Source organism: Achromobacter sp. 10T422 (genome assembly GCF_056394065.1).
On the sequence record NZ_JBFTHD010000013.1, the window covers coordinates 1 to 57,671 of the forward strand.

Consider the following 57,671-nt stretch of genomic DNA (forward strand, 5'->3'; position numbering starts at 1 on the left):
CCCAGCCGGTCCCACGGAAACTGCACCTTGACCCGGCCCCACTCGTCGCAAAAGATCTCTTCGTTTGGCGGGCCGACGACGGTGGCCATTTGCGGGCCGTCAATGCGGGGTTTAGGGCAGGGCTCGGGCTTCCAGTCGACTTTGTCCGGAACGAGTTCGGCGGTGTAGCCATACTGCGTGCCTTGCTCCGCACCAACACCATCTTCTTCCTGGCTCGCGTGCTGCACGCCGTGGTGGCGCATGCGTACGGGCCGCCAGCCTTGGTTCCAGTCTTCGCGCGGGTGGCCGGTCAGGTCGAAAGCCACGCCGGGGATCAAGCGAGCGTCGTCACCTTCGACGATGGCGATACGCGCATCGCGGCGGAGGCCTAGCAGGCGAGTTTGGGTGAACGGTTTGCCCGCTTCGTCGCGTTTGTAGCGGCCGGGGTAGTCGTAGCGTTCGTAACGGCGGTCTTGATTCGCCAAGTCCGCGGCAATCGGGGAGTGTTCCTGGCTGTAGCGCGGATGCGTGTACGTGTAGTCGCGCTGGGTTTGCACTGCGGTGCGCACACGCTCGGCGTAGGTGAAGCGATGCAGCGCGGGCTCGGGTTGATCGCCGCCCGGCATGGGGTTGTACAGAACCGGGCCGCCCGCGATTTCACCGTGGATGTAGATGCGGTCACCGTGAATCAAGCGATGGCTTTTCTCGGTATGGTCGTAGCGGTAGAAGTAACCTTCCTCGGCGGCCAGCCGGTTCAGAAATTCCAGATCGGTATCGCCCGCCTGCACGCAGTATTCGTGCGGCAAGTGTTCATTCGTCGTGACCTGTTCATAGTCCGTGATGCCCTGGCGTTTGATGACATCCGCCATGATCTCCGGCACGGACAGCTGCTGGTAGATGCGCCAGTCGGAACAAAGCGCTGCCCTGGAAAGTGAGGGTTCAAGCACTGCCCGATAGCGCGTGCGGCGAAAGCCGGTGCATGCTTGTTCGAACTCGGTGATGATGCCGTGCACATGGCGCACGGCCACGTCACCGCGCCAGATCGTGAACACGGCGGCTTGATCCAACAGCAAACCGAAGTCCGCCGCCGAATCGAAGCTGGAAAGGTCGACGCTTAGCCGGTAGGTCTCAGACAGCGCCTCGTCCAGCGTGAATTCAATGACATCAAACGCCGCGCCGTTGACGGGCGTGAAGCTGAAACGGTAACCGCAAGGCCGGGACACGTGGACGTTCCTCTTTCCGTTGTGCAAGATCCAACCGGGCATCTTGCACAACGGACGAAGGCGGCGTCCATTAGACGACTACGAAACTACGGAGCGCTTTCCTATGCGGCCAAATTGCGCTTCAGCGCGTGCACCAGGTCCGTCCTAGCCTCTTGCGCTTGGGGCAGCAGGCGCGTCATGCCGATGAAGCTGTGTGGTACGCCGGAGTACACGATGAAGTTGGGCGCGGCGCCGGTTGCGAACAGTTTGTTGGCCAGGTCGAGCGTGTCGTCCAGCAGCGGGTCCAGCGCCGCGGCTTGCAGGATGAGCGGCGGCAGGCCGGCAACGTCAGCGTGCAACGGGGCGACGCCGGGGTCGGTCAGTTGCGCGGCGTCCGTCACGTACTGCTGCCAGAACCAATCGAGTTTTTCTGTGGACAGGCCAAAGCGGCCGTCGCCAAAGGATTCGTGCGAAGGCGTGTCGCGGCGGGCGGACAGCATGCCGTAGATCACCACGCCGGTCTTGATGAAGGCGTCGCCTTCGTCGCGCAGGCGTTGCAGGGCGGCCAGCGTCAGGTTGCCACCGGCGGACTCTCCGCCCACGGCCAGACGGGATGCGTCCAAGCCCAGCGACGGCGCCTGGTCACGCAGCCAGCGCAGCGCGCCCAGCACTTGTTCCAGCGCAACGGGGTAGCGGGCTTCGGGCGACAGGGCGTAAGACAGGCCCGCCGTGACGATGCCGGCTTCGGCCGCGATCTCGCGTTTCCAGCGGTCCAGCGTGTCCAGATCGCCATGGGCGAAACCGCCGCCGTGCAGATGCAGGTACAGCGGCAGCGGCGCGTCCGTTGCGCCGTCGGGGTAGTACAGGCGCAGCGTGGCGGGTACGGGAAGGTGGTCCAGGCGGTGTTCCACCACGCGACCGACGGGCGGGGCGGGCTGGCTGAGCCATGCTTGATACGCGCGGCTTTTTTCGCGGGTCTCGGCAATGGGGGTGGTCAGCACGTTGGGCGTGCCCACGCCGTGCTGCTTGGCCAGCGCTTGGGCAGCCAGCACGTCGGGCGCCAGGGTGGGGGTGTGGGGTGCGTCACTCATGGGGGTTCCAGTGCTTGGGGTAGTGCTTGGGGTAGTGCTCGGAACCCGCCAGTATGACGCGGTTTGCGCTACGCGGCGAAATACGCGTTAGGCATATGCATCCAACCCGGCCAGAAAGCGCCGGATCGACCCGGTGTAGACGTCGGCGCGGTCTTGGCCTTTCCAGTCTTCAACCAGCGTGGCGTGCGGGGCCAGTTGGGCAATTTCCCGAGCGATCTCAACAGGATGCAGGATGTCGTTGCCCGCCAGAATCAATAATGGCGTGCGCGTGGCGGCCACGGCTTCGCGGGTGACGCTGTAGACGAAGTCGCCATCGAAGAGGTTGGCGCGCAGCGCCTCCAGTGCCGCTTCGTCCACGCCGCCCTCACGCTGGCGCAGGCCGTCGGCCCAACTGTCGAAGGACTCGGCGCGGTTGGCGGCGTTGGCGGCCGATAGCCCGATGGGCTGCTGAAGAATGGCCGCGGTGACGCGGTCAGGCGCCAGTTCGCAGAGCTTCAATGCGAAGGACGCGCCGATGCACGAACCCAGCACATGGAAGCGTTCGATGCCCAGGTGGTCGAGCAGCGCCAAGTGATCTTCGGCGTAGGTCTGCCAGCCATCAGTCGCACGCAACGGGGCGGTTGAACGGCCGGCGTTGCGTTGGTCCATGGCGATGCAGCGGAAGTTTGACGAGAACGCGGCGATGGGGTCCGGGTAGTCGCGCGGCTTGCCATCGCGCGTGACGCGCCAGAGTTCCACATGCGACAGCAGGCCGCCGGGCGCCAGCATCAGCAGCGGATGGCCGTGGCCATGGGTTTCGTAATAGAGGCGGGCGTCGGCCACGTGAGCAATAGGCATGACAGGGCAGGGGTTTAGTTGACAGAGACACCGGCCTGCTGGAGCAGGGCGGGAAATTTCAGGGCGTCGCTGGCGATGCGGTCCGCGAAGTCGGCGGACGATCCCCCGATGGCTTCGAAGCCTTGTGCGCGCAAGCGCTCCCGAAAGGCCGGCTCGTTCAGCGCGGCGCTGACCGATACGCCGACGCGTTGCACGACGTCAGGCGCGGTGCCGGCGGGCGCCAGCATGCCGAACCAGCCCGAGCCGCTGTCCAGGTCCAGGCCGGCTTCGCGGGCGGTGGGCACGTCGCCAATGATGGGGCTGCGTTCGGCTTGCAGCACGGCCAGGCCGCGCAGCTTGCCGGTGCGGATCAGGTCGGCGGCGGCAGGCACGGCGACGATGGCGGCATCGGTCTCGCCCGCCAGCAACGCCACGACGGCGGGGCCTGCGCCTTTGTACGGCACATGCAGCAGCGTGTCGGGATACAGGCCTTGCAAGCGCGCCAATGCCAGATGATTGCTGTTGCCGTAGCCGGGCGTGCCCACGTTGACCAGGCGCTGGGCGCCCAATTTGCGCAAACCGGCGATGTCGTGGATAGGCGAATCGGCGCGCACGACGATCACGGGCGGCGTCACCGCCACGATGCCAACCGGCGCAAAGCTGCGCACGGCGTCGTAGTTCACGTTGTTCTTGAATAGCGTCTGGTTGGCCACGAGCATGTCGCCGGTGAGCAGCAACGTGTAGCCATCGGGCTCGGCGCGCGCCACCATTTCGGACGCGATGTTGCCGCCGGCGCCCGCGCGGTTTTCCACGATGACGGGCACGTTCCATTGCGCGCCCAGCTGTTCCGCCAAGCCGCGGCCCAACGCGTCCATTGCGCCGCCGGGTGACAAGGGCAACACCAGCCGGACGGGCTTGTCAGGAAAGGCGGCCTGCGCGCCTTGCGCGGCAAAGCCGATGAAAAGGGCGGCCGCGGCCAGGGCGTGCCGCATCCAAGCGCGGGGAGTCATAGGGGTTTCCAGTGTCAGGGAGAACCCCAAATCCTAAGCAGTCACCGCGCGCGGTTGAACGATGGTTTTCGCATTTGGATAGTTGGAATGCGATGCGCAGGTGCAACGCGCGGCCATCTTGGAGCTATCATCGTTTCGATTCCCGCCCAACCGAACCCCTATTGGATACCCCAGGCATGAATGACCGTCTGCACCAGACGCTGCTGCGCTTTGACCATTACAACGGCGCGGACCCGAACCTGTTTACGTGGCAGGGCGAGACCTGTCCGCAGGAATTATTTCTGGCGCAGAAGCTGCATGAGTGGGTGCTGAAACTGGCGCCGGATGCGTCCGAACCGCTGGTGCTGGCATCCCGGTGCCAGCATATCGGACGATGGGAAATTGCCCGCAACAGCTATCCCGAAGGGCGTGTCGCTTATCTGACGTGGCGCAAGGCGCTGGCGCGGCACCACGCTGGCATCGCCGAAGGCATCATGCGCGACACGGGGTACACGGACGACGTGATCGACCGCGTCAGAACGATCGTGATGAAGCAGGGCATCAAGCAGGACGCGGATGTGCAGACGATGGAGAACGCGCTGTGCCTGGTGTTCTTGCAATATCAGTACGAGGCCTTTCATCCCGCGCACGCGGAGAAGATCGTTGATATCTTGAAAAAGTCATTGCTGAAGATGGACGCGGCGGGCCACAAGTGGGCGCTGACGCTGCCGTATTCCCCGATCGGGATGGCCTATATAGAGCAAGCATTGCGGCCGTGAACGCACGAGCAAAAACCCGGCCTGCGAAGCCTCGCAGGCCGGGTTTTTGTTGTTCCACACAGCGCCGTGAAACGCGGCGCCGCAGCAGAATCAGGTGGGCGTGTCCGAGGAAGATTCAGCCGGGGTTTCAGCCGAAGCTTGATCCGCGCCTTGCGCCTTCTTTTGCTCGGAGGCATCCGAAGCCGGTGCATCAGCCGCCGGCACGTCGGCCACCGGCGCGTCCGCCACCGGCATGTCCGCAACCGGCACGTCCGCAACCGGCATGTCCGCTACCGGCGCTTGAGCCGCCACGGGTGCATCGGCATTCACGGCAGGTGCGGCAACGTCAGCCGCAGCAGCCACAGCAACGTCAGCACCCGCAGCCGGCGCAGCGGCGCCAGCTGCCGCGGCGGCTTCCGCCTTCTTGGCCTTGTTGCGGGCGGCGGCGTTTTTCGACGCGCTGCGCGACGCCATGCGCTTGGCATGCTTGGCTTCGTTGGCGGTGACGGCGCCCGAGGGTTCGCCGTTCAGGTCCACGCGCGGCGCGTCTTCGACCATACAAGCCCAGTAGCGGCGGCCATCACACCAGGTCTTGACCGCTTCCTTGATCTGCGCTTCGTCCAGTTGCAGGGCCTGGGCATGTTGCACCAGGTCTGCCAGCACGCCCAGCTTCAGCGGAAGCTTCGGCGCGGGATTCTTGGGGAAGGCTTTGGGAAACTGGCGTTGCAGGCGCGAGATCGCGACGACGACGGGGTCGACGGGCGTGTCGCGGCGCTCAGCACGCTGCGGACGCTGGCCACGGTCTTTGTCGCCGCCTTGCGGACGGGCGCCTTTCTCGCCTTGCGGGCGCGGGCCCTTGCCGGCATTTGCCGAGCGAGGTCCTTTACCGCCGCCTTGCGGACGCGATTCTTTCTTGGGGGTAGGCTCTTCGGGCGCCTGCTTGGTAATCAATGCCCGGATCGCGGCTAACTGTTCTAGTCCCATGTGCTACACAAAAAAAAGGTTGAGGCCGTGAGCATCAGCGCTCCGGCGGCTATCCCGACAGCACGACAAGCAGTGCCAGGGACAAAAGAATGCCGAACGCGGCCAGGGCAAACGGCAGTAGTAGAACATACACGCTGCGTTCCTGCCCTTGGCCGTGGGCCAAACCGGCCGCAATCGACATTCTGACAGGTGAAAAAATGCCCATGGCCGTACCGGAAACGTGTAACAGCGCAGCGGCTGCCGGTACGTTCAAGCCCGCGTGAAGCGCTAATGATAGCTGGGAAGGCATGAACAGGCTGTTGGGCGCGTTGCCGCTGTTGGCCAGAATACCAAACGCGCCGGCCAAGAGGGGCGTGATGAGGATGGTCCAGTCTTGCAGTGTTGCAAAAAGACCATCGGCATAGGCTTGTGAAATACCGGCGCCCGCCAGCACTTCGGCCATCATCGCAAACAGGAAGACGGACATGACGGCGTGGCGGCCGGTTTTCCACGCGGCGCGCGCCTGGGCCGCCAAGGCGCGCGGCTGACGGCGCCAGACTGCCATGGCGAGCGCGCCCGCAATCAGCCAGCTGCCCGCGTGCAGGAAAGGCATCCAGGCGGGCAGGTCGGCAAAGGGCCGGATGTCAGCCAACGCGCCCAGCGCGTGGTTCAGCGCGGGGACGAGGCGCGTGGCAACCAGGCAGGCAATCACCAGGATATAAGGCAGCGCACGGCGGGCCGCGGCCAGCAACTGATTGCGATCGGGCCGGCGGTCCATCACGAAGCGCAGCACGATCAAGGGGCCGTAGGCGGCCAGCAGCGCGGTCTCGGGGCCAAGCACGGCGGTGGCGGCGCTGAGCAGGCCCAGGCTGGCCGCCATCCACACGGCTTCGCGCCGGTGCTCGGCCGCGTCCGCACGCAAGCCCGCATGGCGCGCCGTGCGCCAGTACAGCAGCATCCACACCACCATCAGCAAGGCCACGGCCACCATGCTGTAGAGCGCCAGCTGGGCAGCCGGCACGCGCGCATAGGCGGACGCCAGCAAGGTGCCGCTGCCCATCGCGCCCCAAGGAATCAGCGTCTGACTCAGCAAGGCGAACACCATGATGTCGCGCGGCTTCAAGCCCAGCGGACGAATCAGCAGCACCGTGCCCAGCATGCCCACGCCAAACCCCGTGGCGGATTCCGCAAAGGGGCCGATCAGAAAACAGGCGAAGAACAAGCGCCGGCGGCGGGCGAGCGGCTCGTTCAGTTCTGCGTGGCCGGCGGTGGCCTGCGTGGACGATTGTTCCGGCGCGTGGCCGTGGGACGCCATCTGCCAGAACAGCAAGCCGCCCAGGATGTACGGCGTAATGATCCAGCCGATCCACAGCCCGCGTTCGAGCGTCACCGCCAATTGCGCGCCGCTGAATGGCGCGGGTGCGGCGAAAAGCGCAATGGGCACGGCGGCGCACAGGCCCAGCACGGCGGCTATCGTGGTGTTCACGCGCCCGCTGGCAATGGCGGCAATCACCGTCAGGGCGGGCAGGGACCACAGCAGGTAGCTCATCATGGCGGGCGCGGGGGTGGAACTTATTGGGCGGCGGTCTTCGCCGGCGAGCGCAGCACGATCTGCGTAATCTCCGAGGGGCGGCCCAAGCGCACCGGGAAACCCGGCCACAAGCCCGTGCCATTGCTGACATACAAGCGCATGCCGTCGACCTGATACTCGCCCGACACATAGCCTTCGTTAGCCAGCTGCGTCAGCAGGTGCGGCCCCAGGATCTGGCCGCCATGCGTATGGCCGGACAGTTGCAGGCCGGCCCCGGCCTGCGCGTTGCGCACCGCGCCGATAGGGCGATGGCTCAGCAAGATGACCGGGTCGGTGGCCGGCACGCCGTCCATCGCGCGCGCCACATCAGGTTCCAGCTGCCCATAGGCCGCCGCCATCTTGTCGGTGATGCCGGCCAGCACCAGACGTTGGCCGTTGGGGGTGAGCGTTACGTGTTCGTTCAGCAGCAGGCGCAGGCCCAGCTTTTCAAAAGCGGGCAGCCAACGCTGGTACTCGGCGTAGTACTCGTGGTTGCCCGGGATGGCATAGACGCCGTAGCGGGCGCGCAGCGCTTGCAGCGGCAGCACATCGGCGGCGCGTGCATCGGTGGTGCCGTCGACCAGATCGCCCGTGATCACGATCAGATCCGGGTTCAAGCCATTCGTCTTCGTGACGACGGCTTCCATCCACGGCGCTTCCAGCAAGCGGCTGGCGTGCAGGTCGGTCAGTTGCACCAGACGGAAGCCGTCGAGTTCGGGCGGCAGCTTGGGCAACGCAATTTCCAGCGTCTTCACATCAGGCACGCGCACGGCTTGCCAGACGCCAATAGCCGACAGCACCACCGAGACGACCGCCGCGCCGACGCCCCAACCGCGCGCAGCCCACAGCCGCTTGCCGCGCACACGTGAGAACAGGTACACCACCGAGCCCGCCACATCGCGCGCCAGCAGCAGCATCGCCAACAGCAGCAGGCTGCCGAACAGCCAGCCCAGCACCATCAACAGCGTGCCAGGAATTTCGGGCGAGGCCATGGAGCCGAACAGGTTGCGCGTCACCAAGTGGTGCTCGGCGGCGGCCACGAGCAAGACAGACAGCAAGAGCTTGCTGGTTCTGGATAAGGACAGGGGCAGAACGAAACGCCAAATGACGTAGAGACTGATCAGTCCCGTGAAGACATGGAACACGCGGAGATTCCTACGGAGAGCGGCTATGAAGAGAACGTCGGGGCCGGAGCCAGCGACATTATGCCGGGCGGCTTGTGACGCGGCCGGGTAAACCCGCTGCGCGTAGGGACAAATTGGCGGGGCGGTTGACGTCGTAAATTCGCAACAACAGATAGTTATGAGAAGCAGTCGCATTACACTTCTTTCCCACAAAGCAACCCGTTGTGGGAGAGGAAGCCAGCATGCAAGACCACAGGCCACAAGGCAGCAAGCCCCAATTTCTACCAGGCAGCAAGTTCCGTTTTCTATCAGGCAGCAAGCCCCGTTTCAAAGTGAGCCGCACCTCGGCCGTGGTGCTTTTAGCGCTGGCTTCAGCCGCCGCAGCCGCGCAGGAAGCGGCCGTGTCCACGCTGCCCAGCGTGCAAGTCGTGGGGGATTCCGACCCCACCACCACCGAAGGAACGGGTTCCTACACCCCCCGCGCCACCGCCGCCAGCACCGGCTTGCCGCTGACGCTGCGCGAGACGCCGCAGTCGGTCACTGTCATGACCCGCCAGCGCATGGACGACGAAGACATGCGGTCGTTGGCCGATGTAATGGCCAGCACGCCGGGCATCTCGGTGCAGAACTACGACAGCGAGCGCTATTCGTTCAGCTCGCGTGGGTTCAGCGTCAGCAACTATATGTATGACGGCGTGCCCACCGGTTTTGATGTGGGCTATGCCGCCGGTGAATCGTCCATCGACCCCATCATCTACGACCGCGTTGAAGTCGTGCGCGGCGCAACCGGCCTGTTGACGGGCGCGGGCAACCCGTCGGCGTCGATCAACCTGGTGCGCAAGCACGCCACCAGCCGTGAGTTCAAGGCCGATGTCAGCGTCAGCGCGGGCAACTGGGACACCTATCGCGGCACGCTGGACTTGTCGACCCCGCTCAGCAAGGACGGCAGCGTGCGCGGCCGCATTGTGTCGGCGTACCAAGACAACCATTCCTATCTGGATGGCTACCAAAGCACAAAAAAAATCTTCTACGGCGTCGTGGATGCCGACCTGACGTCGCGAACGACCTTCAGCGCGGGCTTCAACTATCAAGACAATGACCCGCAACGCAGCAGCTGGGGCGGCTTCCCGCTGTGGTACGCGGACGGCGGGCGCACCGACTGGAAGCGGTCGCTGAACACGGGCGCCGACTGGAGCTCATGGGGCAGCACCACATCCGGCGGCTTCGCCAGCCTGGAACATCGCTTTGACAACGACTGGCGCGTGCAGGCCGTGGCGTCCCATTCCAAGCACGAAATGGACGGCAAGCTGCTGTATCTGTACGGCTGGCCCGACCGCGAGACCGGCCTGGGCGTGAGCGGTTCGCCCGCCTGGTATCTGGGCGACCGCAAGCAGAACAGCCTGGACGTCAAGGCCACCGGCCCCTTCACCGCGTTTGGCCGCCGCCATGAAGTGGTGGTGGGCGCGAGCTTCACCCGCCAATACGCCGACTTTGACTACCGTTCGGCGATATCCGCCGCCCCGGTCGGCAACTTCCTGAACTGGGACGGTTCCTATCCCGAACCCGACTGGAGCGACACCGCCGTCACCGCCAGCCGCTACACCACCAAACAAACCGGCTGGTACGGCGCGCTGCGCATGAACCTGGCCGATCCGCTCAAGCTGATCGTGGGCGGACGCTACAGCACGTGGAAGACGGACTCTGTCGGTTTTGGCGGCGGCAGCCGCGAAGCCTTCGACAAGAACGCTTTCACGCCCTACGCCGGCCTGCTGTACGACATCAACGAGACCTACACGGCCTACGTCAGCTACACGGGCATCTTCAATCCGCAAAGCTACCAGGACCGCAACGGCGGATGGCTGGACCCGCTGGAAGGCAAGTCCTATGAAGCCGGCGTGAAGGGTGAATTCCTGGAAGGGCGCTTGAACGCCAGCGCGGCCGTGTTCCAGGTGGAACAGGATAACGTCGCGCAAACCGACCCGGGTTACTTGGTGCCGGGTTCGATCAACCAGGCATACCGGGCCGCCCAAGGCACGCGCAGCCGCGGCTTCGATCTTGAGGTGTCGGGCGAAGTGACGCCGGGTTGGAATCTGGCGGCGGGCTGGTCGCATTGGACCGCGCGCGACGGCGAAGGCAACGCCATCCAGACGGATCAACCGCGGTCGCTGGTGCGCTTGTTCACGACTTACCGCTTGCCGGGCGACTGGAATCGTCTGACGGTGGGCGGCGGCGTCAATTGGCAGAGCGGTGTCTACACCATCGCCAGCGGCCCCAACGGCGACGAGCGCGTAGGCCAAGGCAGCTACGCCATCACCAACCTGATGGCGCGCTACCAGTTCAACCGCAACCTGTCGGCGCAGTTGAACGTGAACAACCTGTTTGACCGCAAGTACTACAGCCAGGTTGGCTTCTACAGCCAAGGCGCATGGGGCGCGGGCACCAGCACGATTCTGACGATGCGCTACCAGTACTGACGCTTGCCCGGCCGCCCGCCGAGCACGCGTCAGGTCGTGGTGCAAAGGGCACCTGGGCGATCAAGCGCGCGTCAGGTCGTGGTGCAAAGGGCAACTGGACGATCAAGCGCGCGTCAGGTCTGGGTGCAGAGCGCCACCGGACAGTCGCGCAAGAGGTCGGCCAGGGGAATTCTGCCTTCGTCTTCCACGTTGACGGGCCGGCCGGAGAGCACATTGCGCAGGGGGCCGACGCCGTCCGGCAACTGCACGTGGGTGCCATCCCAGAAGTGCGCAGCCTGGGCGGCCTGATCTTGCGCGTAAGGCGCCAAGGCCAGCGCGCAATGAAGGGGCGCGACGGCCAGCACGCTGCGTCCGTTGTGCCGACGCAGATAGGCGATGACATGCGCCGCGCGCGGGCCTTGCGCGGTCAGCGGCACATATTCGCCGTGATCGAACAGGCCCGGGTCCGCAGCGCGTAGCGTCATGCAGCGTTGGATCAGTTGCTGCTTGATGGCGCCGCTGCGCCATGCCGCCGCATCGGTGGCGATGGGAGCGCCGGCCGCTGCCAGCAGCGCGGCGCGTTCGGCGTAGTCGACGGGGCGGCGATTGTCGGGGTCCACCAAGCTGAAGTCCCACAAGTCCGTGCCTTGGTATAGATCCGGCACACCGGGCAAGGTGTTGCGCAACAGGGTTTGGGTCATGCTGTTGACAAGCCCGGCCGGGGCGATGCCTGCCGTCCACGCGGCGATGTCGCGCAGCAGCGCTTGCCCTTCGCCGGTGTCTTGCAATGCGGTTACGCAGTGGCGGGCCGCGGCTTCGTAGCCGGTGTTCGGGTCGGTCCAGCTGGTATGCAGCTTGGCCTCGCGCAAGGCCTTTTCCTGCCACTGGAGAATGCGTTCCAGAAACGCAGCAACGTCTGCGCGGTTATCTGCGGACAAGGACAACGGCCACGCGCCGACCAGGCTTTGCAGCAATAGATAACGGTCGGCGGGCGTTGGTGAAGCGGTGGGCGCACCTATCGGCGATCCCGTTTCTGAATCCCTGTGCGAACCCCTGTGCGAACCATTTGGTCCCAGACGCGGAATCCAGTTCTCGGCCACGCGCTGCCAGCGTTCGGGCGTTTCGCTCAGCACGGCCAGGCGCGCACGCGTGTCTTCGCCGCGCTTGTGGTCGTGGGTGGCGGTGGCGAGCATCGCGTGTGGATGCGTGCGGGCGCGGGCTTGAGTCAGGGTATGGAAGGCGTCAAGCGGCAGGGCGAATTGCGTGGGACTGGAGCCGACTTCGTTGCGTGACAGCAGCGGGCCGCGCCGGTAGAACAAGGTGTCTTCCAGCGCCTTCGCGGCAAGCGGCGGTGTTAACTGCTGGAAGCGGCGAAGCGCGCCGGCTTCATTGTCGGCGCGGGAACCAGCATCAGCACCAGCATCAGCACCAGCATCAGCACCAGCATCAGCACCAGCACCAGCACCAGCATCAGCATCAGCATCAGCATCAGCACCAGCACCAGCACCAGCACCAGCACCAGCATCAGCGCCAGCGCCAGCGTTGGCACCGGCACCGGCACCGGCGTCAGCATCGACTTCAGCGCCAGGGTCCGCACCGGCACCCGCATCAGCCTGCTGCGGCCCCGCCAGCCACGCGTCGATCTGATCAAGCAGCCGCGCGTCGGCTTCCGATCCAGCCAGCGCCGCGCGCGCGTGGTCCCGCGCGATGCGGCACCAGTGTGCGTCCTCGGCGCTGCGGCCGCCGTCTTCGGCATAGCTGCGGTACACGGGAAAGGCCGCCAGCAAGGCGGTCAACACCCGGTCGATGGCGGTGGACGTCCAGTCACGCGTGCGCAGGTCTTGCCGTGCGATGCGAGTCAACGCGCGTACCAACGCCTGGCGTTCCACGGGGAAGTGGCGTGCCAGCATGCGATGGCGCGCATCCTGTAATTGGGCAGACGCGCTGCGGACGTCGCCGCTAAGGGTGTTCCAGAACTGCTCCATCGGCGCCTGCGCCTGGGGCGCATGCAACAGCGCGCCGGCCTGGTCCATGAAGTCGTAGCCGGTGGTGCCGTCTACCGGCCAGCGTGCGTCCAGCACTTCTCCGTCAGCCAGGATTTTTTCCACGACGAGATAGGCCGTGGCATTCCCGGCGTGCTGCGCGCGGGCGTCGTCAAGCTGCTCACGCAAGCGCCGCAAGTACGCGCCCGGGCTGGCCAAGCCGTCGACGTGGTCGATGCGCAGCCCGTCCAACACGCCTTCCCGAACCAGCTGCAACGGCAGCGCATGCACGGCGTCGAAGACTTCGTCGTCTTCCACGCGCACGCCAACCAGTTCGCTGATTTCGAAGAAGCGCCGCCAGTTGATCTGCTCGGGCGCGGTGCGCCACCACGCGAGCCGGTAATGCTGGCGTTCCAGCAGATCATGCAGACGCGCCGCGCAGTTCGCCGCGCGATTCGCTGCGCCGTCCGCTGCGCTGTCCGCCGCGCCGTCCGTTGTGCCGGCATCAAACGCCGCGCAGACGGAAGCGGGGTCATCCCCAGCGGGAGCCGTGCCGGGGGCCAGGGGCAGATGCTGGCCGCCTGCTTCAATGGCGTAACCCTCAGCGGCCGCGGCGTCGTGAATCAATCGGATGTGGCCTGCGGCCAGCGCCTCGCCATACGGCTCGCCCAGCACCGGCAGCAGCACTTTGCCGTGCAGCGCCGTATCAGCCGGTTGCCAGTCGATGTCGAACGTGCGGGCGTGGCGGCTTTGCGCGCCGTGCCGCAACACATCGGCCCACCACGCGTTCGAGGCGTGGGCGGCCATGTGGTTGGGCACGATGTCGGCAATCAGCCCCAAGCCGTGCCGGTGCGCCGCGTCGGTCAGCCTGCGCAGCGCGGCCTGGCCGCCCAGTTCCGGATTGATGCATTGATGGTCAATGACGTCGTAACCATGCGTTGAACCCATCCGGGCCTGTGTGATGGGCGACAGGTAAAGATGGCTGACGCCCAGCGTCGCGTAGTAGGGCACCTGCGCGCAGGCGTCGTCCAACGTATAGCCGGCGTGCAGTTGCAGGCGCGCGGTGGCGCGCGGGGCGCTCATGTCCGCCCCCGCACCGCGCGCACGGGTTGAAGGCGCGCCTGGCTGGCGGGCGCGTTCAGGCACTCGGCCACCGACAGCGGCGTGCGTTGCCGCCAGTTGGGATGGTGCGCGACGGTGCCGGGCAAGTTGGGCTGGTCGAGCTGGCCTGCCAGATCTTCCAGTGGCACCAGCATCAGCGGGCAGGGCGTGGCGGCGACAAAGCCCAGCAGTTCGGCGCTGGGCGCCCGGCGGGGCAGCGGCAAGGTGGAAGCGGCGGGTGAACTGGACTGCACAGAGCGCCACAAGGTCGCGCGGTCTTCCAGGCGGGCAGCGCGCAACGCGGCTTCCTCTTGATCAGGGCCAAGCAGGCTCAGCCGCGACCGCCACAGAATGTCCTGCGCGTGCCACCAGCCTTCCAGCGTGGGCAGATCGTGGGTGGTCGTCATGGCGACGGCGTTGGCGGGCCAGTCGCCGGGCGCCAGGAAGGCGGCAGGCGGCGACGCGGCAGGCTCTTCTGCCGTTAGATGTGGCCGCTCAGCCCCATTAGCGCCATTAGCTCCATCTGCACCGACAGCCCCGTAAGCACGTTGGGTGCCCTGATCGCCGCAGGTCGCATCATTCCCGTCAGCCGTATCAGGCCCGCCGGCCCACTCATTTCCGTCATCGCCATCAGCCGCCTTCGCCGGCTCCGCCGCCTTTGCCCCGTCAGCCGCCCGCATGAACCACAGCACATCCATGCCCAGCACGCCGTGCGCTTCAAGTTGCGCGTCGAACCCTTCCGGAACCGTGCCCAGGTTTTCACCAATGATCAGCGCGTGATGCAACCAAGCCTCCAATGCGATCAGCCGCAGCAATTGCGGCATGGGGTAACGCAGATAGCCGCCGTCTTCGGGCGAGGCGCCATCCGGGATCAGCCACAAGCGCGCCAAACCCAGTATGTGATCAATGCGCAGCCCGCCCGCGTGCGCCAGGTTGGCGCGCAGCATTGCCAGAAACGCCGCATAGCCGGATTCGTGCAGGGCGGCGGGTGACAACGCCGTCAAACCCCAGCCTTGCCCCAGTGGGTTGTACAGATCGGGCGGCGCGCCGACGCTGGTGCATTTCATCAGGTCGGCTTGCCGGCTCCAGGCATGGCTGCCCTGGGGGCTGCCGCCCACGGCCAGATCAGCCACCAGACCAACGCGCATGCCTGCGTCGCGCGCCGCTTGCTGGGCGCGCGACAAACTGGCGGAGGCCAGCCATTGGCTGAACCGATGCACGTCGACGGCCTCGGCATGGTCGGTGGCATAGCGTTGCGCGGCGGACGAGCGCGGGTCGCGCAGGTCGGCCGGCCAATGGGTCCATGCCAACGGGGCATCTTGTCCCTGCGCGTGGTTGCCGTGCAGCGCTTCGAACAGAGCGTGGTCGTGCAGGTCTGGCCCGGCCGCGTTGCAGAATGCCTCGTAAGCCTGCCGTTGACCGGTAGTGGCGTCCGTGGCGAAGCCTGCGTGCAAGCGTCGCAACAGCTCGTGGCGCAGCCGGGCCGCAGCGGGCCAGTTGATCAGCGGTTGCGCATCCAGCATGCGCAATTGCGCGAGGTCCATGCCCGCCAATGCGGCGCGCACCGCCTCCTCGCCGAGAACGCCCGCGGGGTCTGCAAAGAGCGTGTTCACAAACAAGCGGCTGGAGGGCGAATACGGGCTGCATTGCGCGGGGTCCGCCGCGAACATCGCATGCACGGGGCTGATGGCCAGTGCGTCGGCGCCCGCCTGCCCGGCCGCCATAGCCAGCTCGCGCAACGCGCCGAAGTCGCCAAAGCCGTGTGTGGACTGCGTCACGTCAGCGGACGGGCGGCGCAGGCTATAGACCTGCGCCGTCAGCCCCCACGCGCGCGGGTGCTTCGTGCGGCAGATGTCGTCCAGAGAGGGCGCGCGCGGCGGCGCAACCGCCAGCGTGCATTCGCCGCCCTGCGTGCTTAAGGCGTAGTACCCGGGCGTGGCGGGCGCGCGCAGCGTGGGCTTCAAGTCCGGGCCGTGTGCGGTGCGGCCGGCGATGGCGGCCGACGACGCCGCTTGCAATTGATAAGCCCCGGCGCAATCCGGCGGCAGTGCGACAAGCTCGCCGGGCAGGGCGATCAGCATCGCGGGCAGATGCGTGCGGGATAAGGTGGCAGCCAGGCGCTGCCGGCTATCGCGGATGTCAGCGTCGGACGCCGCTGGCAGATCCATCGCGTTGAGCAGGGCGCGCAGCGTGTCCGGCGACACACGACGCGGGCGTTGGTCGGCGCCGGTCCAGTCTTCGGCGATACCGGCCTCGGCGGCCAGGGCGGACAGGGGGCTCATGATGCTTCCTCCAGCAGCCACACGGTGCTTTCGGAACACAGGCTGCCCGATGCCAATGCCGCGAACGCGCCCGCGCGGGATTCAAACAGCAGTGACGATGGCGAGTGCGCGGCGGCAAGCGCGCGTTGCGCAAGCTGTTCGCGCACCGGACCCAGGTTGACGTACACCGTCAGCAATGCGCCGTAGCCCAGCCGCCATTGCGCGTGTACGCCATGCCGGCCCACCGCGCGGGCGAACACGCTGCGCGCGCCCGTCAAGCGGGGGGCGATGGCGTGCTGGCGCAGATGCAGCAGCGCTTCGTACAGGGTGCGCCATGGCTGGGCGTCCGGCCGCTCGCCGTCGCGCCAGGGCACGCTTTGCGCCCAGGTGTATTCGGAGTTGGGGTCTGGCACCTTCAGCGCATCGTCACCGCTGAATTCAGGAAACGCCGCGAATTCGCGCTGGCGTCCTTCGCGCACGGCTTGCACCAGCGCCGGGTCCGTGTGACTGGTGAAATACAGGAAGGGCGCGCGGCTGCCGAACTCCTCTCCCATGAAGATCAGCGGAATCTGCGGCGACAGCAATTGCAGCGCAACGGCGGCGCGCAGGCGTTCGGCGTTTTCGGCCAGTTCCGTCAGCCGTTCGCCGCGTGCGCGGTTGCCGGTTTGGTCATGGTTTTGCAGAAACAACACGAACGACGTCGGCGGCAGATGGCCGCTGGGTTCACCGCGCGTGGCGCCTTGCCGGTACGGCGAGGGCTGGCCTTGATACAGCCAGCCTTCCGCCAGGCAACGCGCCAGCGCCTGCGCGGGCCGCTCGGCGTAGTCGGCGTAGTAGCCTCGCGATTCGCCCGTCAGCAAATGGTGCAGCACGTGGTGCGCGTCGTCATTCCATTGGGCGTCGTAGCCCTGCGTCAGCAGGCTGGCGCGGTTGTCGTCATTTTCCAGCACCAGATGCACATGGCGATGCGCAGGCACCTGGCCGCGCAGAAATTGCGCAAGCTCCACCAGCCAGTCAGGGTCTTCAATGGCATGCACGGCATCCAGGCGCAACCCGTCAAAGCGGTATTCCATCAGCCAGTACAGCGCGTTCTCTTCGAAGTAGCGCCGCACAGCAGGTTGCCGGAAGTCGATGGCGGGCCCCCAGGGGGTGGGGACGTCCTCCCGGAAAAAAGGCGCGGCGTATTGGGGCAGGTAGTTGCCCTCGGGGCCGAAGTGGTTGTAGACCACGTCCAGCATTACGCTCAAGCCCAGCCCGTGGGCCGTGTCGATCAGGTGCTTGAGCGCTTGCGGCGGGCCATAGGCCGTGTCGGGCGCGTAGGGCAACACGCCGTCGTAGCCCCAGTTGCGCGGGCCCGGAAAATCCGCGATCGGCATCAGTTCAATCACCGTAATACCCAGCGCGGCCAGCCCCGGCAGCCGGGCGGTCAGGCCGTCAAAGCCGCCGCTCAAGCCCACGTGCGCTTCGTAGATGACGGATTCGCGCCACGGGCGGCCGGACCAAGCGGGGTGTTGCCACGCATAATCGTCCGGCCCGGCGACGATGCTGGCGCCGTGCACATCGCCGTCTTGCTGGCGCGAGGCCGGGTCGGGCACCAGCTGCCCGTCGCCCAGCCGATACCGGTAACGCGTGCCGGGCGGGCAAGCGACATCGGCTTCGGCATAGCCATCGCTGTCAGGATGCAAAGCAATGGGCGGCTGGCCGTCGATCAGCAACGCCAAGCCTGGCGCCGCCGACGGCGCCCAGAGCCGAAAGCGCGTGCGTCCGTCGGGCAGCGGCAGCGCGCCGTGGGTGTAGGGTTCAGGCAGAACTGTCATGATGCCGCCCCGGGAACGACGCCTGGCATGCAGGCGGCCGACAGCAGCACCAGGCTATGCGCCTGCACGATGATTTCCGATTCGGAGACCGGGGCCGATGGCACGGGCGTGGCCGAGTCCAGTTCGCGCAACCAGGGTAGCGCCGGTTCCGGCAGCGTGAACGTGGCGGGCTCCGCGCCCGGGTTCAGTAACAGCAGCGTGATGTCGGCACTGCCATCTTCACGCAACGCCGCGCGGCGCAAGGCCATGGTGCGGCCTTGCGGGTCGTCCCAAGCGGCTTGGTCGATGGGGCCGCCATCGGTGTCGAACCAGGCAATCGCGCTGACGCCCGGGCAGATTTCTTGCGCGGCGTCGCCAAAACGCGCCGCGCGCAAGCTCGGGTGGTCGCGCCGCAATGACACGGCGCGCGCCACGAACTGGCTCAGTGCGCGGCCTGCGTCGCTCTGCGCCTGCGTCCAGTCCAGCCACGACAAGGGGCCGTCCTGGCAGTAGGCGTTGTTGTTGCCGTCCTGGCTGTTGCCGAACTCGTCGCCCGCCAACATCATCGGCGTGCCGTCGGACAGGAACAGCGTGCCAAGCAGCGCGCGCTGCACCTGGCCTCGGCGTTCCAGAATGGCGGGGTCGTCGGTGGGGCCTTCCACGCCCCAGTTGTGGCTGTAGTTTTCAGAGTGGCCGTCGTTGCCGTCTTCGCCATTGGCTTCGTTATGGCTGCCGTCGTAACTGACCACGTCTTGCGTGGTGAAACCGTCGTGCGACGCCACGAAGTTCACGCTGGCCCAGGGCCGGCGATGGCGGCGGTCGAACACATCGCGCGAGCCGCACAGGCGCGCCGCCATGTCACCGCGCATGCCTTCGTCGCCGCGCCAGTAGCGGCGCACGGTGTCGCGGTAGCGGTCATTCCATTCGGCCAGCGCGGGCGGATGGTTGCCCAGCTGGTAGCCGTCGGGGCCGATGTCCCACGGTTCCGAGATGAGCTTCACGCCCGCCAGGGTCGGGTCTTGCAGCATGGCGTCAAAGAAGCCCGAGCCCGGGTCAAAGCCCGTGCCTTCTCGGCCCAGCGTCACCCCCAGGTCAAAGCGGAACCCGTCCACGCCGTAAGACGTCGTCCAGTACCGCAAGGAATCCATCACCATCTGCAAGACGCGCGGGTGCGACAGGTTGACCGTGTTGCCGCAGCCGGTGTCGTTGATGTAATAGCGTTCTTCGCCGGGCATCAGCCGGTAGTAGCTGGCGTTGTCCAGCCCGCGCCAGGACAGCGTGGGCCCCAGCTCGCTGCCTTCGCAGGTGTGGTTGTAGACCACGTCCAGAATCACTTCCAGGCCGGCAGCGTGCAGGCGGCGCACCGCCTGACGCAGATCATTCGGCCCGCGTTGCAGGTAAGACGGCTCGGGCGCAAAGAACGACAGCGTGTTGTAGCCCCAGTAGTTGCGCAAGCCCCGTTCGATCAGGAAGCGGTCTTGCAGAAAGGCGTGCACGGGCAGCAGTTCCACCGCGGTGACGCCCAGCCGCAGCAGGTGTTCGATGAAGCGCGGGTCGGCCAGGGCGGCGCAGGTGCCGCGTATCGGCTGGCGCAGGTCTTCGCGTTGCATCGACGCGCCGCGCAGGTGCACTTCGTAGATCGTTGTGTCCGACCACGGCGTATTCGGCGCCTTGCTGTTGCCCCAGTTGAACGGCACATCTTCGGTCACGATGGCCTTGGGCATGGCGGGCGCGCTATCGCGGCGGTCCATCGACAAGTCGGTGCGGGCATGGTTCAGCCGATAGCCAAACAGCGCGTCGCTCCAGACGACCGGCCCGGTCAGGTGGCGCGCATAGGGGTCCAGCAGCAGCTTGTGGGGGTTGAAGCGGTGGCCGTTGCGCGGGTCGTACGGGCCGTGGGCGCGGTAGCCGTAGACCAGCCCGGGCTGCGCATCCGGCAGGTAACCGTGCCAGATTTCGTCGGTACATTCAGGCAGGTCAAAGCGCCGCAGTTCCTTGCGGGCGCGGGCATCGAATACGCACAGTTCGATGCGGGTAGCGTTGGCCGAAAAAACGGCGAAGTTCACGCCCAGGCCATCGCTGACCGCGCCCAGCGGGTACGGCTGGCCGGTGGTCAAGCGGGTCAATTGAGTGGGGTCCATGTTCAGCCTTCATGCGTGAAATAGAGGGTGGCAAGCGGAGGGAGCGTCAATGACAGGGACTGCGCGTGGCCGTGGGCGGACTCGGACGCGGAGACGGCCGCGCCCTGGTTGCCCTGGCCCGTGCCGCCATACCAGCCGGCATCGGTGTTCAGGGATTCGGTCCAGCGGCCGGCCAGCGGCACGCCGACGCGGTAGCCGTGGCGGGCGACCGGCGTGAAGTTCGACACCGCCAACACCATCTGCGCACCACTGCGCCGCAGGAACGCGGCCACGCTGTTGTCGGCATCGTCCATCACGACCCAGGCAAAGCCCTCGGGGTCGGCGTCAAGCGCGTGCAGTGCGGGGGTGTCGCGGTACAGCCGGTTCAGGTCAGCGACCAGGCGTTGCACGCCGTGGTGGCCGGGGTCGTCCAGCAGGTTCCAATCCAGCGTGGCGTCGTGATTCCATTCGGCGGGCTGGGCCAGTTCGCCCCCCATGAACAGCAGCTTCTTGCCGGGGTGCGCCCACATGAAGCCCAGATACGCGCGCAGGTTGGCGAGCTTCGTGCCGTGGTCCCCCGGCATCTTGTTCACAAGCGAACCCTTGCCGTGCACCACTTCGTCATGCGACAGCGGCAGGATGAAGCGTTCGGAATAGGCGTAGGCCATGCCGAACGTGATGTCGTGGTGGTGGTATTTACGGTGCACCGGGTCTTCGTGCATGTAGCGCAGGGTGTCGTGCATCCAGCCCATGTTCCATTTGTAGTGGAACCCCAACCCGCCATCTTCGACGGGCGCAGTCACGCCCGGCCAGGCGGTGGACTCTTCGGCCACAACGATCGCATCCGGCACCTGCTTGCGGACGGTGGCGTTCAGTTCTTGCAGAAAGGCCACCGCTTCCAGGTTTTCACGGCCGCCGTGCTGGTTGGGTATCCATTCACCCGGCTGGCGGCTGTAGTCGCGGTACAGCATCGAGGCCACCGCGTCCACGCGCAGCCCGTCGATGTGATAACGGCGCAGCCAATGCATCGCGCTGGCAATCATGAAGGCTTTGACTTCGGTGCGCCCCAGGTTGTAGACCATGGTGTGCCAGTCGGGGTGATAGCCTTCGCGCGGGTCGGCGTATTCATACAGCGGCGTGCCATCAAAGCGCGCCAGCCCGTGGGCGTCATCGGGGAAGTGCGCGGGAACCCAGTCCAGGATGACGCCGACGCCCACGGCGTGGCAGCGGTCCACGAAACGGGCGAAGGCGGCCGGCGGCCCAAAGCGGGCGGACGGTGCGAACAGACCAAGCGGCTGGTAGCCCCAGGAACCACCGAATGGATACTCCATGATCGGCATCAATTCGACATGCGAGAACCCCATGGCGTGCGCGTAGGCGGGCAGCTTGTCGGCCAGTTGGTCCCAGACGCAGCGAGCGCCGTCGGCCGCGATCCACGAACCGGCGTGCACCTCGTAGATGGAAATGGGAGATTGGGGCGCTTGGCGCGCACCGCGAGAAAGCATCCATGCATCGTCCGTCCAGGAATAGGGGGAAGGGTCGTCAACGATTGAGGCCGTGGCGGGCGCGGGCTGCGCGCGGCGCGCCATCGGGTCGGCCTTGAGCAAGATCGCGCCGGTGGGGTCGGTGATGGCGAACTTGTAGCAATCGCCCGCGGTGACGCCCGGGATGAACAATTCCCACACGCCCGCCGCGTGGCGCAGCCGCATGGCGTGACGGCGGCCATCCCAGCTGTTGAAGTCGCCCACTACCGCAACACGGCGCGCGTTGGGCGCCCACACGGCGCAGCGCAAGCCGGGCACGCCATTCAACTCGCCCAGCCGCGCGCCCAAGGCATCGAGTGCGGCGTTCCAGTCGCCGCCAGCCAAGCCTTGCAGCGTGTCGTCGGACAGTAACGGGCCAAAGGCGTAGGGGTCGGGCGTCAACTGTTCCGCGCCCGGCCATGAAATGGCCAACTGGTACGACGCGGGGTCGCCCGGCCGCGCGCCGGGTGCTGCACCCGTGTACAAACCATGGGCTTGCTCGTGCAAGGCGGTACGCGCGCCATCGGGCCACACGACAGACACGGCGGATGCGCCCGGGGCCAGCACGCGAACGGCGCCATCATGCGGGCCCAGTACCGAAAACGGATCGGCGTGCAGGCCCGCGGCTAGCGCGGCCAGCGTGGCCGGGTCGACCTGGCCGTCAGAGCCGGCCGGGCGGTCCTGTGGCGGCGCTATTGACGGCGCCTTGGGTGACACGTTCGGCGGCGCCTTGGGCGGCGAGGCGGTGCGTTGGCGGTTCATCGTGATTGTTCCTCGTCGTGGATGGCCGCGTTTTGCATGATCAGCTCGCGCGCAAGCCCCGTCAGGGCGCACAACGGAATGGAAATCCAGTCCGGCCGGTGGGCGGCTTCATAGCTGACCTCGTAGGCGGCCTTTTCCAGCTGCGCCAGCTTGAGCAGCGTGCTTTCCTGATCCGCCGGCAGCGCAATCGCGGTGGTGGCAGCCTCTTGATAGCCCTGCAAAAAGGCCTCGGCCGCCCGGTGTCCGAAGCGCGCCAGCAGCGCGTCGCGCAATTCCAGTGGCACGCCGGGTGATGCGGCCGAATCCGCTGCCCCCGCGTTCGCGTCGGTCGGTGCGCCGCCCAGCGGATCGGCACGCGCGATGGAGGCGGCCGCATAGTCAAACGAGCGCAACATGCCGGCCACGTCCTTGTAGGGCGTGAAGCGCAGCCGGCGCGATTCCATGGTCTGGATCGGTTCGCCTTCAAAATCAATCAGATACGCGTCCGTCTGCGCCACCAGCACCTGGCCCAGATGGAAGTCGCCATGCACGCGGATCAGCGGCGCGCCGGCGAGCGATTGCGCCATCGCAGTGACTTGCTTGATCAGCCGCGCACGATGGTCAAAGAACCATTCGGCGCACGCATGCGACGGCGCTTCCAGCGTATCCAGCACGGCGCGCAGATCATCCGCCGCGCGGTCAAGCTGGGCGACGATGCGGGTGGCGTGCTCGTCCGCGTCTTCCGTCGTGGCGGTGCGCACGGCAAAGGTCTCGTCGTCGCTGGGTTGCGCCAGCGCGTTGTGCAGCTCGGCCAGACGGCGGCCGATGGTGGCCGCCACCACCGTATAGCCTTCCAGGCTGGCTTCGAATTCGTCTGGCGTGGCGTTACCCAGCAAGGCCGCGCCCAGCGTGCGCTTCAGGTAGTCCAGCGTCCACGTCCAGGCGTCGCCTTCGTTCGTCACAAAGGCGTGCAGCACGGCCAGCGTGTGCGGCACGCCTTCCGAATCCACCCGCAGCACTTCGCCCAGCAACGCGGGAATGTTGGCGTAGCCCGCGCGGGTCAGGTAGCGCGTCATCTCGACTTCCGGTGACACCCCCGGCCGCACATTGCGCAGCAGTTTCAGAATGGCTTGTCCGCCGACGATGACCGAACTATTGGACTGTTCGCCGCTGATCCATTGCAGGGCGGGGTCGTCGCCCAGATCCAGTTCAGCCAGCCCCGGTTCAGGCAGATAGCGGATGACGCCGGGTTTGTCGCCCGGCTTGCCGCCTTCGCGGCCATCCAGCTCGCCGCCCGCGCGCAAGGCGTCGACCACGCCCAGCACGAAGCCGGGTTGCAGGAAGGCGTCGGCCAGAATGCCGACCTCTGGCCCGCGCCGCACCCGCGCAATCGGGTATTGCACCTGGGCGGTTTCATCCCACACCAGAACGAACGGCGCTTGGGCGCGCAGGCCGGCCACGCCATCTTCGGGTTCGATCTCGGCCCAATAGGCTTCGCCGCTGGCGGTGTGAAAGGGCGTGGCATACGCCAGCCGGGCGCGGGCGGGCGCATGCTTGCCCGGGAACCAGCGCTGGCGCGCCAGGTATTCGGGMAGCACTTCGTTTTCCAGCACCGCGCGCGACGCATCCGTCAGCGACGCGCCGCCGCGCGACTTCAGCACCAGCGTCGTCAGCTCGGGCATCTGGGCGGGGCCGCTGGCATGCCAATTCGGCGGCGCGGCGTCCACGCTCAGGTCCATCCAGTAAAAGCCATACGGCGGCAGCGTCAGCAGATACGGCAATTCGCCAATGGCCGGAAACGGCATGCCGCCCAGCATTTCCACCGGCACCCGGCCGTTGAAGGCCTGCAATTGCAGCTCAACCGGCTGCGCGGCGTTCGACAGATTGGCCACGCACAGAATCGTGGTGTCGTTCCATTGGCGCAGGTACGCCAGAATCTTGCGGTTGCCGGCCAGGATGAAGCGCAGCGTGCCGCGCCCGAAGGCGTGTGTCTGGCGGCGCTGCGCCAGCATGCGGCGCGTCCAGTTCAAGAGCGAATGCGGGTCGCGCTGCTGCGCTTCCACGTTGACCGCCTCGTAGCCATACAGCGGCCCCATCAGCACGGGCAGCGGCAGGCGTTCGGGGTCGGCGCGCGAGAAGCCGCCGTTGCGGTCGGGCGACCATTGCATTGGCGTGCGCACGCCATCGCGGTCGCCCAGATGCACGTTGTCGCCCATGCCGAGCTCGTCGCCGTAGTACAGCACCGGCGTGCCGGGCATGGACAGCAACAGGCTGTTCATCAGTTCGACGCGGCGGCGGTCGCGCTCCAGCAAGGGCGCCAGGCGGCGGCGGATGCCCAGGTTGATGCGGGCGCGCGGGTCAGCCGCGTACACGCTCCACAGGTAATCGCGTTCGCGGCTCGTCACCATTTCAAGCGTCAGCTCGTCGTGGTTGCGCAAAAAGATGGCCCATTGGCAGGTGGCGGGAATGTCGGGCGTCTGCCGGATGATGTCGGTAATCGGGAAGCGGTCTTCCTGCGCAATCGCCATGTACATGCGCGGCATCAGCGGAAAGTGGAACGACATATGGCATTCGTCGCCCGCCCCGAAATACTCCTGCGCGTCTTCGGGCCATTGGTTGGCTTCGGCCAGCAGCAGGCGGCCGGGGTATTCGTCATCGATCACCGCGCGAATCTGCTTCAACACCTGATGCGTTTCCGGCAGGTTCTCGTTGTTGGTGCCTTCGCGTTCCACCAGATACGGCACGGCGTCCAGCCGCAGCCCGTCCACGCCCATGTCCAGCCAGTGGCGCATGACGGACAGCACTTCCTTCAGCACCTGCGGGTTGTCGTAATTCAGGTCTGGCTGATGCGAATAGAAGCGATGCCAGAAATAGGCGTTGGCGACGGGGTCCCACGTCCAGTTGGATTTTTCCGTGTCGCAGAAGATGACGCGGGTGCCGGCATAGGCCTTGTCGTTGTCGGACCACACGTAGAAATTACGCGCGGCAGACCCCGGGCGCGAGGTGCGCGCCCGCTGAAACCAGCGGTGCTGGTCCGACGTGTGGTTCACCACCAGTTCGGTAATGACGCGCAAGCCGCGCGCATGGGCCTCGCGGATCAGCTTGCGCACGTCGGCAACGGTGCCGTAGTCGGGGTGCACGCCGCGATAGTCCGCGATGTCGTAGCCATCGTCGCGCCGCGGCGATGGGTAGAAGGGCAGCAGCCAGATCGTGTTCACGCCCAGGCTGGCGATGTAGTCCAGCTTCATGATCAGGCCGGGCACGTCGCCCACGCCATCATCATTGGAGTCGAAGAACGACTTCACATGCAGCTGGTAGATGACGGCGTCCTTGTACCAAAGGCTGTCATCCTTCTGGGGTTGGGTTTCACTAATCATGGGGTTGGGCTCCGGGCGGCATCAGCCATGCAGCGACAGCCGCCAGATGCGATAGGGTTGATCGGGGGACAAGGCCACCGCGCGCGTCGCATCGCGCCAGGTGTCGCGGGTGTCCGTCAGCAGGTCTTCGGCTTCCAGGTGATCGGGGCGGGGTTCGCGGGTTTGGTGGGTTTGGTGGGTTTCGTCGAATGCTGCGCCGGGGCCTTCGCCAAACAGCCAGAAGGGCGCGTCCACGTGCGCGGTCTGCGGGTGGAAGGGGTCCAGGCTGATCACCGTCAGCACCACATTACCCAGCCCCGGCGTGGCTTTCACAAAGGCCAGCACGCGGTCGTTGCCACTGCCGATGGCGGTCAGCCCGCGGTGGGTTTGCAGCGCCGGGTTGGCATGGCGGATGTGATTCAGGCGCGTGATTTCGGCGCGGATATTGCCGGGCTGATGCCAGTCGCGCGGGCGCAGTTCGTACTTTTCGGAATCCAGGTATTCCTCTTTGCCTGGCACCGGCGCGGCTTCGCAGAGCTCGAAACCGCTGTACAGGCCCCACAGCCCCGACCCCGTCGCTGCCAACGCCGCACGAATCAAAAAGCCCGGCCGGCCCGACGTTTGCAGGAACACGGGGTTGATGTCAGGCGTGTTCACGAAGAAATGCGGACGGAAGAAGTCGGCCGGCGGCGGCTGGGAAATTTCTTCCAGATACGCTTGCAGCTCGGCGCGCTCATTACGCCAGGTGAAGTACGTGTACGACTGCGTGAACCCCACCTTGGCCAGCCGGTACATCATCTTGGGCCGGGTGAAGGCTTCGGACAGGAACAGCACATCCGGGTGCTGCCCATGCACTTCGGCGATCAGCCATTGCCAGAAGGGCAGCGGCTTGGTGTGGGGGTTGTCGACCCGGAAAATGCGGACGCCCTGGTCCACCCAGAACAGCACCACGTCGCGCAGCGCGCGCCATAGCGCAAGCTTGCGGGCGCGGCGGGGCGGCGAACCGTAGAACGAAACATTCACGATGTCCTGATACTTCTTCGGCGGGTTCTCGGCATAGCGCAGCGAGCCATCGGGCCGCCACGAGAACCAGTCGGGGTGCTCGGCCAGCCAGGGGTGGTCAGGCGAGCACTGGATGGCAAAGTCCAGCGCCATCTCCATACCGTGGTCGTCGGCCGCGCGCACCAGACGCAGAAAGTCCTGCAAGCTGCCCAGCTTGGGCTCGATGGCGTCGTGCCCGCCATCGGCCGAACCGATGGCATAAGGGCTGCCCACATCGTCGGGGCCTGCAATCAAACTATTGTTCGGCCCCTTGCGGTTGCGCAGGCCGATGGGATGGATGGGCGGCAGGTACAGCACGTCAAAACCCATTTCCCGGATGTCGGGCAGGCGTTCAATGACGTCATCAAAGGTGCCGTGGCGGCCGGGCTCGCGCGCTTGCGAACGCGGAAACAGCTCGTACCAGGCGCTGTGGCAGGCTTCGGGGCGGTCCACCCACACGGGGAACGGCTCGGGCGTGACGGATTCAAAGGCGTGCGCGTCCAGCTCGCGCATGGCGCGGGCCAGTTCGGGGCTAAGCAAGTGGGCGATCTGGTCGTCGGTGGGCGGGGAGTCTCCCAGCGTGACGCCGGTTTTGGCATTGGGCTTGGCCTTGGGCAGCGCGGCCAGCGCACGCTTGATGACCGCCACGCTGCCTCCCGCATCGGAACCCTTGCCCGCGCGCTTCTCGGCCTCGCGCAGCAGCAACACGCCTTCAACCACCTCCAGGCGCACGTCCACGCCGGCGTGATGTTTGACTTCGATGTCATGGCGATAGGTTTCCCAGACCTCGAACCATGCCGCCACCTGGAACTCGTGCGGGCCAATGCGGCGCGGGCGAAAGCTGGCTTGCCAGCGGTCATTGGTGACAAGCGCAAGCGGCACCCGGCTCCAGCCTGATTCGTCAGCGGCGCGCCAACGGAGTTCGCCTGCGATCCGGTCGTGGCCGTCCATCAGCAGGTCGGCCTGCACGACGATGCGTTCATGCACCACGCACTTGATGGGCAGCGCGCCCTCATTCACGGCGGGCGACACGTTCTCAATCGCGATGCGCAGGCCGGCGCCGCCTTCGGTACGCGGGCCGGGGTGGCGCGATGCCTCGCGCACAGGCGGCATGGGGCTTATCGTCAGCAGCGCGCAATCGGCCGGGGGCAAGGTGGCGCTGGCGAGCGCCGGCGCATCCGTCACGCGCTGCGGCAGGATGTCGCCGGGCGGCAAGCTGGGCGCGGCGGCGTCCCAATCGATATGGGCGGGCGCGGTGGCGGACGGGTTCAGCGCCAGAATGCCGGTTGCATCGGTGGTGTCTGTTGCGCCGTTCTGGGCGTTGCGCAAGATCAGCGTTGCGCGGCCGTCGCGCCCGCCCAGCAGGCGGGGCAATGACGTGAGCGGGTCGGATTCATCCAACCAGCGGTTGACGTCCGGCGTGTCGGCCAGCGCATCCATGTCGGACTCGTTCGCCATCCAGCCTGTGGCGGTAAAGGCGGCGGCCCAGGCGCGGCGGCGGTCGGCGGGCGCGGAATGATCGGCGTCCAAAGGCGACGCGCTGGCCAGAAAAGGCCCAAGCCGGCTCAGCCGGCGCGCCTCGTTCGCTAGCCAGTCGGCCTTGTAGTCCCACCACGCCAGTGAGGAAAATCCCGCGTCAAACCCTGCGCCGTACAAAGCGGCCAGCTGCTCGACGGTCAAGCCCGGCGTCCACGCCAGGCCGCGTGCAGGCGTGGCCCGTTCGCGCAGCGGCGTCAGCATCGCTTGCCAGGTGGCGGCGGGCAGGCAGTGCGGCGCTTCGAACAAAAAGCCCGACACGCCCGCGTCGGCCCAGGCGTTCAGGCGGCGCGACCACGCATCTGCAAAGCCATCCGGGGGCGGTGTGCGCAGCGTCTTCACGCCCCACTCGCGGCTGGGCAAGCGGGGGTCACGCGCCGGGTCGTCGTCGCGCGCCTGATACCAGCCAGATGGCGCGGTCGAGGCGGCGGCGTCTACCGACACCCGGTCAAACGCCACCCGCACGAATAGCGCCAGGCCGTGGGCGGAAGCCGCCTGCGCCAGCCGCTCGTAGGTGGCGACGATAGGTTCCGTGCGGGTTTGCGTTGCGCTCAAGTCGGCATCAACCGGCGCCAGCGTTTGCGCATCGGCCGCTCGCAACCACGGGGGCGGAATCAGCACGGCGTTAAACCCCGCCTGCTGGATGCGCGCCAGCCGGGCTTCCTGCGTGGTGCTGCTGCCTGCGCCGCCATCCAAGCCGGCGGCGGCAACAGGTAAGCGCGCAAAACCCTGCTGCGCATGGCAGATGCGCAGCAGGGCGGGCGTTGGAAGGTTGGGGCGGGTAGCCATGCGGGGTTTGCCTTTTGGGTTCGCCTTTGGGTTTGTCTTAAACCGGCATCATTGAGCCGCGCGCCTGACGCGTTCGCCGGTTGCGGGCGGGTTCAGCGGCCGGCGTGGCGGCATCGATTTCTTTACCTTGCGCTTGACCGCGTGCCTGGCCGTGTCGTTGGCTAAGTGCTTCGCCTTGCTCTTGGGCGGCGTCTTCGCGGGAAACCAGTGACGCCAGCAGTTCCTCGTAAGCCCCCACGGCGCGTTGCCAACTGAAATCGGTGCTCATGGCATTGCGCTGCATGGCCCGCCACAGCATCGGATGCTTGCGCAGGTGCATCGCGCGCGACAGCGCGTTGGCCATGGCGTCGACGTGGTCGCCGTCAAACAGCAAGCCGTTGGCAAACGCCATGGCGGTCAGCGGGGTGTCGGCGCCCGGGTCTTCGATGGTGTCGGCCATGCCGCCCACGCGCGAGCCGATCGGCACGGTGCCGTAGCGCATGGCGTAAAGCGGCGTCAGGCCAAAGGGCTCAAAGCGGCTGCCGTGCAGCAGAATGTCGCCGCCCGCATGCAGGCGATGCGCGCCCGCCTCGTTGTAGCCAATGCGGGTCGCGCAGCGCTGCGGGTACTGAACCGCCAGCGCCTTCAGCGCGCCTTCCAGCCGGCGGTCGCCCTGGCCAAGAATGGCGACCTGCATGTCCGGATACGCTTCCAGCACACGCGGCAAGGCCTCGGCGGCCACGTCCGCCATTTTCTGTTCGGTCAGCCGGCTGCCCATCACAACAAGCGTCGCGTTCGGGTCTTGCAGCAAGCCGAATTCGCGTTGCAGCACCGTCTTGCACAGGCGTTTGTTCGCCAGGTCGCCCGAGTGATATTGCAGCGACCCCAGGTGCCGGTCACGCGACGGGTCCCACAGCACAGTGTCGATACCGTTCGGTATGCCCATCAGGTCAGGCGCGCGTTCGCGCAGCAAACCATCCAGACCGCAGCCGAAGTCGGGCGTCAGGATTTCGCGGGCGTAGGTGTGGCTGACGGTGGTGACCCGGTCGGCGTACCCGATGCCCGCCTTCATGAAGTTCAGCTTGTTCCAGGCGACGGTGGCGTGTTCGCCCCGGCACGCGGGCGGGATGCCAAACGCGGCGGCGTCTTCCAGCGGGAATTGCCCTTGGAAGGCCAGGTTGTGGATGGTCAGCACGCTTTTGACGTCGTCAATGCCGGCCTCACGGATCAACATGGGCGCCAAGGCCGCATGCCAATCGTGCGCGTGCACCACATCGGGGCGCGGCAGGCCCGGCAAGCCGCGCGCGATGCGCATCGCGGCGTGCGACAGGGCGGCATAGCGCAGGCCGTTGTCGGGGTGTTCCTGGCCATCTTCATCCACATAGAGACCGGCGCGGTCATAGAGCGCGTCGTTTTCCAGCAGCAGGAAAGGCAGCTCGGAAGTCGGGCATACCCCGATCAGCAAGCGCGCATCTCCTCCAGGCAAATCTTCCAGCCGCGCGACTTCATGCGCGCTGTCCAACTGCTTGGCCACGCCGCGATAGGCGGGCAGCAGGATGGTTGCGGGTACGCCGCGTTGGATCAAGGCGCGCGCCATGCCAGTGATGGCGTCGCCCAGACCGCCCGTTTTCGCCAAGGGGAACGCTTCGGCTGCCACTATAAGTATCGTCGTCGCCATGCTTCTTGCTCCGGGGGAAAGTCGGAGGGCCGCTGAAAAAGGGGGCCCGATTCCGTAAGCCTTCTTATGCGCAAGTGACGTGCCTGAGCCGATCAGGTGAAACCCTGCGGGGCATCGGGGCGGGTTACGCGTCGTTGTTGCTGGTGTTTGTAAATTTGGGAGCAGCGCAGCATTGGGCGTTGGGGGGCAGGCGTTGCGGCGCGCAGGCATGGGGATTGCGGCGGGCCAGATCTCGTGCGGGACCACTCGCAACCACCCAAGGAGCCCCAACTTGAAAACCGTTTCCGACTTTGTCCTGGCCCGCTTGGGCGAATGGGGGCGTGCAACGCGTGTTCGGCTATCCCGGCGACGGGATCAACGGGCTGATTGGCGCGTTTGGCAAGAACAAGGAGCTGGAGTTTGTCCAGGCGCGTCACGAAGAGGGCGCGGCGTTCATGGCCTGCGCGCATGCCAAGTTCACCGGCCAGGTTGGCGTGTGCCTGGCGACGTCCGGCCCCGGCGCCATCCATCTGCTCAATGGCCTGTACGACGCCAAGCTTGACCACCAGCCCGTTGTGGCCATCGTCGGCCAGCAGGCGCGCAGCGCCTTGGGCGGCGATTATCAGCAGGAGGTGGACCTGGTCAGCCTGTTCAAGGACGTGGCGCATGACTTCGTCCACATGGTGACCTCACCCGTGCAGGCGCGTCACATGGTTGACCGCGCCATGCGCATCGCCATGGAACGCCGGGGCGTGACCTGCCTGATTTTCCCCAACGATGTGCAAGACCTGGAAGCCGTGGAAGTGCCCCCGCGCGAACATGGCACGGTGCACACCGGTATTGGCCTGACCTCGCATGCCGCCGTGCCGCCCGAAGCGGCGCTGGACAACGCGGCGTCGATTCTGAACCGCGGCGAACGCGTGGCGATGCTGGTGGGGGCCGGCGCATTGGAAGCCAGCGACGAAGTACGCGCCGTAGCCGAGCGGCTGGGCGCGGGCGTGGCCAAGGCCTTGCTGGGCAAAGCCGTGCTGCCCGACGAGCTGCCGTATGTGACGGGCGCCATCGGCCTGCTGGGCACGCAGCCCAGTTGGGAAATGATGAACGAGTGCGACACCTTACTGATGGTGGGTACGTCTTTCCCTTACGCGGAATTTTTACCTAAGGAAGGCCAGGCTAGAGCGGTGCAGATCGATGTTGATGGCCGCAGGCTTAGCTTGCGTTATCCGGTAGAAGCCGGGCTGGTCGGCGATGCACGACTGACCTTGCAAGCCTTGTTGCCGAAACTAGGCGCCAAGCCCTCCGACCGCTGGCTCAAAGGCATCGAAAAAAAGGTCGCCCGATGGCGTGAAACCGTGGTGTCGCGCGCCATGGTCGACGCCAAGGGCGTGAACCCGCAGCGGCCGTTTCTGGAGCTGTCGCGCCGCTTGCCGCCGCAGTGCATCGTCACCTGCGATTCCGGTTCCGCCGCCAATTGGTATGCGCGCGACGTGCATCTGCGCCAAGGCATGATGGGTTCGGTGTCGGGCGGGCTGGCCAGCATGGGGTGCGGCGTGCCTTACGCGTTGGCGGCCAAGCTGGCGCACCCGGGGCGGCCGGTGGTGGCGCTGGTGGGCGACGGCGCCATGCAGATGCTGGGCATCAATGAACTGATCACCATCGCGCACCGCTGGAAGGATTGGGCCAACCCGACCCTGGTGGTGCTGGTGCTGAACAACGGCGATTTGAATCTGGTGACTTGGGAACAGCGCGTCATGGGCGCCGACCCGCGCTTTGGGGATTCGCAATGGCTGCCGGAATTTTCCTATGCGGCCTACGGCCGCCTGCTGGGCCTGGAGGGCATCCGCGTCACCGAGCCGGACGAGGTAGGCCCCGCATGGGACCGCGCGCTGACGGCCGGCCGGCCCGTCGTGCTGGAAGTGGTCACCGACCCCGAGGTGCCGCCCATGCCGCCGCATATTTCGCTTAAGCAGTTCGCTGCCTACATGACCGCGCTGCGCAAGGAAGACGCCGCCACCGGGGCGGCCGCGCTACGCGCCACGATCAAGCAATGGTGGGCCAGTTAAGCCGGCGCAGATGCCGTGCGCGGTGTGGCACGGCGCTTGCGGATAAGACGATTCCTACCACCACAACGCAGGGCGGATGCCCGGCAAAGGAGATAGACCATGGAAAACCAGACCAATATCGTGGGCGGCCCCAAGAGCAATCCTGGCGGCCCTGGCCCGCAGGTCATGGCGGCGGATACGCTGGAAGGCAATGACGTCTACAACTCGGCGGGTGAAGAGTTGGGCTCAATCAAGGACATCATGATCGACGTGCCGCGCGGCCGTGTGGCCTATGCGGTGCTCTCGCGCGGCGGTGTGCTGGGCATTGGCGACAAGCTGTTCGCCATTCCCTGGGCCGCGCTGACGCTGGACACGGACCGCAAGTGCTTCGTGTTGAACGTCGATAAGGAAACGTTGAAGAACGCGCCGGGCTTTGACAAGGACAACTGGCCAAGCATGGCGGACGAGACGTGGGCGCGAGACCTGCATACGTACTACAAGCAAGACATCTATTGGTAAGACCAGACGCCCGGACCCAGGTCCGGGCATCGCGTCAAGGCACCGGGCGCGGGTTCCCCATCCGCGCGCCGGTCACCATTTCAGTTACCCAGTTCACCAGAATGGACGTGTACGCGCGTTGGGCGGATTTTTCCGTCAGCGCGTGGTCGGCGCCGTCCAGAATGCGATGCGTGAGCGAATGCGAACGGCGGAAGGCCGAGCGGTAGCTCATGATGGTGGAGTGCGGGATGAAGGTGTCGTGCTCCGCCTCGACGATCAGCACATCCCCGCCAAAATCCGCGCACGCCTTCAAGGCGCGGTTGGACTCCGGCGGCACATAGCTATTGCGGTAGGCGCGCAACGTATCGCGGTTCAGCTGGTTCTTGGGCAGCAACCATTCATCATCCAGATATAGCGCCGGCACGTGCAGCGCCAGCCATCGCACCCGCCTCACATTGCTGAGCAACGCGGCCAGATAGCCGCCATAGCTGCTGCCCACCACCGCCACGGAGCCCGAATCCAACGACGGATGCGACGCCAGGCGGTCATACGCCGCCACGACATCGCGCAGGTTGTCTTCGCGGGTGACTTGCATCTGCTGTTCGCGGGTGGCGGCGTGGCCGCGCAGGTCGAAGGTCAGGCACACGCAGCCCAACGCGGCAATCCCCTTGGCGCGGGATAAATCAAATTCCTGGCTGCCGCCCCAACCGTGGATGAAGAGCACCCCGGGGACTTTGTCTTCGGGTGTCAGAAAGGTGCCGTCCAGGGTCTGGCCGTCAACCGTCAGCGCGATGGGGTCACTATGCGCCGCCATCGGCATCCTCCAGTACGCCACCCGACTTGCTGATATGGCCCACGGCGGAATCCACGCCATGAAAGACCAGATGCTGCGGGATGGGCCGAGGCGCGTCTTCGCCATAGCGTTCCCGGGTGGCGGCGCGCACCGACGCCATGGACGGCGACAAGGCAAACGCCTGCATGGCGGCCAGTTCGGCCAGGCTGGCGCCACCGGCCCGCCACGATTGTTCCAGCACCCCCGCACGCGGTTCGCCTGCGGCGCCCACGCCAAACGCCACGTCGTAATTGCGGCGTGATGCGAACAGTTGCGGGTAGGCGGTAGACACCGCCGTGTCGTACTGACAGGCCATGGCGACGGCCTGGCGCTCATGCTCGCTTAAGTCCAACGCGCGCAACGCGTCGAACCCGCCACGCGCCAAGCGCAGCTCCGACCCGCCATAGACCGACACGCCCTGGTTGTCAGGCGTCAGCGACTGCGTGCCGACATAGGCAATTTCCATTTTCCCCACCCGCGCCCAGCCGACGCTGTAGGTGACGACGTCTTTCAAGTCTTCTTCCAGCACCAGCCCCAGCCGGCGCATGATGGCGGCGGATTGTTCCGCCAGCCCCGCCCGTAACTCGTCGGCGTTACGCGCCACAATCTGGCCGCGTCCGGCGTTGGCGTCAACGGGCTTGATCCGTAGCGGCCCGTGCTTAAGCAGCGCCATCCCGGCGGCTTCGGCATCCTGCGGGGTGAAGGCGGTGTAACCCGCCAGCACCACGTCGCGCAGCGCATCGGCCAGGCTGACGACCCAGGCTTTGGGCGCTTTGGCCTGCGGCCCGATCAGCCCATGGGTAATGGCCTTGCCCGCCACGAAGGAATGCGGGGCCACGCCGCCGTACAGGTCCGCCGCCCGGGTAATGCCCAACCGGCCGGCGCGCGCCACCCCAATGATGGTGCGGTCAGGCACGTAGTAGGGCGGGGGCTCGCCCCGGTGGCGGCTGGGCCGGAAGTGGGGGTCGAAGCGGCGGCCCAGCAAGGCGGCCAGCCGTGAGGCCAGCGCTTCTTGCGACGCAATCTCGTGCTCCGACGCGGTGGCGCGGCGCGGGTAGGCGACGACAAGATCGGAGACGGAGGGAGGCGGTTTGGGTTTCATGGGGACGGGGTCAGCAAGGGGCGTGCCTGGCGCCGCTTACGCCACGCGATACCGGCTTCGATCAGCGGAAAGGCAATCAAGGCCAGACACAGCGGGGCCAGCGCGTAGCAGGCACGGTAGGCCAGCGCCGCGCCCAGGGCTTCCGAATACGGGATCTTGGGCGCCAGCACCGCCACGAAGATGGCTTCGGTCGTGCCCAGGCCCCCCGGCACGCGAGTCAGCACCGCGGCAAAGCTCGAACACAGCAAAATGCCCAGCACCACCGGGTAGGGCACCTTGCCTTGCAGCAGCACATACGCCACCGCGCCCATGAACAGCCACGACAGGCCCGCCGTGACGCATTGCATGACGGCCATGCGGCCACCGGGCAACGAGATGTGCTGGCCCATCAACGTGGCCGATCGCGTGGTTGCGCGCGCACACGTCCACACATAGGCGATACCGGCCGCGAGCATCCCCGCGCCAATCAGCCGCAGCACGCCCGTGCCAACCTCCCACCCTTGGGGCACAGGCAGCGCGCCGCTGATAAACACCGCGCCCGCTACCCAGGCGTAGCCGATCCAGTTGGACGCCGCCGAGAACACCGCCACCCGTGTCGCCAACGCCTTGCGGCAACCCAGCCGGGCATACAGGCGCAAGCGTGCGCCCAGGCCGCCCAGCAGCACGCCCAGACTTTGGTTCAGTGCATAGCTGACGACGGCCACCCCCAGCACCGTCGGCCAGGGCAGCTTGTGTTTCGTGTAGCGGCGGGCCAGCAGATCCAGCGCGCCATAGCTCAGGTAGCCCAACACCACGAAGCCTCCGGCCAAGAGGATGGCATCGCCCGGAATGCGGCGCATGGCTTGCCACACCTGCGGCCAATCGACCGACCGGCCGAAGTAGAACAGCAGGCCCGCCACCACGGCCAGAATCAGCCAGGGAAGCACCTTCTTGATGCGCGGCCAGCGGTGGCGCAGCGATCGCATGAAGTTTGTGCGGAATACCCTCATGCGGCCTCGCCTTCACCCGGCGTACCGGGCGCGATGGTGCGCAAGCGGGGCTTGTGGGCCGGCAAAGAACCCGCCCACGCCGGAAAGCGCCGCAGAAAGTGGAACACCACCACCCCGATCCAGAAGCGGCGCAGCGCCCACTTGGGTTGCGGGCTGACGGGGACGGGCTTGCAGTCGTGTGCGATCAGGTGTTCCAGGCTGGCTCGCAACGCCTGGTTCAACGATGCGTCACGCGCGACCACATTCGCTTCCAGGTTCAGGGCCAGGCTCAAGGGGTCCAGGTTGCTGGAACCCACGGTGGACCAGTCGTCATCCACCACGGCCACCTTGCCGTGCAACGGGCGCTTGCAATATTCATGGATCTCCACGCCCGCGCTCATCAGGTAGTCGTACAGCATGGTGCCGGCCAGGCGGGCCACCGGCATGTCCGGCTCGCCCTGAAGCAAGAGCCGCACGCGCACGCCGCGCCGCGCGGTCTTGGCCAGTTCTCGCAGCAGGCGGTATCCGGGAAAGAAATAGGCGTTGGCGATCAGCACATCCTGCTTGGCCGAACGCAGGCCGGCGCGGTAGTAGCGTTCAATGTCGGTGGTGTGCTCGATGTTGTCGCGCACCACCAGCCGGCCGCCGCCGTCGCCTTCAGGCATGGTGTCTTTCGGGGTGCGCCGCCACCGGCGCGGGCGGGGGCGGTCCAGTGCAGCTCGCGCGTAGTCGGCGATATCAACGGCAAGCGGCCCCTCTATCCGTATGGCGTAGTCCTGCTTGGCCTCCGGCCCGAAGTCGGGCAGGTGGTCCGCCGAATAGTTGATGCCGCCCACGAAGGCGCACACCCCATCCACGGCCACGATCTTGCGGTGCATGCGGCGGAACACGTTGGTGCGCACGCCCAAAAGCCGCGGGCGCGGATCAAATATGTGTACGCGCACGCCGCTGTCCGTCATGGCGCCGATGAATTCAGGGGTCAGCTCGTCCGAGCCGTAGCCGTCCACCAGCAGGTCTACGCTGACTCCGCGCTGGGCGGCCGCAATCAGCGTCTGCTGCAATGCCTGGCCGACTTTGTCGTCGAACAGAATGAAGGTTTCAACCAGCACTTCTTTCTGCGCGCCATCAATGGCGCGGTTGACGGCAGGAAAATACGCCTCGCCGTTTTCCAGCAAGGTGTAGCGGTTGCCTTCCCGCCATCCGAGGTTCACGGCGTTCATAGCGCAATCTCCGCCGAGATCGGCACATGGTCCGATAAGCGCGACCACACGCGCGAGGCCAGCGGCACCGGCCGCCAGTCGCGCACGTTGCGCACGTAGATGCGGTCAAGCCGCAAGAGCGGCCAGCGGGCGGGAAAGGTGCGGGCGGGGCGGCCCAGCCGCGTCGTAAAGACTTCCTGCGTGCCGCAGCCGCGCATCAGGCGGTCGGCGTTCAGGCGCCAGTCGTTGAAGTCGCCCGCAATCAATAGCGGCTCGCCGTCAGGCACTTCGCGCGCAACCAGTTCGCACAAATCGTTCAATTGCTGCCCGCGATGGCGTTCCAGCAAGCCCAAATGCACGCAGATGGCGTGTACGGGTGTGGCGAACTCCGGTATGCGCAGGACGCAATGCAGCAAGCCCCGGCCTTCGTGGCCGTCGACGCTCACGTCATGGTTTTCGTAGCGCTCGATGGGGTAGCGCGACAGGATCGCGTTGCCATGGTGCCCAGCCGGATACACGGCATTGCGGCCGTAGGCAAAGTCCGTCCACAGGGTGTCCGCCAGGAACTCGTACTGCGACAAGGCTGGCCACGCGTGGGGGTGCCGTTCGGCGTGCGTCTGGTGCTCGCCCAGCACCTCTTGCAGGAACACCACATCCGGCGCTGCGGTGCGCAAGGCTTCACGCAGGTCGTGCAGCATGAAGCGCCGGTTGAAGCTGGTGAATCCTTTATGGGTGTTGACGGTAAGCACCGTCAACGTCCGTGGGGAATCGTCGGTGGGGGCGGGCATGAACTCTCCGGGCGTGGAAAATTCAGCTCGTCCGCAAGTCGCGTGGCAGGGGCGCAAAAATTCCCCTGCCGCCGCCGAATTGACCGCTGTAGGTCAGGCCGATGGTGGCGTTCTTGGTAAGGGCCGCTTCCACCCCCAGCTCTGCCAAGGCGGCATCGCGGGCGATGGGGGCGCCGGCCACGGTGAAGGCCTGGCCGCCATCGAACGCCATGGTGGTTTGCGGCAGTACATCGCCAAAGGCATGGCGCCAGCCCAGCGTGGCCTGCAAACGGCTCTCGGTGCGGCCGACGGTAAAGTTCGTCAGCGCACGCAAGCCCAGCGTGCTGGTGGTCTGCGTGTTGCTATTGCTTTGCCCACGCAGGGCGGCTGACCCGCCCGACTCCGAGAAGCCACGGGTGCGCGTGTCGCTCCATGCCAGGCCGGCAAAGGGCTCAAGACTGATCCGGTCCGACACGGGCAGCGCGTATCCCAGTTCGCCGAACAGCTGCGTGGTGCTGGCGCCATAATCGGCCGTCAACTTTTGCGATGCGCCGGCCACGCTGGCGTAGCGTTCGGTAGAGATGTCGTGCCAGGTGTATGACGCGCCCGCCATCAGGTTCAGCTTGCCGGGGCCAGCTTCAAACACCTTGCCGCCGAACAGCGCCGCGGTATAGCCGGCAACGTCCGCCTTGGACGAGCGGTCGTCCACGCGCACATTGCCGTCGGTGAATCCCAATGCGCCGCCCAGGCGCCAGCCATCGCCCAAGGCATGGTCAACGCCTGCAAAGACGCCGCCCGTGTTCTGGCGTACCTGTCCGGCATCGCTGTTGCCTTTCAGGGTCTGCCAGTTGCCAATGACTTCGGCCCAGGCGGGCTGAGCGGCGGAAGAGGGCAGTGCCGACGCCGACAGCGTGCCGCCGGCTTGCGCCGTGGGGGCGCCCGGCACCATGCCCGCGCCCAGGTTGGCGCGCAGGTGCGACAACGGCACGGTGCGCACGGTGGTGTTCAAACTGGTAAGCGTCGAGGTAACGCTCGCGTGGGCTTCGCCCGACAGGCTGTTGAACGCCGCGGCCGTCGCGCCTTCCGGCAACGTCAGGATGTAATTGTGCAGGGCGTCGCTGGCCGGCAAGCTGTCCAGCGCGTTGGCGACGGCGCGTTGGTTGCCCGTTTGCGCACCGTCGGCGAATGCGATGGGGCGCGTGGGCGTGTCCGGGGTTTGGGGCGACCCCGGGTCCACCGGCACTTGCTTGCGGCCCAGTTGCAGCACCACGTTCTGGGCGTCGTATTGCAAGGCCGGGTCCAGGTAGGCGTAACCCGAGGTCACCGCGCCGAACTGCCCGTTGACGGCGCCTGCCGTCAGGATGGTGTATTGCCGTTGCGTCTGAAAGCCGCTGTCCGGGCCAACATGCACCACGGACCCCGCCAGATTCGCCGTGCCGGTGACGGCCACGCGCGAGCTTGCGGACGATTGCGAATCCGCCGTCACCTGATAAACCGTGCCGGGCGAGAACGTCAGGTCACCGGCCACTTTCAAGGTGGTGCCCGCTTGGCCCGGCGCAAGGATGGCGCCGCTTTGCAGCAGGGTCGTACCGACCTGGCCACCGCCTTGCAGCGTTGCGCCGCTGGCCACGGTAAGCGCGCCGCCCAACACGCCATTGACGGCCAGGGTGCCGCCCAGCACTTGAGTCTGACCGCTGAAGCCGCTTGAATCGCCGGTCAGGGTGGTCTTGCCCGCCAGCACGTTGATGGCGCCCATTCCCGGACTGATGGAATTGATGGAGCTGTTGAACTGGTAGTCGGTGCCGGTATGGTTGAACACCAGCGTGCCATCCCCATTGCCAAAGCGCACGCCCAGCGCGGCCTGCACGTTGCCCGGTGCGGTGGCGGCATCGCCCGCGGCAGCGCCGATGTTCAAGATGCCGGTCGACCCTGCCGAATCGGCGATGCGTACCCGGTTGGCGGTCTCGATGGTGGCGCCGTTCGTCAGGGTGGTGGTGCCGTCGCCCAGAAAGCCCACCAGGAACGCGCCCGATGTCTTCAGCTTGGTATTTGCTCCGTCGGCGGTCACGGTGCCTTGGCTTCCTGCTTCGTAGCCGACGATGACTTGGTACGCGTCAACGACCGCGCCGCTGCTGGCGGCGAGCGTGCCCTTGGACCCGTCTTGGCCGCCTACGGCGACATAATTATTCAACGATGACAAGCGGCTGCCGGCGCCAGAGATCAACACCGTTCCCACGCCGCCATTCCTGATGCCAATGCTGGTGCGGGTGCCGGCGGTGACCGTGGCGCCGTCCCGGATTTCAAGCGTACCGATGCCGCCCGCGCCAACCGAGACGTCCTGGGTTGTCTGTAGCGTCGTACTGGCGCCGGTGAGTAGCGCCGTGCCAGTGGAACCGGTGTTGGCCCCCACCAGCAGGCTGGCGCTTTGGGCCGTTGCCTGATCGGAAATCGTCAAGGTGCCTTTGCCGTCAGCGCCCACCGTGATCTGCCCGGACTGCCAATTGGTGCCCGCGCCCGAGATGTTAAGCGTGCCGTCTGCGCCAAGATGGCCGCCCAGCATGGCGGTTTGTGACGAAATGGCTTGCGCGCCCGACGACACCGTCATCGTACCGGTGCCGATAAAGCCTACGCTGAACGACGTGGCCGTCCATTTCGAACCGATGCCGGTGATCGTGGCCGTGCCGCTTTCCAGCTCCATGCCGGGAACCAGACCATTATTGGAATTGCCAATAATGGCGGAGTCGCTGGTTAACTGTCCGCCGTTTTGCACGGTGAGCGAAGGCCCGCCAACGGCGCCCAAAAACACGGTGCCGGCCTGTGCGCTGACGTTATCAATGACAGGAGCATTGGGTGTCACGCTATTGATATAGAGAAAGCTCGAAAGGGTCGGCAGCGTATTCGGCGTCCAGTTCAGCGCGTCTTGCCATTGGCTGCTTTGCGATCCGTTCCAGGTGGTCAACTGGGCCATCGCTGGTGATGCCGATAACAAACTAAGCGCATACGCACCAGTCAGGCCGATCGCACGCAAGGCGAGGATTGTCGACTGTCGTTTCAGGGGATAAGGAGGCATTTTCGCTTTTCAACAATTTATAGGGGCGGCAGCAATCACGGCGGGCAACGTTGAAAGCCATGGCGCAGACCAAGGGAAATAAATCGAGCAAGACGGCACGTTGCATGCGTCCTGGCATCAGGATCGGAGCCGCGCCGTGGAATCTGAAGCAAAAAAATCTGAAGCAAAAAATCAAGCGATAACTTCACAGCCCGGTTATTTATTTTTCATCGTGCAGAAACCGGGTCGCCGCGAATCGGGCCAATCAATCCTGCATTTATCAGTTTGAACAAAACAGCGATTAAGGTCGTGCGATATTACGGATCTGGGGGCTGTTCAAAGTCACAAGAAAAGCGGTTGTTTATGCCTACTCCTGTGATTCTCATGCGTCCCCAAAAAAGACGCATACCGGTTAATCAATATTGCCGGGCGCGATGCCGCGAGCGAACCCATCCGCAATGATAGAAAAAGCGTTTTCTGAATCTGCAAAATCAACGTTGTGCCGAGGTTTGTCTGGCGCCACAATCAACAACCATTCAAGGCAACCTTCGGAGAATTCGCATCATGACGATTGCACCCCAGCCCTTGGACGCCCGTGTCGTCCAGGCCCTGTCGGGCATCACCACCGCCACCCTGACCACCGTGCTGCTCAAGAAAGGCTTGCGCAACGTGTGGTTGCGTGGCGCGCAGCCGTTGGCGCCTGGCGCCAAGCGGATAGTGGGGCGTGCGTTCACGCTGCGCTTCGTGCCGGCCCGTGAAGACCTGGCCACGCCCGCGTCATGGGCATCGCCCATTTCCACGCGGGCGGCCATCGAAGACATGCCAGAAGGGTGCATTGCCGTGGTCGACGCCATGGGCGTGACGGACGCGGGTATTTTTGGCGACATCCTTTGCGCCCGCATGCAAAAGCGCGGGGTGGCGGCGCTGGTGACGGACGGCGTGGTGCGGGATCTGGAAGGGGTGGAAGGCACCGGGCTGCCCGTCTGGTGCAGCGGCGCAGCGGCGCCGCCGTCGGTAGCCGGCTTGACGTTCGTGGGCTGGCAGGAACCCGTGGGTTGCGGCGGCGTGGCCGTGTTTCCCAATGACGTCATCGTGCTGGACCGCGACGGCGGGGTGCTGATTCCGGCGGCGCTGCTGGACGAAGTGGTGGAAATCGCCATCGAGCAGGAACGGCTGGAAGGCTGGATCATGCAGCAGGTCGAAGCGGGAGAAAAACTGCCGGGGCTGTATCCGCCCAATCAGGAAAACCAGGCCAAGTACCAGGCGTGGCGGGAACAGCAGAAATAGGCGAGGGTAGAAATACGCAGGGACAGCAAACCGCCCACGCAGCAAGGCGGCGCGTCAAGCCCAACTAAATCGCCCGGCGCGGATCACGAACGATCCGAACGCCGGGCGAGGGGTGGCCATCCATAACCGGTGGCGTTAGTACCCCGAATTGCCCCCGCGGATATTGCCCGCGACGCCACCCGCAATACCGCCGATGGCGGCGCCGGTCCAGGCGCTGCCGCCCGCAATGGCGGCAATGCCCGCGCCCGCCGCCGCGCCGATGGCCGTGCCCGACACCGTCCCTTGCTGCTTGGGCGTCATGTTCGTGCAGGCGGCAAGCGTGCCAATTGCAATGCCAATGGCTAGTGTTCGAATCATTTTCATGATGGGCTCCTTCAAGGCTTGCGCTTCGCGCCAGGTGCGACGACCTCAAACCACAGCGTCTCCATCACGGGGCGGTCAAGCTTCGCGGGATTCGCGGCATACCATCTGTCCAGACTCTCGCGCACCGAGTCCAGTGTCTGGTTTTGCAGCCCGGTCGAGAACCGGGGAACCAGGGTCTGCGTGTCGTTCAACTTGCGCTTGTCTTGATACGCGCGTTCGACTTGCAGCAGGTTGGCAACGCCCAGCAGGAAGGCTTTCTTGTGGCTGGCGTCTGATTCCGTCCATTGCTTCCCCGTAATCAGGGGCGCCGGATCGGCGGGTTGGGCCACGCCAGGCGTGGTGAACAGCAGTGACAGCGCAACGGCTGTCGGGGCTAGCAGGTGTTTCACTTTCATCGCAACGCTCCTCGCGGGCTTAAAAGATAAAAAACAACCTTTCGACGCCGAGTTCTTCCCGGGCACGCAATGTGTCCATTGAAAAAAACGGGTTCGATCAATTTATGCTCGAAAGAGGGCAACCGCAAGCAGAATGCAACAGGTGGCGCGCCCAGACAGCCTGAGTAAAATGCCGCCTTGGCGCTGGCAATTTCTGGCGCCACGGATAGGACGCATGCGACCCGGTTTTTCCAGTCGATTCCCACGCTTTGCCACAGCCGCCGATGTCGGGCGGCTGTTGTTGTTGCTGTTGCTGGTGGCGCGCGCCTGGGTGCCGGTGGGTTATATGCCGGATGCGGACGCGTTGCGGCAAGGGCGTCTGGCGCTGGGATTCTGCTCGGCGGGTGGCGGGACGCTGGCGGCGCTTCAGGCGCTATCCGTGCAGCAAGGCCATCATCAAGTCCCACATCAAGACCCACAGCTAGGCCTGCATCAAGACCCGCACCAAGACCCGCAGCTGGACCCGCATCATGGCCACCATGACCCTGGCGCTGGCCATGGCGACACGAGCGGGGCGGGGCAAGAGTGCCCGTTCGGCTTAAGTGCCCATCAGGTATTGGACGTGCCGCCGGTTGTGGCGCTGGCGCCCATGCTGTTGCGCTGGCTGGCGCAGAAACCGTTTCTGGCGGACAGCCCGCGTCCGCCCATGCCCGCTGCGGGGCCGCCGCTGGGGCAGCGGGCGCCTCCCTCGATTTTCGAATAACCGTTTCTGTTGTGCGCGCATCGCGCACGTGACGGCCGCCCGGGCAGGGCTGCGCCGTCGTATTTGAAACCCGGATCGAATTCCTATTCGGCATCCGTATTCGACATCTGTATTCGAGGCTTCCATGTCCACCCAAACCCTGGATTCCCCCGCCGCCGCGCCTGCGCGCGCGCAAACGGCGGGACGCAGCGCCGTGCTGGCGCTGATCACCCGCCTGCATTTTTACATTGGGCTGTTCGTCGGCCCCTTCATCCTGGTGGCCGCCGTGACTGGCACGCTGTTCGTGCTGACGCCCCAGATCGAAAGCCTGCTCTATGCAGACCAGCTCCGCACCTCATCCACCGGCCCGGCCCAGCCGCTGGCCAAACAGGTCGAGGCCGCGCGCGCCCGCATCGGCGAGGGGCCACGTCTGTTCGCCGTGCGCCCCGCGCCGGGGCCGGGCGACACCACCCGGGTCATGTTCACGCAGCCGGGGCTGGGCGATTCTGAAAGCCGGGCGCTGTTCGTCGACCCGGCCACGCTGGACATCAAGGGCGACATGATCGTCTACGGCACCAGCGGCACATTGCCGTTTCGCACCACGCTGGACTATCTGCATCGCAACCTGATGCTGGGCGAACTGGGCCGCAATTACAGCGAACTGGCCGCGTCCTGGATGTGGCTGGCCACCTTGGGCGGGCTGGCGCTGTGGCTGGCCGGCCGCCGCCGAGCGGCCGCCGCCAACACGGCGCGCAGCCCGCGCTTGCGCACGCGGCGCTGGCATACGCTGCTGGGTTTGTGGCTGGCGGTGGGCCTGATGTTCTTGTCGGCCACTGGCTTGACGTGGTCGAACTGGGCGGGCGGACGCGTGGATCAACTGCGCGCACAGCTGGGCTGGATCACGCCGTCGGTGTCCCTGAAACTGCCGGTGGCGGGGGATTCGGCGGGCCAGGCAGCGCCTGCGGAGGCGGGCGGCGAACACGCGCATCATCACGGCGGCATGGCGGGAATGGCTTCGATGTCCATGCCGACGCCGGCCGCGGCGGGGGATATCGACCGCATCTTGCAGACGGCCCGCCAAGGCGGCATTGACAGCAATCAGCTGGAAATMCGGCCGCCGCGCACGGCGGATCAGGCGTGGACGGTACGTGAAGTTGACCGTTCCTGGCCCACGCAGGTCGACACCATCGCGATTGATCCGGCCACCTACACCATCACCAGCCGTGCCGACTTCGCCACCTTTCCGCTGATCGCCAAACTGATCCGCTGGGGCGTCGACATGCACATGGGCATTCTGTTCGGCTGGCCGAATCAGCTGCTGATGGGCGCCATTGGCATCGCGCTGACCGTGATGATTGTGCTGGGCTATCGCATGTGGTGGCTGCGCCGGCCGGCGGCGGGTGCAACGGCGCAAACGCTGACGCAAGCCTGGGCGGGCCTGTCGTGGCCGGGCCGCATTACGGCGGCGGCGTTGGCGGCGGCCTTGGGATGGTGCCTGCCGGTGATGGGCGTGAGCCTGCTGGCGTTTGTGGTGGTGGATGCGCTGCGGTCGTGGCGGCTTCAGCCGCCGTCACCGCCCACGCGCCGCGCATAGCTGGCCAGCACGATGCGCTCGGACTGCGCCAGGTAGTCCTTGAGCGCATCGGCGGCCACGCCGAACTCACCGGCTTCCACCCAGCGCAAGATGCGCGCATTCATTTCGGCGTAGGGCGCGTGCAGGAATTCCGGGTCTTGCAACAAGCCGAAGACCAGCCGCAGCTCGGCCAGCAGCAACGAGAACATAGCGTTCAGGCGGTCGCTGTCGGCCAGTTCCACGATAGCCATATGAAAGGCCATGTTGGCGGTGCCCAGGCCCGTCCAGTCTTGTTGTTCACGGCAGGCCAGGGCGTTGTCCACCGCTTGCCGCATGCGCTGGCGCGCCGGGTGGTGCGGGTAAGCCTGCGCCAGCGCCTGGCATTCGATCATGCGCCGCACGCGGTAGATGTCGATGATGGACGCCATGCTGGGTACCGCCACCGCCACGCCCCGGTTAGGCGAATGCGTCAGCAAGCCTTCCTTGGTCAGGTTGCGGAACGCTTCACGCAAGGTATTGCGCGATACGTCCAGACTCTGCGTCAGCGTCGCTTCGGACAAGCGTTGTCCGGGCGCGAACTCGCCATTGATCAAACGGCGTCGGATCTGTTCGGTGACTTTATCGGTCAGGGTCTGGTGCGCGTTCGGATCAATCATGGGCACGAATGGGCGGGGGAAAAACCGGAGTGTATCCGACAGCCCCGCCATTTTGTCCCTCAATGTTGCCTTTTTCGTACTGTGCTGGGGCAAATACTGATAGGCAGTCGTGTCTATTCTGATCTACCATTCAATCCGTTTTGTAGAACAAATCTGTAACTACGGTTCTACAGCTGTCTACCCGCCGGTGAATTGAGAATAGTGACATGGCACGGATTGATTTGAACAGCGACTTGGGCGAAAGCCTGGGCGCCTGGAGCATGGGCGACGACGCCGCAATGCTTCGGGTGGTTTCCAGCGCCAACGTGGCCTGCGGTTTTCATGCGGGCGACCCGGCCGGCATCCTGACCACACTGAAAGCGGCCGCCGCCAATGGCGTGACCGTGGGCGCGCACGTGTCCTATCCGGACCTGACCGGTTTTGGCCGCCGCAATATGGATGTGGCCAGCGCCGACCTCATCGCCGATGTCATCTATCAGATCGGCGCCCTGAAAGGCCTGGCCGCCGCCGCTGGCGTTCCGGTGCGCTATGTGAAGCCGCATGGCGCGCTGTACAACACCATTGCGCACGACGCGCGCCAGGGCAACGACGTCATCACGGCCATGCTGGAGATTGATCCGTCGCTGATTCTGGTCGCGCTGGCCGGTTCGCCGCTGATCCCGCTGGCGCGCGAACGCGGCTTGCGTGTGGTGGCCGAAGCCTTCGCCGACCGCGCCTATACGCCGCAAGGCACGCTGGTGTCGCGCCGTGAAAAGGGCGCCGTGCTGCATGATCCGGAAGCGGTTGCGCAGCGTATGCTGCGTCTGGTGGAAGAGGGCGTTGTTGAAGCGATCGACGGCAGCCTAACGCGCGTTCAAGCGGATTCCATCTGCGTACACGGCGACAGCCCCGGCGCGGTGGACATGGCGCGTGAAGTGCGCCGCCGCCTGGAGCTAGCTGGCGTGGCGATCCAATCGTTTGCTGACGCGGCCTGAACGCTTATCTGCCGCCATTTCCCACTGACCACTGACGTTGCCCCGGAAATTTCCGTCTAGGAGACTGCGTGCGCTTTTTGCCCGTAAACACCGATGCGCTGCTCGTTGAGCTTGACGATCTTGAGCAGACGCTGGCCCTGTTCGCCGCGCTACAGACGCAGCCGATTCCTGGCGTGACCGAGCTGGTGCCGGCTGCGCGCACCGTGCTGGTCATCTTCCGCCCGGAAGCCGTGACCCGTGACGCGCTCATTGCCGACATCGGCAGCCGCGACACCAGCGGCCACGTCGCACGCGACGGCAAGCTCGTTGAAATTCCTGTGCACTACAACGGCGAAGACCTGGACGACGTGGCCGGCCTGCTCGGCATCACGCGCGACGAGGTCGTGCGCCGGCACACGGGCGGCACCTACAGCGTGGCGTTCACCGGCTTTGCGCCGGGTTTCGCGTACTTGAGCGGTGGCGACCCCACGCTGGATGTGCCGCGCCGCAAGACGCCGCGCACCCGTATTCCCGCTGGCGCCGTGGCGCTGGCAGGCACCTTCAGCGGCGTGTACCCGCAAGCCAGCCCCGGCGGCTGGCAGATTCTTGGCGTAACGCCGACCCCCATGTGGGACTTGTCGCGCGACACGCCCGCCTTGCTGCAACCCGGTTACCGCGTCCGGTTCATCGACGCCGGCCCGTTGCCTGCCGCGTCCGACACCCCGGCCGCAACCGCGTCCGCCAGCGCCCCGCGCATGGCTGGCGGATCGCCGGCAATCGACGTGGTGGCATCCGGCCTGCAAGCCGTGTTCCAAGACTTGGGCCGCCCCGGCCAGGCGCGCCAGGGCGTGGCCGCATCGGGTGCGATGGATCGCAGCGCGCTGCGCGCCGCCAACCGGCTTGTGGGCAATGCGCCCGGCGATGCCTGCATTGAAATCGTCTACGGCGGATTCCAGATGCGTGCGCATGGCGCGTGCGTTGTCGCCGTGACGGGCGCGCGTGGCGAACTGACGTTGCGTGATGCGGCAGGCGCCAGCTGGTCCGTGCCAGGCCATCAAGCCATTGCCTTGAACGACGGCGACACGCTGTCGCTGGGCCAGCCCGACGCCGGCATCCGCTATTACCTGGCGGTGCGCGGCGGCTTTGATATCGAGCCCGTGCTGGGCAGCCGGTCGACCGATACCTTGGCCCGCGTCGGCCCCGAGCCCTTGGCCGCTGGCGACCGCATTGGCATTCTGCCGGCCGGGCAGGGCGCTATCGTGGGCGCGCCGGAATTGCCCGCGGCAGACTTGCCTGTTCAGAACACCGAGGTGGTGCTGGACGTGGTGTTGGGGCCGCGCACCGATTGGTGCGATGCCGATGCCGTGGCGTTGCTGTCGCGCCAAGCCTGGACCGTCACCCCGCAATCCAACCGCGTCGGCATCCGCTTGAATGGCGATACGCCGCTGCAACGCGCCAACCACGCCGAACTGCCCAGCGAGGGCACGCGCAAAGGCTCGATCCAGGTGCCGGCCAGCGGCCAACCCGTGCTGTTTCTGGCCGACCATCCGCTCACGGGCGGCTACCCGGTGATCGGTTCCGTTGCCCCCTGGCACCTGGACCGCGCGGCGCAGATTCCCATTGGCGCGCGTGTGCGCTTCAACCCCGTTTCCGACTTCGTCCCGGTTGATGTCCCCGCCGCGCCGGTCACAACGAATTAACCAGACCCATGCCAGCCATGAAGAAAGTCCTGATTGCCAACCGTGGCGAGATCGCCGTCCGCATCATCCGCGCCTGCGCCGACTACGGCGTGAAGTCCGTCGCCGTCTACGCGGATGCCGATTTCGACGCCCTGCATGCGCGCATGGCCGACGAGGCTTACGGCCTGGACGGCGACCGCCCGGCCGACACGTATCTCAACATCGACAAGCTGCTTGCCGCGGCGCGCCGCAGCGGCGCAGATGCGGTGCACCCGGGCTATGGCTTCCTGTCGGAAAGCGCGGTGTTTGCACGCGCCGTCATCGGTGCTGGCCTGACGTGGATTGGCCCGTCGCCCGACACCATCGAACGTCTGGGCGACAAAGTCCAGGCCCGCAAGATCGCGCTCGAAGTCGGCGCGCCGCTGGTGGCTGGCACGGCCGACCCCGTCACTGGCGCCGAAGACGTTCTGGCCTTTGCGCAAGAACACGGCTTGCCGATTGCCATCAAGGCGGCGTTTGGCGGCGGTGGCCGCGGCCTGAAGGTGGTATGGCGCATGGAAGACGTGGCCGAACTCTATGAGTCGGCCGTGCGCGAAGCCGTCACCGCCTTTGGCCGGGGCGAATGCTACGTTGAACAATTCCTGGACCATCCGCGCCACGTCGAAGCCCAGGTGCTGGCTGACCAGCACGGCAAGGTCGTGGTGTTGGGCACGCGTGATTGCTCGCTGCAACGCCGCAACCAGAAGCTGGTGGAAGAAGCGCCCGCGCCGTTCCTGTCTGACGACCAACGCCAGCGCATCCATGCATCGGCGCGGGACATCTGCGCGCACGCCGGGTATGTGGGCGCAGGCACCGTGGAATTTTTGCTGAGCGCGTCGGGCGCCATTTCGTTCCTGGAGGTCAACACGCGTCTGCAAGTGGAACACCCCGTCACCGAAGAAACCTGCGGGCTGGACCTGGTGGTGGAGCAGCTGCGCATTGCGGATGGCCTGCCGCTGCAAATCGACGCCGCGCCCGCGCCGCGTTGCCACGCCATTGAATTCCGCATCAATGCCGAAGACGTGGGCCGGGGTTTCCTGCCGTCGCCGGGCCGCATCAGCACCTTCGCCGCACCGTCGGGGCCGGGCGTGCGTGTGGACAGCGGCGTGGAATCGGGCTCGACCATTCCGGGCACGTTCGATTCGCTGATGGCCAAGCTGATCGTCACGGGCGCCACGCGCGAACAAGCCATTGCCCGCGCCCGCCGCGCCCTGGCGGAATTCCGTATCGACGGCGTGGCCTCGGTGCTGCCGTTTCATCGCGCGGTGTTGGCGCATGACGACTTCCTGGGCGATGGCGCCAGCTTCAAGGTGCATACGCGCTGGATCGAAACCGATTTTGCCAACGACCTGGAAGCCGCCGTGCGTCCGGCGCCGTTGGGCGCGGTGAACCTGCACCGCACGGCGGTGGAGATTGACGGCAAGCGCGTGTCGCTCGGGCTTCCGGCCGAGTTGCTGCGCGGCCTGCAATCGGCGGGCGCAGCGGCAGCGGGCGACAGTGCGGTTGGCAATGCGGCGGCCACGGCCAGCGCGCAAAGCGTGGCGGCCCCCATTGCCGGCACCATCCAGGCCTGGAAAGCCGGCGACGGCGCCACCGTCAAGCAAGGCGAGCTGATCGCCACGATGGAAGCCATGAAGATGGAAATGCAGGTGCTGGCCCATCGCGACGGCGTGCTCAAGCACGAAGCCGCGCCGGGGCAGGCGGTGGCAGCGGGCGCGTCGATTGGCCGCATCGACTGAGCAAAAGCGGGCCGCCGCCAACGGCCCTATCGCCTACGCGGCGGCGCTCACCCTCCGAGCCACCGCCGTAATCGCCAGTTCGAAATAACAGAAGTCTTAAAACAGTATTAGACGAGAAGCACGCACGCCTTCCATACTCCTTTTGCCCCCTTAGCCGGGGACGCGGCGCACCAGACGCCGACGTAAAACATCAAGGAGACAAGCGTGATACAGCGTTATCAGTTGGTCGTGGACGGCCGTCGCGTGCCTGCCGCCGACGGGCGGATGCTGCAAAGCACCAACCCCTATACGGGCGAAGTCTGGGCCGAAATTCCGGATGCCGGTCCGGAAGACGTCGCCCAGGCGGTGGCCGCCGCCAACCGCTGCTTTCAGACCGTCTGGCGCGATACGCCGGGCGTGAAACGCGCCGCATTGATGCACAAGCTGGCGGGGCTGATCGAAGCGTCGGCCGACCGCATGTCGGCTATCGAAAGCCGCGACAACGGCAAAATCGTTCGCGAAACCCGGCCGCAGATGCTGTGGGTAGGGCGCCAGCTGCGCTACTTCGCAGGCTATGCCGACAAGCTGTTCGGCCAGCATGTGCCGCTGGACCAGCCCAACACGCTGGACTATGTCTCGCTGGAACCCTACGGCGTGGTGGCCTTGATCACCGCGTGGAATTCGCCGTTGGCGTTGCTGGCCAATAAGCTCGCGCCGGCATTGGCTGCGGGCAATTGCGTGGTCGTCAAACCGTCTGAGCATGCATCGGCATCCACCCTGGAATTTGCGGCGCTGGTCGAGGAAGCGGGCTTTCCCCCGGGCGTTTTCAATGTGGTGACTGGCGGCGCACGTACCGGCCGGGCTCTTGTCGAAGACCCGGGCGTGGCGCTCGTCAGCTTCACCGGCAGCCCGCAAGTGGGCCGCGAAATCGCCGCCATGGCCGGGCGCCGGCTGGTTCCCGTGAAGCTGGAACTGGGCGGCAAATCCCCCAACATCATCTTTGACGACGCCGACCTGGAACGTGCCGTCGTCGGCGCCTTGGCCGGCATCTTCGGCGCGACGGGCCAAACCTGCGTGGCCGGTTCGCGCTTGCTGGTGCAGCGCGGCGTGTATGACGAAGTGGTTGCACGCCTGACCGAACGCGCCGGCCGCATCCGGCTGGGCGACCCGGCCAACCCGGAAACCGAAATGGGTACGGTGGCCAACGAGCCGCAATTCCGCCGCATCCTGGACGCCATCGAAACGGCAAGAAGCGCAGGCGCACGCCTGGTGTGCGGTGGCGGACGCGCACGCGGCCCGGGCCTGGAAAGCGGCTACTTCATCGAACCGACCATCTTTGCCGACGTCGACAACGCCAGCCACCTGGCGCAGGAAGAAATCTTCGGCCCGGTGCTGGCCATCATTCCGTTTGACACCGAAGACGACGCCATCCGCATGGCCAACGACAGCCGCTACGGCCTGGCCTCCGGTCTATGGACACGCGACCTGAACCGGGCGTTGCGCGTGTCGCGCGCCATGCAAAGCGGCACGGTCTGGGTCAACACGTACCGCGCGTTGGGCGCGCAGGCGCCATTTGGCGGCTTTAAGGAATCTGGCATTGGACGCGAGCGCGGCGAGGCAGGTTTAAAGGAATACCTGACCACGCGCAACGTGATGATCGATTATTCCAACGACGTGCGCGACCCGTTCGCCATCCGGACCTGATCGCACCGCAACCAAGGACGAGACATGAACAAAGAACAACGCGACCCGCGCGGTCTTCGCGTCGGGCTGTCACGCCGTTCGCTGTTGTCGGCGGTGTGTGCGCTGGCGCTGATGGGGCCGGCTTTGGCCAACACGGGGCAGGGCGGCTACCCGGCCGGCCCCATTCGGCTGGTGGTGCCGTTTCCGCCTGGCGGCTCGGTGGACACCGTGGCGCGCACGCTGGCGCCGCAATTGGAAAAGCAGCTGGGCCAGCCGGTCGTCATCGAAAACCGGCCCGGCGCCAGCAGCGTGATCGGCGCGCAGCACGTCAAGCAAGCCAAGCCCGATGGCTACACGCTGCTGCTGAACGCGTCGTTGCAGATGGCCAACCCCTCGTTGCTGACCACCGCCACTTACGACGCCATCAATGATTTTGTGCCCATCACCGAAATCGGCGCGTTGCCGCAATTGCTGGTGGTGAAGGCCGACAGTCCGTACCGCACGGTGGCCGACCTGATCGCCGACGCCCGCAAGCGGCCGCGCGAAGTGCAGTGGGCCATCGCCGCGTTTGGCGCGGCCGGCCATCTGGCGTGTGAATTGGTCAACGTCGAAGCCAAAGTCGACATGCCGGTGATTCCGTACAAGGGCGGCGGCCCTGCGCTGGTGGATCTGATGGGCGGGCATGTCTCCGCCATGATCGAACCCATGGCGTCCGCCTACCCGCATGTGCAAAGTGGCCGGCTGCGCGCGTTGGCGGTCACCAGCGACCAGCGCCTGGCCTCGCTGCCCGACCTGCCTACCGTTGCCGAAAGCGGCTTCCCCGGCTTCGACATGCCGAGCTGGTACGGCTTGTGGGCGCCCGCCGGCACGCCGCAAAGCGTCGTCAACCGGGTGCAGAAAGAAGTACGCCTGGCGTTGCGCGACCCCGTCGTTGCCGAAAAGCTGGCGTCGATTTCGTTCCAGCCCGTGGGCTCATCGCCCGACGAGTTCGGCCAGTACGCCTCTAGCGAATTCAGCAAATACAAAACCTTGATCAGCGCCGCCCGCATCAAGGCAGATTGATCCCGCGCGGCGCGTTACCCAATTCGAAACAGGAGCAGTGATGAAAGAACAACTGAACTTGGGCTTTATTGGCCTGGGCGTGATGGGCGAACCCATGAGCATCAATCTGGCGCGCAAGTCGGGCCAGCCCGTGCACGTGTATGACCGCGCGGCCGATGCCGTGGCGCGCGTGGTGGCGCAAGGCGGGCAGGCGGCGGCGTCGGTGGCTGACGTGGCCGGTCAATCCGACATTGTGTTCTTGTCTCTGCCGTCGATCGATCAGGTGGAGTCGGTGGTGGACGAGATTCTGGCGTCGCCCAAACGGCCGGGCATGATCGTGGACATGAGCACGAGCGACGTGGCGCGCACCCGCGCCTTGGCGGCGCGGCTGCGCGAGGCCGGCATCGGCTTCGTGGACGCGCCGGTGGCACGCACCAAGCAGGCCGCGGTAGCCGGCACCTTGATGATCAGCGTGGGCGGAAGCGAAGCGGACGTTGCCCGTTTGCGCCCCATGCTGGAATGCATGGGCTCGGACGTGCTGCATTGTGGGGACACGGGCAGCGGCCAGATTCTGAAAATCCTGAACAACATGATGGTGTTCATGACGGTGAACGCGCTGGCCGAAGTGCTGACGATCGGGCGGCGCAGCGGCATGGATGGCGAAAAGTTGTTCGAACTCTTATCGCAAGGGTCCGCCGACAGCTTCGTGCTGCGTAACCACGGCATGAAGTCGATGGCCAAGGATGAGTTTCCCGAGAAGACCTTTCCGCTGACCTACGCCATCAAGGACGCGAGCCTGGCGCTGGCGTTGGCCGATAGCGCCGACTTCAAACCGCACATCGCCCAGTACGCGCACGACCTGATGTGCCGGGCGCGCGATGCGGGCTATGCGCAGAACTACCACCCGGTGACGGTCAAGCTGATCGACGGGCGCGGCTAATCGGGCTCGGCCAGACGCGGCAGCAATTGCGTGGCGATGCGCCGCGTCAGGTCAGACGCATGCTTGTCGCTCCAGATGGCTTCCATGCGCACCTGGCCGGCGGTGCCAGCCAGTTCGCGAAAGCACACGCCGGGATAGGCGCTGGACGCGTACGCGCGCGGCACCAGCGCCACGCCGAACCCCAGCCGAACCATCTGAAAAATAGTCAGCGGATTGCGGGCGGTGTGCTTGAACGACGGGCTGAATCCGGCCTCGTAGCAAGACGCGACGATGGCGTCGAACACCGCCGGGCCGCTCTCGCGCGCCAAGGAAACCATCGGTTCTTCCGCCAGTTCCGACAATGCGAAATCGCCCGTGGCCAGGCGGTGTCCCAAGGGCAGCACCACGGCCAGCGGCTCGCGCAGAATCGGCACGCGCATCAGTTTGCTGCGGTCGGGGCGCACATGCACGATGCCGATATCCATTTGCCCGTGCGTCACGGCCGACACTTGATCATGCGATTGCATATCCGCAACGGACACTTCCACGCCGGGGTAGGCGGCCTTGATCATCGCCAGAAAACGCGGCAGCACATTGAAGAGCGCAGACGTGGCCACCCCCAGCCGCAACACGCCCGCATCGCTTTGCGCAGCCCTTACCGCAGCGCCCACCGCCGTGCGCATCTGCCCCAGCAGCAAGCGGCTTTCGCGCAGGAACACGGCGCCGGCGTCGGTCAGCTTGACCTCGCGGCGCGTGCGGTTCAGCAATTGCACGCCCAGCTCTTCCTCTAGCAGCTTGATGTGCAGGGACAGCGGGGGCTGCGACATATTGAGCTTTTCGGCGGCGCGGCTGAAACTCAGCTCCTCGGCGACCATGACGAAGTAACGCAACTGCTTCATGTCCATGACGGCTTGCCTCGTGGTTCGGGGCGAGACGGGCCATAGCCCATCCCGGTGGGATGTGGCGCAGCATAGCCCCTATCCGCCCATCCGCCCATCCGCCCATCCGCCCGTCAGCCCGTCAGCCCGTCAGCCCGTCAGCCCGTCAGCCCGTCAGCCCGTCAGCCCAGCAGACGGGCCAGCTCTCGCACTGGCGTATCGTCATCGGCCGCCAGCAGCGCTTGCAGAATGGTCTCAACGCGGTCGGCCGGCAGCCGCAATGCGGCGTTGGCGCGAAACTTGGCCGCAATGTCGTCCAGGCTGAGCGCGCGTTCGCCGCTGCCCAGATTCATGGGCACATGGCGGTGCAACACCGAACCGTTCTTCAGATGCACGCGCAGCGCGCCCGAGAAATACTTGGGGAACGCGGTGTCGGCCTGCACCGCGCATTGCACCTTGGCCGCCAGCGCAAGAATGGCGGGGTCGGCCAGGCTGGCGTCGTCTAGTTCTGCCAGCGTGAAGCGGCCCCGCAGCAGGCAGGCGGCGACGACGAATTGCGCGCTGAACTTGGCTTCGTAGTCGGAACGCGGCAAGATTTTTGACGCGTGGGGTTCGGCCACGATGGGCAAGGTTTGCGCAGGCAATTCGCATTCAATGCGTGTGATCTGGCTCACGTCCCCCACGTCGGCGCGCAACGCCAGCGCGGCTTCGGCGGCGCCGTGAATGAAGTGGCATACGGGATACGGCTTGATCGCAGTTTCCAGCAACGTCCAGTGTTGGCCCAGATCTTGCGCGATGGAGTCGGCATCGACCTCGGCCGCGCGCGCTTGCAGGTACGCGTCGAAGAAACCGAACTTGCCTTCATAGGGCCGGTCAGGGCCGTGAAAGCCCGCGCCCGCCATGTGCGCGGCGGTGATGCCGGCCATGGCGCCCCAGCCCGGATGCATGCGTTTCGTCCACGCGCCGGTTTCCAGAAACACCTGCACGCCAGATGCGGTGCTGGCGGTAATGCCTTGGGCCGCCACCAATTGCGGCACGGTCAGGCCCAGCAACTTTCCGGCGACCACCGCCGAGCTGAAGTGCGACACCACGCCCGTCGCGTGAAACCCCACGTGGTGAAAGCCGCCCTTGACCGCGCGGCCMAACCGGATGGCCGTTTCCATGCCGGCGGCGTAGGCGGCCAGCACATCGCCCCAGCGCGCGTCGGTGGCCTGGCCGATGGCCAATGCGGCGGGCAGGCAGGCGACGGTGGGGTGGACGATGGCGGCGGGGTGCGTATCGTCAAAATCCAGGCCGTGCATCAAGTACCCGTTGGCCAGCGCAGCGTCGCGCGGGGCTAACGCCATGTTGGCGCCCACGACCGTTGCCTCTCCGGGCGCGCCAGCCGCACGGATGCCCGCCAGCGCGGGGCCCGCAAAGGGAAACGTGTTGGACGCGAACGCCAGGCCGATGGCGTCCAGAATGTGTTGGGTGGACTTGTCGCGCACGGCTTGGGGCAGGGCAGCGGGGGTGAGCGCGTGCGCAAACCGGGCCAGCGCCTGGGCAGGGTTGGCCGACGGCGGCGTCAGAGTTGAAGCGTGGTGCATGGTCGTGAGGTTCCTGAATCGGAAGTTCAACGCAAGGGAGCCGGTTCGCGGTGCAGGCAGGCGATGGGCACGGGCACGCCTTCGACGTGAGGATAGCGCGCCAGCACCAGCGGGTCATGCCCCGGCACGAAATGGTCGGGCGTGGTGGCGCATTTGAGCAAGCGGGCGTGGCCCGCCAGCATCTGCTCCACGTCTATCACCACGGGGAAGGGGATGCGGCGCGTCATGTTGGCGTAGTAGTGTGCGGCGTCGGAGGCCAGCACCACCCAGCCGCGCGCCGTATGCACGCGCACCGCTTGCAAGCCCTTGGTGTGGCCGCCCACGTGCAGCAGCTCCACGCCGGGCGCAAGCGCATCGTCGCCGTCATGAAAGCACACGCGTTCTTCATACACGCGCCGCACCACGTCGCACACATCTTCCACGGCAAAGGCGCGGCGCAGCACCGGCTCGCACATGCAGCGGCCCGTGGCAAACGACATCTCGGCATCTTGCACGTGAAAGGTGGCGTTGGGCAGCTTGTCCAGATTGCCCGCGTGGTCCCAGTGCAGATGCGTCAGCACCACGTCGCGGATCGCGCTCGGGTCTACGTCCAGATGGCGCAGCGCATCGATGGGGCAGCATTCCAGCGGCCGCTTGCGCGCCGTGGCGCTGCGTTCACCGAAGCCGGTGTCCACCAGAATGGCCGTCTTGCCGTGGCGGATCAGCCAGACAAAGAAGTCCATTTCGACGACGCCATCGTGCTCGTCGCGAAAGATGAAGTTCTCGGTCTGCCGCCGCGTCATGCTGGCAAAGCGCAACGCGTACACCTCGTATTCGGGAAGGGCGTGTTCAGTCATGTCGGGTCTCGGCGCCTAGGTAAGATTTCTGAATGAAGTCGTCTTGCAGCAGGGCCTCGC

General features: G+C 66.0%; 40 protein-coding genes and 1 pseudogene (1 of these 41 running past the window's edge). 13 read left to right on the forward strand and 28 right to left on the reverse strand.

Translation table 11 applies throughout. The features are described 5' to 3' along the window. From AC1DB0_RS27585 to AC1DB0_RS27600, 4 genes are all read right to left on the reverse strand, one after another. Positions 1-1,202 (reverse strand): type VI secretion system Vgr family protein (locus AC1DB0_RS27585; protein ID WP_476758791.1); only part of this gene is annotated, 1,202 nt, incomplete at its 3' end. A gap of 101 nt (positions 1,203-1,303) precedes the next feature. Next, the gene (locus tag AC1DB0_RS27590; RefSeq protein ID WP_476758372.1) at positions 1,304-2,272 is read right to left on the reverse strand and encodes an alpha/beta hydrolase; all 969 of its coding nucleotides are present in this window, start codon (positions 2,270-2,272) and stop codon (positions 1,304-1,306) included. An 87-nt stretch (positions 2,273-2,359) separates the two neighbouring features. After that, a complete protein-coding gene (locus AC1DB0_RS27595) occupies positions 2,360-3,109 on the reverse strand; it encodes an alpha/beta fold hydrolase (protein WP_342065526.1) in 750 nt (249 codons plus the stop codon). A gap of 14 nt (positions 3,110-3,123) precedes the next feature. Next, the gene (locus tag AC1DB0_RS27600) at positions 3,124-4,098 is read right to left on the reverse strand and encodes a tripartite tricarboxylate transporter substrate binding protein (RefSeq protein WP_476758373.1); all 975 of its coding nucleotides are present in this window, start codon (positions 4,096-4,098) and stop codon (positions 3,124-3,126) included. A gap of 176 nt (positions 4,099-4,274) precedes the next feature. Here AC1DB0_RS27600 and AC1DB0_RS27605 point away from each other — a divergent pair, with 176 nt between their 5' ends. Further along, positions 4,275-4,856 carry a DUF4202 domain-containing protein gene (locus tag AC1DB0_RS27605; protein WP_476758374.1) on the forward strand — a complete coding sequence of 194 codons (582 nt, stop codon included), beginning with the start codon at positions 4,275-4,277 and terminating at the stop codon, positions 4,854-4,856. A 90-nt stretch (positions 4,857-4,946) separates the two neighbouring features. Here AC1DB0_RS27605 and AC1DB0_RS27610 read toward each other — a convergent pair whose 3' ends face one another. From AC1DB0_RS27610 to AC1DB0_RS27620, 3 genes are read right to left on the reverse strand one after another with little or no spacing between them, the layout of a single operon-like run. Beyond that, on the reverse strand, positions 4,947-5,819 hold the full coding sequence (locus tag AC1DB0_RS27610) for a ProQ/FinO family protein (RefSeq protein ID WP_476758375.1): 873 nt from the start codon (positions 5,817-5,819) through the stop codon (positions 4,947-4,949). Positions 5,820-5,868: 49 nt separating this feature from the next. Next, positions 5,869-7,350, reverse strand: a complete 1,482-nt coding sequence (locus tag AC1DB0_RS27615; protein ID WP_427945571.1) for a lactate permease LctP family transporter — start codon at positions 7,348-7,350, stop codon at positions 5,869-5,871. Positions 7,351-7,370: 20 nt separating this feature from the next. Next, positions 7,371-8,513, reverse strand: a complete 1,143-nt coding sequence (locus AC1DB0_RS27620; protein ID WP_441372224.1) for a metallophosphoesterase — start codon at positions 8,511-8,513, stop codon at positions 7,371-7,373. 221 nt (positions 8,514-8,734) lie between these two features. Here AC1DB0_RS27620 and fhuE point away from each other — a divergent pair, with 221 nt between their 5' ends. Further along, positions 8,735-10,966 (forward strand): ferric-rhodotorulic acid/ferric-coprogen receptor FhuE, encoded by a 2,232-nt coding sequence (fhuE, locus tag AC1DB0_RS27625; protein WP_476758376.1) that lies wholly within the window; start codon positions 8,735-8,737, stop codon positions 10,964-10,966. Positions 10,967-11,079: 113 nt separating this feature from the next. Here fhuE and treY read toward each other — a convergent pair whose 3' ends face one another. The 8 genes from treY to glgA are packed head-to-tail and all read right to left on the reverse strand — an operon-like array spanning position 11,080 to position 30,848. Then, positions 11,080-14,010: a malto-oligosyltrehalose synthase gene (treY, locus tag AC1DB0_RS27630; RefSeq protein WP_476758377.1), complete on the reverse strand. Its 2,931-nt coding sequence runs from the start codon at positions 14,008-14,010 to the stop codon at positions 11,080-11,082. Continuing rightward, positions 14,007-16,310: a 4-alpha-glucanotransferase gene (gene malQ, locus AC1DB0_RS27635; RefSeq protein ID WP_476758378.1), complete on the reverse strand. Its 2,304-nt coding sequence runs from the start codon at positions 16,308-16,310 to the stop codon at positions 14,007-14,009. The genes treY and malQ overlap by 4 nt, the downstream gene beginning before the upstream one ends. After that, entirely contained in the window at positions 16,307-18,106 is a 1,800-nt protein-coding gene (gene treZ / locus AC1DB0_RS27640; RefSeq protein ID WP_476758379.1) for a malto-oligosyltrehalose trehalohydrolase, read from the reverse strand. The genes malQ and treZ overlap by 4 nt, the downstream gene beginning before the upstream one ends. Next, a complete protein-coding gene (gene glgX, locus AC1DB0_RS27645; RefSeq protein WP_054426791.1) occupies positions 18,103-20,226 on the reverse strand; it encodes a glycogen debranching protein GlgX in 2,124 nt (707 codons plus the stop codon). The genes treZ and glgX overlap by 4 nt, the downstream gene beginning before the upstream one ends. Positions 20,227-20,228: 2 nt before the next feature. After that, positions 20,229-22,490 (reverse strand): 1,4-alpha-glucan branching protein GlgB, encoded by a 2,262-nt coding sequence (glgB, locus tag AC1DB0_RS27650; protein ID WP_476758792.1) that lies wholly within the window; start codon positions 22,488-22,490, stop codon positions 20,229-20,231. Continuing rightward, entirely contained in the window at positions 22,487-25,846 is a 3,360-nt protein-coding gene (gene treS, locus AC1DB0_RS27655) for a maltose alpha-D-glucosyltransferase (RefSeq protein ID WP_476758381.1), read from the reverse strand. Before treS ends, glgB begins: the two co-directional genes overlap by 4 nt. A 21-nt stretch (positions 25,847-25,867) precedes the next feature. Then, the gene (locus AC1DB0_RS27660) at positions 25,868-29,191 is read right to left on the reverse strand and encodes a maltotransferase domain-containing protein (RefSeq protein WP_476758382.1); all 3,324 of its coding nucleotides are present in this window, start codon (positions 29,189-29,191) and stop codon (positions 25,868-25,870) included. 37 nt (positions 29,192-29,228) lie between these two features. After that, on the reverse strand, positions 29,229-30,848 hold the full coding sequence (glgA, locus tag AC1DB0_RS27665; protein WP_476758383.1) for a glycogen synthase GlgA: 1,620 nt from the start codon (positions 30,846-30,848) through the stop codon (positions 29,229-29,231). Positions 30,849-31,119: 271 nt separating this feature from the next. Here glgA and AC1DB0_RS27670 point away from each other — a divergent pair. After that, positions 31,120-32,890 (forward strand): annotated as a pseudogene (locus AC1DB0_RS27670) (thiamine pyrophosphate-requiring protein). A 99-nt stretch (positions 32,891-32,989) separates the two neighbouring features. Beyond that, the gene (locus AC1DB0_RS27675; protein WP_054426786.1) at positions 32,990-33,388 is read left to right on the forward strand and encodes a PRC-barrel domain-containing protein; all 399 of its coding nucleotides are present in this window, start codon (positions 32,990-32,992) and stop codon (positions 33,386-33,388) included. A gap of 34 nt (positions 33,389-33,422) precedes the next feature. Here the strand turns inward: AC1DB0_RS27675 and AC1DB0_RS27680 are convergent, their stop codons facing one another. Genes AC1DB0_RS27680 through AC1DB0_RS27705 form a run of 6 tightly spaced genes read right to left on the reverse strand, consistent with a single transcriptional unit; the run spans position 33,423 to position 41,203 of the window. Next, complete coding sequence (locus tag AC1DB0_RS27680; RefSeq protein WP_175168733.1) at positions 33,423-34,181, reverse strand: alpha/beta hydrolase family protein; 759 nt, start codon at positions 34,179-34,181, stop codon at positions 33,423-33,425. After that, on the reverse strand, positions 34,168-35,301 hold the full coding sequence (locus AC1DB0_RS27685; protein WP_476758384.1) for a DUF3182 family protein: 1,134 nt from the start codon (positions 35,299-35,301) through the stop codon (positions 34,168-34,170). The genes AC1DB0_RS27680 and AC1DB0_RS27685 overlap by 14 nt, the downstream gene beginning before the upstream one ends. Beyond that, positions 35,298-36,266 carry a lysylphosphatidylglycerol synthase domain-containing protein gene (locus AC1DB0_RS27690; RefSeq protein ID WP_447981713.1) on the reverse strand — a complete coding sequence of 323 codons (969 nt, stop codon included), beginning with the start codon at positions 36,264-36,266 and terminating at the stop codon, positions 35,298-35,300. Before AC1DB0_RS27690 ends, AC1DB0_RS27685 begins: the two co-directional genes overlap by 4 nt. Positions 36,267-36,286: 20 nt before the next feature. Next, positions 36,287-37,489, reverse strand: a complete 1,203-nt coding sequence (gene clsB / locus AC1DB0_RS27695; RefSeq protein WP_082387216.1) for a cardiolipin synthase ClsB — start codon at positions 37,487-37,489, stop codon at positions 36,287-36,289. Further along, positions 37,486-38,256: an endonuclease/exonuclease/phosphatase family protein gene (locus AC1DB0_RS27700; RefSeq protein ID WP_054426782.1), complete on the reverse strand. Its 771-nt coding sequence runs from the start codon at positions 38,254-38,256 to the stop codon at positions 37,486-37,488. Before AC1DB0_RS27700 ends, clsB begins: the two co-directional genes overlap by 4 nt. A 22-nt stretch (positions 38,257-38,278) precedes the next feature. Beyond that, positions 38,279-41,203, reverse strand: a complete 2,925-nt coding sequence (locus AC1DB0_RS27705; RefSeq protein WP_476758793.1) for an autotransporter family protein — start codon at positions 41,201-41,203, stop codon at positions 38,279-38,281. Positions 41,204-41,848: 645 nt separating this feature from the next. Between AC1DB0_RS27705 and AC1DB0_RS27710 the strand changes: the two genes are divergently transcribed. After that, positions 41,849-42,571 carry a ribonuclease activity regulator RraA gene (locus AC1DB0_RS27710; RefSeq protein WP_175168738.1) on the forward strand — a complete coding sequence of 241 codons (723 nt, stop codon included), beginning with the start codon at positions 41,849-41,851 and terminating at the stop codon, positions 42,569-42,571. 135 nt (positions 42,572-42,706) lie between these two features. On the opposite strand, the gene AC1DB0_RS27715 is transcribed toward AC1DB0_RS27710, so the two are convergent. Next, positions 42,707-42,934, reverse strand: coding sequence for a hypothetical protein (locus AC1DB0_RS27715; protein ID WP_054426779.1), 228 nt, complete (start codon positions 42,932-42,934; stop codon positions 42,707-42,709). 11 nt (positions 42,935-42,945) lie between these two features. Then, positions 42,946-43,329: a hypothetical protein gene (locus AC1DB0_RS27720; RefSeq protein WP_082387214.1), complete on the reverse strand. Its 384-nt coding sequence runs from the start codon at positions 43,327-43,329 to the stop codon at positions 42,946-42,948. Between the two features lie 214 nt (positions 43,330-43,543). Between AC1DB0_RS27720 and AC1DB0_RS27725 the strand changes: the two genes are divergently transcribed. Then, positions 43,544-44,071 carry a DUF2946 family protein gene (locus tag AC1DB0_RS27725; protein WP_476758386.1) on the forward strand — a complete coding sequence of 176 codons (528 nt, stop codon included), beginning with the start codon at positions 43,544-43,546 and terminating at the stop codon, positions 44,069-44,071. A gap of 124 nt (positions 44,072-44,195) precedes the next feature. Then, positions 44,196-45,644: a PepSY-associated TM helix domain-containing protein gene (locus AC1DB0_RS27730; protein WP_476758387.1), complete on the forward strand. Its 1,449-nt coding sequence runs from the start codon at positions 44,196-44,198 to the stop codon at positions 45,642-45,644. Here the strand turns inward: AC1DB0_RS27730 and AC1DB0_RS27735 are convergent. After that, complete coding sequence (locus tag AC1DB0_RS27735) at positions 45,611-46,279, reverse strand: GntR family transcriptional regulator (RefSeq protein ID WP_054426776.1); 669 nt, start codon at positions 46,277-46,279, stop codon at positions 45,611-45,613. The genes AC1DB0_RS27730 and AC1DB0_RS27735 overlap by 34 nt on opposite strands. A gap of 206 nt (positions 46,280-46,485) precedes the next feature. Between AC1DB0_RS27735 and AC1DB0_RS27740 the strand changes: the two genes are divergently transcribed. The 6 genes from AC1DB0_RS27740 to AC1DB0_RS27765 all read left to right on the forward strand — a co-directional run bounded on the left by AC1DB0_RS27740 (position 46,486) and on the right by AC1DB0_RS27765 (position 54,332). Then, entirely contained in the window at positions 46,486-47,253 is a 768-nt protein-coding gene (locus AC1DB0_RS27740) for a LamB/YcsF family protein (protein WP_476758388.1), read from the forward strand. 68 nt (positions 47,254-47,321) lie between these two features. Further along, positions 47,322-48,932: a 5-oxoprolinase subunit B/C family protein gene (locus AC1DB0_RS27745; RefSeq protein WP_476758389.1), complete on the forward strand. Its 1,611-nt coding sequence runs from the start codon at positions 47,322-47,324 to the stop codon at positions 48,930-48,932. A 17-nt stretch (positions 48,933-48,949) separates the two neighbouring features. Further along, positions 48,950-50,689, forward strand: coding sequence for an acetyl/propionyl/methylcrotonyl-CoA carboxylase subunit alpha (locus AC1DB0_RS27750; protein WP_447577798.1), 1,740 nt, complete (start codon positions 48,950-48,952; stop codon positions 50,687-50,689). Positions 50,690-50,893: 204 nt separating this feature from the next. After that, positions 50,894-52,372, forward strand: coding sequence for an aldehyde dehydrogenase (locus AC1DB0_RS27755; protein ID WP_338060081.1), 1,479 nt, complete (start codon positions 50,894-50,896; stop codon positions 52,370-52,372). Between the two features lie 24 nt (positions 52,373-52,396). Continuing rightward, the gene (locus AC1DB0_RS27760; RefSeq protein ID WP_054426772.1) at positions 52,397-53,413 is read left to right on the forward strand and encodes a Bug family tripartite tricarboxylate transporter substrate binding protein; all 1,017 of its coding nucleotides are present in this window, start codon (positions 52,397-52,399) and stop codon (positions 53,411-53,413) included. Positions 53,414-53,453: 40 nt separating this feature from the next. Further along, the gene (locus tag AC1DB0_RS27765; RefSeq protein ID WP_156336943.1) at positions 53,454-54,332 is read left to right on the forward strand and encodes an NAD(P)-dependent oxidoreductase; all 879 of its coding nucleotides are present in this window, start codon (positions 53,454-53,456) and stop codon (positions 54,330-54,332) included. Here AC1DB0_RS27765 and AC1DB0_RS27770 read toward each other — a convergent pair. From AC1DB0_RS27770 to AC1DB0_RS27785, 4 genes are all read right to left on the reverse strand, one after another. After that, positions 54,329-55,216 carry a LysR substrate-binding domain-containing protein gene (locus tag AC1DB0_RS27770; RefSeq protein ID WP_054426770.1) on the reverse strand — a complete coding sequence of 296 codons (888 nt, stop codon included), beginning with the start codon at positions 55,214-55,216 and terminating at the stop codon, positions 54,329-54,331. The two genes, AC1DB0_RS27765 and AC1DB0_RS27770, sit on opposite strands and share 4 nt — an antisense overlap. Before the next feature lie 155 nt (positions 55,217-55,371). After that, on the reverse strand, positions 55,372-56,775 hold the full coding sequence (locus tag AC1DB0_RS27775; RefSeq protein ID WP_476758794.1) for an MmgE/PrpD family protein: 1,404 nt from the start codon (positions 56,773-56,775) through the stop codon (positions 55,372-55,374). A 26-nt stretch (positions 56,776-56,801) separates the two neighbouring features. Beyond that, on the reverse strand, positions 56,802-57,611 hold the full coding sequence (locus AC1DB0_RS27780; protein WP_054426768.1) for an N-acyl homoserine lactonase family protein: 810 nt from the start codon (positions 57,609-57,611) through the stop codon (positions 56,802-56,804). Further along, positions 57,604-57,671, reverse strand: partial view of an ABC transporter ATP-binding protein gene (locus tag AC1DB0_RS27785; protein WP_054426767.1) — the final stretch only. 661 nt of this gene lie beyond the right edge of the window; only the last 68 of its 729 coding nucleotides appear in the window; the start codon falls outside the window, past its right edge; it ends in the stop codon at positions 57,604-57,606. Before AC1DB0_RS27785 ends, AC1DB0_RS27780 begins: the two co-directional genes overlap by 8 nt.

Coding starts and splice junctions, on each gene's coding strand:
- AC1DB0_RS27770 (WP_054426770.1), bottom strand. CDS start 55,216: ATGGACATGAAGCAGTTGCGTTACTTCGTCATGGTCGCCGAGGAGCTG.
- AC1DB0_RS27710 (WP_175168738.1), top strand. CDS start 41,849: ATGACGATTGCACCCCAGCCCTTGGACGCCCGTGTCGTCCAGGCCCTG.
- AC1DB0_RS27715 (WP_054426779.1), bottom strand. CDS start 42,934: ATGAAAATGATTCGAACACTAGCCATTGGCATTGCAATTGGCACGCTT.
- AC1DB0_RS27735 (WP_054426776.1), bottom strand. CDS start 46,279: ATGATTGATCCGAACGCGCACCAGACCCTGACCGATAAAGTCACCGAA.
- glgA (WP_476758383.1), bottom strand. CDS start 30,848: ATGGCGACGACGATACTTATAGTGGCAGCCGAAGCGTTCCCCTTGGCG.
- AC1DB0_RS27685 (WP_476758384.1), bottom strand. CDS start 35,301: ATGAAACCCAAACCGCCTCCCTCCGTCTCCGATCTTGTCGTCGCCTAC.
- AC1DB0_RS27605 (WP_476758374.1), top strand. CDS start 4,275: ATGAATGACCGTCTGCACCAGACGCTGCTGCGCTTTGACCATTACAAC.
- AC1DB0_RS27760 (WP_054426772.1), top strand. CDS start 52,397: ATGAACAAAGAACAACGCGACCCGCGCGGTCTTCGCGTCGGGCTGTCA.
- AC1DB0_RS27690 (WP_447981713.1), bottom strand. CDS start 36,266: ATGCGATCGCTGCGCCACCGCTGGCCGCGCATCAAGAAGGTGCTTCCC.
- malQ (WP_476758378.1), bottom strand. CDS start 16,310: ATGAGCCCCCTGTCCGCCCTGGCCGCCGAGGCCGGTATCGCCGAAGAC.
- AC1DB0_RS27725 (WP_476758386.1), top strand. CDS start 43,544: ATGCGACCCGGTTTTTCCAGTCGATTCCCACGCTTTGCCACAGCCGCC.
- AC1DB0_RS27705 (WP_476758793.1), bottom strand. CDS start 41,203: ATGGCCCAGTTGACCACCTGGAACGGATCGCAAAGCAGCCAATGGCAA.
- AC1DB0_RS27750 (WP_447577798.1), top strand. CDS start 48,950: ATGAAGAAAGTCCTGATTGCCAACCGTGGCGAGATCGCCGTCCGCATC.
- glgX (WP_054426791.1), bottom strand. CDS start 20,226: ATGGACCCCACTCAATTGACCCGCTTGACCACCGGCCAGCCGTACCCG.
- AC1DB0_RS27700 (WP_054426782.1), bottom strand. CDS start 38,256: ATGCCCGCCCCCACCGACGATTCCCCACGGACGTTGACGGTGCTTACC.
- AC1DB0_RS27780 (WP_054426768.1), bottom strand. CDS start 57,611: ATGACTGAACACGCCCTTCCCGAATACGAGGTGTACGCGTTGCGCTTT.
- AC1DB0_RS27765 (WP_156336943.1), top strand. CDS start 53,454: ATGAAAGAACAACTGAACTTGGGCTTTATTGGCCTGGGCGTGATGGGC.
- AC1DB0_RS27615 (WP_427945571.1), bottom strand. CDS start 7,350: ATGATGAGCTACCTGCTGTGGTCCCTGCCCGCCCTGACGGTGATTGCC.
- AC1DB0_RS27675 (WP_054426786.1), top strand. CDS start 32,990: ATGGAAAACCAGACCAATATCGTGGGCGGCCCCAAGAGCAATCCTGGC.
- clsB (WP_082387216.1), bottom strand. CDS start 37,489: ATGAACGCCGTGAACCTCGGATGGCGGGAAGGCAACCGCTACACCTTG.
- glgB (WP_476758792.1), bottom strand. CDS start 22,490: ATGAACCGCCAACGCACCGCCTCGCCGCCCAAGGCGCCGCCGAACGTG.
- treY (WP_476758377.1), bottom strand. CDS start 14,010: ATGAGCGCCCCGCGCGCCACCGCGCGCCTGCAACTGCACGCCGGCTAT.
- fhuE (WP_476758376.1), top strand. CDS start 8,735: ATGCAAGACCACAGGCCACAAGGCAGCAAGCCCCAATTTCTACCAGGC.
- treZ (WP_476758379.1), bottom strand. CDS start 18,106: ATGACAGTTCTGCCTGAACCCTACACCCACGGCGCGCTGCCGCTGCCC.
- AC1DB0_RS27720 (WP_082387214.1), bottom strand. CDS start 43,329: ATGAAAGTGAAACACCTGCTAGCCCCGACAGCCGTTGCGCTGTCACTG.
- AC1DB0_RS27595 (WP_342065526.1), bottom strand. CDS start 3,109: ATGCCTATTGCTCACGTGGCCGACGCCCGCCTCTATTACGAAACCCAT.
- AC1DB0_RS27590 (WP_476758372.1), bottom strand. CDS start 2,272: ATGAGTGACGCACCCCACACCCCCACCCTGGCGCCCGACGTGCTGGCT.
- AC1DB0_RS27680 (WP_175168733.1), bottom strand. CDS start 34,181: ATGGCGGCGCATAGTGACCCCATCGCGCTGACGGTTGACGGCCAGACC.
- AC1DB0_RS27740 (WP_476758388.1), top strand. CDS start 46,486: ATGGCACGGATTGATTTGAACAGCGACTTGGGCGAAAGCCTGGGCGCC.
- AC1DB0_RS27610 (WP_476758375.1), bottom strand. CDS start 5,819: ATGGGACTAGAACAGTTAGCCGCGATCCGGGCATTGATTACCAAGCAG.
- AC1DB0_RS27600 (WP_476758373.1), bottom strand. CDS start 4,098: ATGACTCCCCGCGCTTGGATGCGGCACGCCCTGGCCGCGGCCGCCCTT.
- AC1DB0_RS27660 (WP_476758382.1), bottom strand. CDS start 29,191: ATGGCTACCCGCCCCAACCTTCCAACGCCCGCCCTGCTGCGCATCTGC.